This is a genomic window from Kribbella sp. VKM Ac-2569 (assembly GCF_004216905.1).
GTDB lineage: Bacteria > Actinomycetota > Actinomycetes > Propionibacteriales > Kribbellaceae > Kribbella.
Genome location: NZ_SGXJ01000001.1, coordinates 57,672 through 114,505 on the forward strand (window position 1 = coordinate 57,672; position 56,834 = coordinate 114,505).

Consider the following 56,834-nt stretch of genomic DNA (forward strand, 5'->3'; position numbering starts at 1 on the left):
CACTCATACAGCTTCCTTAGCGATAGGTCGGCGCAGCGGTGGGCAGCAGTCGTGACGGCAGTCGTCCCAGGCCGGGCCGAGTTGGCCGACGCACGGCCGGGCGGGCTGCTCCCCGCGCTCGGCCGCGGCCCGCTCGACCACGAGGTCGCGGAGCATGGAGACGAACTTCTCGTCCGTGCCCGGCGTCGCAGCGCGCGCCATCGGCAGTCCGAGCTTCGCGGCCGTCTTCGCGGCCTCGGTGTCGAGGTCGTAGATGACCTCCATGTGGTCGCTCACGAACCCGACCGGTACGACGGCCACACCGGGCACTCCTTCGGCGGCCAGCACCTCCAGGTGGTCGTTCACGTCCGGCTCGAGCCACGGCACCTGCGGCGGCCCGGACCGCGAGCAGTAGACGAGGTCGGTACGCCGGGTCTGCCCGGTGCGCCGCTCGAGCTCGGCCGTGATCTCCGCGGCGACGTCCAGGTGCCAGTCGACGTACCCGTTGCCGTCCGGGCCGCTGGTCGCGTTCATCGCGGTCGGGATCGAGTGCGTGACGTAGGCGATCGCGGCGCCGTCCGGGAGTTTGCTGAGCGCGTCGGCGGTCGACTCCACGAACGACCCGACGAAGCCGGGGTGGTTCGCGTAGTGCCGGAGCTTGTCGATCCGCGGCGCGTCCGGGATCTCGCGGGCGGCGTCCTCGAGGTTCTCCCGGTACTGCCGGCAGCCGGAGTACGACGGGTACGCGGACGTGACGATCACCACCGCGCGGCGGATGCCGTCCGCGGCCATCTCGCGCATCGTGTCGGTCAGGTACGGCGCCCAGTTGCGGTTGCCCCAGTAGATCGGCAGGTCCAGCCCGATCTCGTCGAACGACGCCCGCAGCGCCTTCAGCAGCGCCCGGTTCTGGTCGTTGATCGGGCTCTTGCCGCTGAACGAGTAGTAGTGCTCGCCGACCTCCTTCAGCCGCTCGTCCGGGATTCCGCGGCCGCGGGTCACGTTCTGCAGGAAGGGCAGCACGTCGTCGGGCTTCTCGGGCCCGCCGAAGGAGAGCAGCAGGACAGCGTCGTACGGGGGTGCAGCAGGCGACATATTCCAAGCTTCTCAGACGGACATGACCTAAGCTGCTCCCGGTCTCTCATGCTCAAGCCTTACGTCCATCTCATGCGCCGCCGCGGAGCGGCATCGTTCTTCGCTGCCGGGATCCTCGGGCGGATGCCGATCTCGATGATCGGACTCGGCATCGTCATCCTGATCGCGCAGGAGAGCGGTTCGTACGGTCTCGCCGGCGCCGTCTCCGGAGTGGCCGTGATCGCCGGGGCGTTGACCGGTCCGATCCAGGGCCGGCTGGTCGACCGGTTCGGCCAGCGCGGGCTGATTCTGATCGGCTCGGTGGCCTGCACGGTCGGTCTGGCCGCACTGCTCGTCGCTGTGCGTGCTGACGCGCCCACCTGGGTCCTGTACGTGCTGTCGTTCATTGCCGGTGGCACCCGTCCCCAGGTCGGTTCGTTCGTCCGGGCGCGCTGGACGCACCTGCTGGGCCGTGGTCGAGCACTGCAGACGGCATTCGCTCTGGAGGCAGTCGGCGACGAGGTGGTCTTCATCGTCGGCCCGGTGCTCGTCACCACGCTGGCAACCCAGGCCAGTCCGTACGCCGCTCTGTCCGCTGCCGGCGTACTGGGACTGGCTGGTGGCGTCTGGCTGGCGCTGCTGCGCGCATCCGACCCGCCAGGACGTGGCAAGTCGGATGGTGCCGAGCAGGCACCACTCCCCTGGCTTTCGATCCTGCTGCTCAGCCTGATCGGTCTCGGCCTCGGTGCGACGCTTGGTGGCGCCGAGGTGATCACCGTGGCGTTCACGACTCAGAAAGGGCAGGCCGGGCTGGCGGGCGTCGTACTGGCGGTCTGGGCGTTCGGGAGCCTGCTGGCCGGTCTCTGGTACGGCTCGGTGCACTGGCGGGCTCCGGTCGAGCGCCGGCTGCTGCTCGGCACGATCGCGCTCGCGATCACCCTGGCGCCACTCCCGTGGGTCAACAGCATCCCGCTGCTCGGCGCCGTACTGTTCTGCTGCGGCATGACGATCGCGCCGACGATGGTCGCGGTCACCGCCTGTGTCGAGGAGTGGGTGCCGCCGGAGCGGTTGACCGAAGCGATCACCTGGACCGTCACAGGCATTCTACTCGGCGTCGCACCGGGCAACGCGGCCGCCGGCCACGCGGTCGACGTCTGGGGCCCGTCGGACGCGTACTGGGTCCCGTTCGGCGTCGGCATCGCCTGCGCGCTCGTCGCCGCGGCCTCCATCACCTTCGCCCGCCCCAAGGAACGGTTCGCCCACAACTAGGCTTGCATCTCCTGTTACGGGAGGTGTGAGGGTGGTGGGTATGGACCACTCGATCGGTGCGGTGGCGCGGCTTGCCGGGGTGTCGGTGAAGGCCGTGCGGCACTACTCCGATCTTGGGCTGCTGACGGCACGGCGTACCGCTGCCGGCCATCGACGGTACGACGACAATGCCGTCGTACAGCTGCGGCTGATCCGGACGTTGCGTGCACTGGACCTGGATCTGCCGACGATCCACGCCGTACTGCGGGACGAACGTCCCCTCGCGGAGGTCGCGGCGACCCACGCCGACGCACTGGCGATCCAGATCCGCACGCTACGCCGGCAGCACGCCCTGCTCACGGTCCTCGCCAACCATCCCGACCCGGAGGACATACGCCTGATGACCGAACAATCCGAGCAGGACCGCCGCGCGCTGATCGCCGAATTCCTCGATACGACGCTCGCCGGCACCGCCCCCGCCGTCCGCCAGAATCTGACGCCGGTCCTGCCCGAGGACGCCGATCCGCAGCAGGTCGAGGCCTGGCTGGAGCTGACCACGCTGGTTACCGCGCCCGACTTCCGAGATTCGGTACGTCGTCTTGTGGCCGGCTATCTCGCCCTCGCCGGAGACGATCCGCTCCGGGCAGACCCGGCGTACCGCAGCCGCCTGATCGAACTCCGGCGTACCGAGGCCGGACCGCACTGGCACCGCTACGTGGAACTGGTTGCCGTGGTCAACGGATGGGCACCGCCGTCACGGATTGCGGGGTAACGGCGCGTTCCAGCCGCGGCGGATCGCGAGCAGCCGGATCGCGAAGCACACCACCGCGGCTGAGATCGGAACCCACAGAGCGTGGTACTCCAACGCCGAGGCGACAACCACGATGCCGGCCCCGAGTAGCGCCGGGGTGGCGTAGATCTCGGAGCGGAGGACGACCGGGACGCGGCCGCTGAGCACATCCCGCAGTACTCCCCCGCCGATCCCCGAGAGCGTGCCGAGGAGCGCGGCCGAGATCGGCGACAGACCGGACTCGATCGCCTTCAGCGCACCGGTCACGCAGAACAGCGCGAGGCCGGCCGCGTCGAAGATGTTCACCAGCCGCTCGACGCGGCCGATCCCGGGATGGAGGAAGAACGTCAGCAGACCGGCCGCGATCGGGACCACCAGATAGCGCCAGTCGCGGAGCGCGGCCGGCGGGGTCTCGCCGATCAGCACGTCCCGGATGAATCCACCGCCGAGGCCGGTGACCAGGGCGAGCACCTGGATCCCGAACACGTCCAGCTTCTTCCGTACGCCGACCAGCGCACCGGTAATCCCGAACACGAAGATCCCGACCAGATCGAGCACCTGCAGCACCACGGATCCACTCACAGCCCGAACGCTAAACCACGAGCGCTGTGCCGCTGCGGGTTCTATCGTTCGTGGACATGAGCCGCGCCCCGGACGTCGACTACTTCGCCACCTCGCTCCGTCCCGACTGGAGCACGCTGCCGGCCGCACTGCACGAGGCCCTCGCCGTTGCCCTCGGCACGCAGATCACATCTGTCTCAGCACCGGTCCGCTCCGGCTTCACCGGAGGCTTCGCTGCCCGGGCACAGCTGGCCGACGGCCGCCGCGTCTTCATCAAGGCAGCCGAGGAAGGCCTGCACGCCTACGAGGCGTACCAGCGCGAGGCCGAGGTGGTCCCGCAGCTCCCGAAAGCAGTCCGAGCCCCAGCCATCATCACCACCGCCCATGTCGACGGCTGGTTCGCCGTTGCCTCGGAGTGGGTCGAGGGGCGGATGCCCGGGGCTCCTTGGACCGTGGAGGATTTTGGGCTGGTTACTGCTGCTTGTGAGCAGTTGGCGGACGCGTTGCGGCCGAGTCCGTTGGATGGGCTGAGCAAGTTCGCGGACCTGGTCGCCGCCGACGTCGAGACGCCGGCGCAGATCCTGGCGGGTGAGCGAGAGATGCCGAACGGACTGCAGGACTGGCTGCCGCGCGTACTGCCGGAGCTCGCGGAGCTGGTCAAGCTGGTGCCCGAAGCCCTCGCCGGCGACTCCGCCGCGCATTCCGATCTGCGTCCGGACAACATCCTGATCGACAACGACGGCACCTGCTGGACGATCGACTGGAACTGGCTGACGCTCGGCCCGCACTGGGCGGACTGGGTCGGCCTGCTGCCGGTCGCCCAGCACCAAGGCATCGACACGTTCACCGCCATCACACGCAGCCCGCTGACAGCCGACGTACCGAAGGATCACCTCGACTCTCTCGTGGCCGTGATCGCGGCGTACATGATGAAGAACACCGAGGCGCCGCCCCCACCCGGCTGTACGCCGGCTCTGCGTGAGCACCAGCGTCTCTACGCATGGACATTCCTCGACTGGCTCGCCGTACGACGCAACTGGCCTACCGTGGAGGTATGACGAAGGCTCCCACCAGCAGGTTCAAGGTCGAGGTGCTCGACGGCGACCGGACGTCGCGGCGCGAGGACGTCGTCAGCACCGAGGAGCCGCTGGAGCTGCGGCTCGAATGGCCGGGCCGCGCGCCCGAGCCGCTGGTCGTCACGATGCGCACCCCCGGCTCCGACTTCGAGCTGGCCGCCGGGTTCTGCCTAGGCGAGGGCTTCGCGGTCCGCCCGGACGCGATCCGGACCGTTGCCTACTGCACCGATGCCACGCTGACGCCCGAGCAGCAGTTCAACACCGTCACCGTCACGTTCGACGGTCCCCCGGACCGCGAACCACCCCAGCGGTACGGCGTGACCTCGGCCGCCTGTGGTGTCTGCGGCCAGCAAAGCCTCGACGAACTCGCCGAGCGCGAGTACGACCCCGTGGACCCGGTTGAGGCCTCGGTCGACGTCGTACGCCGTTTGCCTGATCTGCTCCGCGAGGCGCAGCCGATGTTCAGCCGCACCGGCGGTCTGCACGCCGCGGGCCTGTTCACCGCCGACGGCCGCAAGGTCGTGGTGAAGGAGGACATCGGCCGGCACAACGCGGTCGACAAGGTCGTCGGCTGGACCGTCCTCAACCAGCACAGCCGCAAGGGCCTGATACTCGCCGTCAGCGGCCGCGCCGGCTACGAGATCGTCCAGAAAGCGGTCGCCGCCGGCCTCGGCATGATCGTCGCGGTCGGTGCCCCGTCGAGCCTCGCCGTCGACCTCGCCCGCCGATTCAACATCACCCTCGCCGGCTTCACCCGCGGCGACCGCTGCGTCATCTACTCCGCGCCGGAGCGGATCACCCGTCCAGCTTGATGAAGGTTGCCTTCGGGACGTACTCGTAGCGGTCCGGCATGCAGGTCAGGATGATGACCTGGCCGTGGTCGCCGGCGCGGCCGAGGAGGGCGCCCATGTCGCGGAGGCGGGCCTTGTCGGACCAGCCGAGGGCGTCGTCGAAGATCACCGGCACGCTGCCCTCGCCGGTGCTGACGAGGTGGCTGATCGCGAGCCGGGTGATGATCGCCAGCTGCTCCTGAGCACCCGTCGACAACGCCTCGACCGGCAACCGGACGCCGTCCAGTTCGCGCTCCGCGACCGCGAGGTCGTCATCCAGCCACACCCGGAACGACGGCCCGTACACACTCCGGCCGAGCGCTTCGATCCGGCTCTGCAACGGCTCGGAGTACTTCGTCTGCGCCTCGGCCCGATGCCGGCTCAGCGTCTCGTGCACGCGTCGCGCCGCCTCGGCCCGTCGCAGGAGGCTGTCGTGCTCCGTGCGTACGGCGGCCAGCTCCAACTCGGCCACATCCCGCCGCGTCGCCAGTCCGTCCCGCCCGGACTGCTCCAGGCGGCCTTCCGTCGTACGCAACGCGTCGCGCAGGTTGTCGCGCTCGCCCTGCAGCCGCGTCGCCACGGCGAGCGCGTGAGTCAGTTCGCCCGCGACCTGGTCCGCCCCGGCCTCGTCCGCCTGCTCCTGTACGGCGGTCAGCTCCTCGAGCACCGCCTCGACCTCAGCCGTCGCCTCGGTCTCGGCCACCGCCACGGCCTCGTCGTCAAGCACCGACCGCGCAGACTCCAGCGCCTCGACCGCCGCTGCCAGCCGCTCCCCTGCCAGCTCCGACCGGGCTCGTGCGTTCTGCGCCTCGGACCGGTCCTCGTCCGCCGCCTTGCGCGCCTGCGCCGCCGCGAACTCCGCATCCGTCAGCAACCGCTCTGCATCGGCCAGCCCGCTCCGGGCCTCTTCGAGCACCCGCTGCGCGCCCGAGAGATCATCAGGCTCCGGCTCCGGCACATCGAAGTCGTCGAACAGCGTGTCGTGCGGCGAGGCGAACTCCTCGAACAGCGACATCTGCCCGGGAACGCCCTCGACCGCGGTCTCCTTGCCTGCGTCCTCGGTCTCCTCGTCAGCACCGAGCCGCGCAGTCAGTACGGCGATCCGCTCCCCCGGATCGCCTCCGGCCGTCAGCGACTTCTCGGTCCGCCGCGCCTCGTTCAGCTCGGCGCTCGCCGTGTCCGCCTTCCGCAACAGCTCCCGCGCCGCGGCGACATCCTTGACGCCTGCCTTCTTCAGCAGGTCCTTCTCCCGCCGTACGGCGTCGTCGACGCGCGAGCGCAGCGCCGCCGCATCACCACCGGCTCGGACGGTCACCTCGACCTGCCCCGGCACGCCGACGACGAGTTCACCGGAGACGAGCACCTCGGTCGACTCGTCGAAGCCGAGCTCCGACGGCACGTTGCCTTCCAGGCCGGTCCCGGACAGTTCCACGGGCTCCGCGCCAAGTCGCCGTACCGACACCTCGGGTACGCCGGCCGCGAGCGCCGCGCGGGCCTCGACCACCGCCGCGCGGGCCTCCTCCAACGCGGCCACCAGCGCGTCATCGACCTTGATCCGGTCGAGGATCGTCCCGGCCGCCGCGATCCGGGCCCGGACGTCGACCAGCTCGGTCTGCTGCCCGACCAGCCGGTCGAGCTCGGCGCGATCCATCAGGTCGGAGACGCGCCGTTCCGCGATCTGTACGTCGGTACGCCGCAGGTCCTTGAGCTCCACGACTTCCGCGAGCGTGGCCTCCGCCGCCTGCACCATCTCGGCCGCGGTCTTGGCGACCAGCTCCGCGTCGGCCCGCCGCGCGGCGAGCTCGGCCTCGGTCTTGGTGAACCGCTGGACCTCGTCGAGGAGTCGCTCACGCTCGAGTCGCGTGCGGGTGTGGTTCTCCAGCCGCGCCCGTGCGGTTTCCGCGCGCGAACGGACCGAGTCGCGCCGGAGCAGGATCTCGTCGGTCGCCTGCTTGCGCTCGCGCAGTTCCTCGACGCCGGTGAGGTGCTCAGCCAGGCGGCCCGCCACATCTGCGAGATCGAGGTTCAGCCGCTCGGCGCGACGAATGTCGGACTGGACCTCCTCCATCGCCTGCAACGCCTGTGCGGCGGCCAACTCGGCCGCCGACACTGCCTTCGCCGACCTGGCGAAGTCTCCGGTCGGCTTGCCGCGCGGCGTCCAGTACCGCTGGAACTCGTGCTCGACGGCCGTCACCAGCGGCATCGACGCACCGTCGACCGGAGTGCCCGACTCCGCGGTCACCGCGGTGATCAGCGGTTCCGCGTCGGCCGGCGTTGGCAGCACCAACGACTGCCCCTGGCTGACCATCAGGGTCTGCCACAGCACCGGGTCGACGTTCTCGTGGAACAGCCGCTCGGCCTCGTTGTGCGCCTCGCGTCCCGTCCAGGACTGCCGCCGGCCGTCGGGCTCGACGATGCTCAGCTCGGTGGAACGGTTCTTCAGCCAGCGCTTCGCGTACGTCAGCTCGCGGCCGGCGAGGCTGAGCTCGACGGTCACCTCCGGACCGACGTCCTGGCCGACCGGCTGGATGCCGCGGATCCGCGTCGACTTCGAGTCGTCGGGCAGGTCGAAGATCAGCCCGAACGCCTCGACCAGGCTGGACTTCCCGACCTCGTTGTCGCCGACCACCACGGTGGTACCGAGCGCGCGGAACCGGACAATGCGGTCCTTGACGCCACGGAAGTCCCGTAGCGCCAAGCTGTGCAGTCTCATCCCGCGTCCCGCGCCAATCGGTGCATCAACGACAACGCCGCACCCGCGCCCTCGTCGCCGCCGGCCAAGGCTTGCCGCAGCTCCTCCATCGCTGCCCGCGCCGGACCGCTCAACTGCAGCGACTCGAGGTCCGCCGCGTCCGGCGCCGGCCGCACGGTCCAGAACTTCACCCAGCGCTCGACACTCGCGAAGACCTCGCCCTGCGCGTCGATGATCGTGTCCAGCCGGGCCAGCAACGGCAACGACAACGAACCGTCACCGGCCAGCCGCACATACGTCCGCTCCTTGTCCGGCAGCTCGGCGAACCAGTCCTCGAGCGCCGTGATCGACTCCTCGTCGAACAGGTCGACGCGATGATCCACCATGTGCCACGCCCCGACGCGGATCGGTTCGACGTCGATCCCCCCGCTGCCGATCGTCACCTTCAAGACATTGCCCGGCGCGTCCTCTTCGGGCGAGGTGACCTCCTGCGTCCCGGAGAACCAGATCCGGTCGGTGACCCGCGTCGTCGAGTGCCGGTCGCCGAGGCCGACGTACTGCAGCCGGCCGTCCGCGACCGCGGCCTCGAGCGCCGCCTGGTCGATGGTCGGTACGTCGGACATGCCGCCGGACAGACTCGTCAACTGGCCGTGGGCGAGCAGGATCCGCGTCGTCTTCGGGTCTGCTGTGAGGTCGGCGTACCCGGGCGCGGCCGGGTCCGAGAGCGGACGCCGCGACCGCCACGGTGCGCCGACGAGCTCGACACCCGGCACGATCTGGAAAGGCGTCGTTTCAGTCAGCACCGTCACGTGCTCCGGCGCGTGCGCCAGCCACTGGCTCGAGGTCCACAACGACCCCGGCTCCAGCGCGTCGTGGTTGCCCGGGAGCAGCACGACCGGGACCGGGATCCGCTTGAGCGCCTCGCATGCCCGCAGGATGGTCTGCCGCTCGACCTGGTTGTGCTCGAACACGTCCCCGGTGACGACCACGAACGCCGCCCCGGTCCGCTCCGCGACCTCGCCGATCCGCGCGACAGCATCCAGCCGCGCCTGACCCCACCGGGCCTGGCCGTCCGGCCCCAGGAACCGGCGCATCATGCCCAGCTGCCAGTCCGAGCTGTGCAGAAACGTGATCGACTCGTCCATAGCGGAATGAACGCTAACCCGCCCCACCGACAACCGCCCAACCCAACACACCCCAACCCCAGCACCGCCCACACTCCGGACGCCCTTTGAGCCCCCACCAACCATTTCGGGGGCCCCGAAATGACTGGTGGGGGCTCAAGGACGATGAGAGAGTCCGGATGTGTATCTGGAGACGGAGCGTTTGCGGTTGGGGCGGTTCACCGGCGGCGACGTCGAGCTGCTCTTGGAGTTGGACTCCGATCCGGAGGTGATGCGGTTCCTGACCGGGCAGGTGACGCCGCGGGTCGAGGTCGAGGGCGTCGTACTGCCGGAGATCCTCAAGGTGTACGCCGAGCATCCGCAGCTCGGGACGTTCAAGGCCGAGGATGCGGAGGGCTTCGTCGGGTGGTTCGGGATCCAGCCGACCGGGGACCCGCGGACCGTGGGCGTCGGGTACCGGCTGAAGCGGACCGTCTGGGGCAAGGGATACGCGACCGAGGGCACCCGGGCGTTGATCGCGCACGCGTTCACCGAGCTTGGGGTGGAGCGGGTGGAGGCGGACACGATGGCGGTCAACCACCGCTCGCGGGCGGTGATGCGCCGGTCGGGCCTGCGGTTCGAGAAGGTGTACCACGAACACTTCGACGATCCGCTCCCCGGAACCGAGTTCGGAGAGGTCCTGTACGCCGTCGACCGCGCGACCTGGGAAGCTGGGGCGCATGAGTGACGAGCGACCGTACGCCGTACTGGACATCGACGCGACCCTGTCCGACACCAGCAAGCGGATCCACTTCATCGAGCGCAAGCCGAAGAACTGGGACTCGTTCTTCGAGCACGCCAAGGACGACGCCGTCCTCGAGGAGGGCCTGGCGGTCGCGACCACGCTCGCCGCGGACCACGAGATCGTCTACCTGACCGGCCGCCCGGAGCGGATCCGGCGGGACACCGAGAAGTGGCTGAAGGACAACGGCTTCCCGGACGGCAAGGTGTACATGCGCGGCAACACCGACCGCCGCCCGTCGATGCTGATGAAACTCGGCCGCCTGAAGCGCCTCGCCGAGCTCCGCCCGGTCGCCGTCCTCGTCGACGACGACATCTCAGTCGTCAAAGCCGCCGAGAAGGCCGGCTACACGGTGATGAGGGCCGACTGGGGGCTCGATGCCGAGTCCCAGCCGACCCTCTTCGAAGCCCAGGAGTCCGAAGGACGCACCTGAGCCGTTACTTGCTGAGGCCGACGATCAGCGTGTTCGCGTACGGCGGGTACGACGACAGGTAGAAGTTCTGCACCTTCGACCCGTGCAGGAACGCGTTCCGCGCGTAGATCAGCGGCACGATCGGCGCGTCGGCCATGATCTGCTTGTCCAGCGCGGCCCACAGCCCGGCCGCCTTCGTCCGGTCCGGCTCGGCCGTCGCGGCGGCGATCGCCGTGTCCACCGCGGGGTTGGAGTAGCGGGAGATGTTGTACCCGCCGTTGCCGATCTCCGACGTCCCGAACAGCGGTTGGATGTTGCCGATCGCGCTCGGGAAGTCCGGCAGCCAGCTCGACACGGTCAGGTCGAAGTCCGGCTTGTTGCCGGTGATCAGGTCGGTCAGCGGCTCACTGTCCAGCGGCTTGATGGTGACGGTGATCCCGGCCCGCTTCAGGCCCTGCTGAATCGCCTGCGCCACGCCGAGACCGGTCGTGTTGTCGGCGGCCAGCACCAGGTTCAGGTTGCTGACGCCCGCCGCGGCCAGCATCTGCTTCGCCTTCGCCGGGTCACCGGCCGGCGGAGCCTCGTACGAGTCGTACTTGGTGTACCCGTCGATCCCCGGCGTGATCAGGGTGCTCGCGATCTCACCGCCGTACTCCGGACCGCCCTCGGCGACCTGGACGGCTTGCTTGTCGACGGCGTACTCGATCGCCTTGCGGACCGCGGGGTTGGCCAGCGCCGGCCGCTTGGTGTTCATCGCCAGGTACTGCAGCGCACCGGACGGCGAGGTCGCCACCCGGGCCTTGACGGCCGGGTTGCCGGTGATCGTCGGGATCAGCGCCGCGGGGACCGACGTACCGGTGGTGGCGGCGAACTTGTCGTCGCCGGCGTCGGCGATCAGGCGCTGGTTGACGACGTCGGGCTGCAGGCCCATGTCGGTCACGATCGAGTCCGGCAGGCCGGTCCGGGCCGGGTCGGTCGACTTGTCCCAGTTCGGGTTCCGCGTCAGGACCAGCTTCGAGCCCGGCGTGTACGACTGCACCTGGTACGGGCCGCTGGCCATCGGCTTCTCGCCGTAGTGCGCCGGGTCGGTGTCGGCCTTCTTCGGTACCGGCGAGAACGCCGGCATGCTGACGATCCACGGCCAGTCGCCGTACGGCTTGTTCAGCTTGAAGACGATCGTGGTGTCGTCGGGCGTCTCGACCGAGGCCAGGTCGCCACCCTTGTACGGGCCGGTGTACTTGTCGCCGCCGACCAGCAGCGACTTGTGGTAGCCGAGACCGCCGGACAGCTCCGGCGCGAACGACCGCTCGACGCCGTACTTGATGTCAGCGGCAACGATCGGCGAACCGTCGGCGTACTTGAGACCCGGCTTCAGCTTGTAGGTCCAGGTCTTGCCGCCGTCGCTGACCTGGCCGGTGTCGGTGGCGAGGTCGGGGACCAGCTCGGTCGGCTTGCTCGGGTCGGTCTTCCACGACGTCAGGCCGCGCAGCACCAGGTGGATCCCGCTGATGCCCAGGTTCTGGCTCTTGGCCGGGTCGTAGCTGATTTCCTTGCTGGTGCTGAGGATGTGGAAGGTGCCGCCCTGCTCCGCGGCCGCAGTACTGCCACCGGTCGTGCCGGACTTGTCATTGGCGTTGCACGCGGCCGCCGCCAGCGCCAGCACGGCCGCTAGTGCGACCGCTCGGGATATGTGTTTCATTGGGTCCTCTCAAGGGGTGGGGGCTCAGGGAAGTAGCAGGCGGCCCGGTGCTCGGTGGATCCTTCGACGGGTTCGAGCACTGGTCGTTTCGTCGCGCAGACGTCCTCGGCCTTGTAACAGCGGGTCCGGAAGGGGCATCCGGACGGCGGGTCGATGGGGGTCGGGACGTCGCCCGTCAGCACGATGCGGTCACGGGTGACGCCCGGCTCGGGCACCGGTACGGCGGACAGCAGCGCCTTCGTGTACGGGTGGGCCGGCGACTCGTACACCTGCGCCGCCGGGCCTTCTTCGACGATCGTGCCGAGGTACATCACGGCGATCCGGTCGGCGACCTGACGGACGACGGCCAGGTCGTGGGCGACCAGCACGTACGACAGACCTAGCTCGTCACGCAGGTCGGCGAGCAGGTTCAGCACCTGGGCCTGCACCGACACGTCCAGCGCGGACACCGGCTCGTCGCAGACCAGCAGGTCGGGTTTGACCGACAGCGCCCGCGCGATCCCGATCCGCTGGCGCTGACCGCCGGAGAACTCGTGCGGGTACCGGACCAGGTGTTCCTCGGCCAGTCCGACCTGTTCGAGCAGTTCGACGAGCTGGGCCCGGGTCGGGCGGAGTCCTTGCGCGCGGAACGGCGTACTCAGAATCGTGGCCACCGACTGCCGCGGGTTGAGCGAGGCCTGCGGGTCCTGGAAGACCATCTGGATCCGGCGGCGGATCGGGCGCAGCCGGCGGCCCTTGACCCTGGTGACGTCCTTACCGCCGATCTCGACCCGGCCCTGCGTCGGGTCGAGCAGGCGGGTCGCGACCCGGGCCAGCGTGGACTTGCCGGAGCCCGACTCGCCTACGAGACCGATGGTTTCGCCTTTGCGTACGACGAGATTGACGCCGTCGACCGCACGAACGGCCTGCGCCTTCTGCCACGGGACGCCGCGCAACCCGAAGTACTTCTTGACGTCCTTGAGGTTCAGCAGCTCCTCGCTCACAGGATCACCTCCGGACGCCGCCCGAGGTGACAAGCAGCCTCGTGATCGCCTTCGCCGGGACGCGGCGTGAGCTCGGGACGCTCGGTGACGCACCGCTCCCCCACCAGGTGCGTATACGCACACCGAGGCTGGAACGGGCAACCGGTCGTGATCGACCCCGGCCCCGGCGGGGTGCCCGGGATCGTGGTCAGGCGCGGTTTCGGCGGTACGTCGACCCGCGGCATCGCACCCAGCAACCCGAGGCTGTACGGGTGCGCCGCCCGGAAGAACAGGTCGCGTACGGTGCCACGCTCGGCCGCGCGTCCGGCGTACATCACCAGGACGTCGTCCGCGACCTCGGCGACCACTCCGAGGTCGTGCGAGATCAGGATCAGCGCCGTACCGAACTCGTCCTGGACGTCGTCCAGCAAACGCATGATCTGCGCCTGCACGGTGACGTCGAGTGCGGTCGTCGGCTCGTCCGCGATCAGCACTCTCGGGTCGTTCACCAGAGCCATAGCAATCACGACCCGCTGCCGCATTCCCCCGGAGAACTCGTGCGGGTAGCTGTCCGCGCGACGGGCCGCGTCCGGGATGCCGACCTTGTCCAGCATCTCGACCGCCCGCCGGCGCGCGACCTTCTTCGAGACGTCGTGGTGCAGCCGGTACGCCTCGGCGACCTGCCAGCCGACGGAGTAGTACGGGTTCAGCGCGGACAGGGCGTCCTGGAAGACCATCGCGATGTCGTTGCCGCGGATCTTGCGGAGCTCGTCGTTCGGCAGGCCGTTCAGCTCCCGGCCGTCGAGCAGCACCTCGCCGCTGACGTCCGCGTTCGACGGCAGCAGGCCTATCACCGCGGACGAGCTGACGCTCTTCCCGGACCCGGACTCGCCGACGATCGCGAGCGTCTGTCCGGGCGCGACCGCGAAGTCGATGCCGTCGACGGCGGGCACCGAACCGTTCTCTGTCCGGAACGTGACCTTCAGGTCGTGTACTTCCAGTACTGGATCAGCCATGGCTCACCCTCGGGTCGAGCACACCGTGCACTATGTCCACCACCAGGTTCGCCAGGATGATCAGGAACGCCGAGAACAGCGTGACGCCGACGACCACGGCCACGTCGAGCTGGCCGACCGCGCTGATCAGCAGATCGCCGAGGCCCTGCATGCTGAACACCTTCTCGGTCAGGATCGCGCCGCCGAGCAGACTGCCGAGGTCGAGGCCGAACAGCGTGATGACCGGGACCAGCACCCCGCGCAGCCCGTGGGTCAGGACCACCCGCGCTTCGCTGGCGCCCTTCGCCCGGGCCGTGGTGATGTAGTCGAGGTTGAGCTCCTCGAGCATCTGCGACCGGGTCAGCCGGATGTACGACGCCGCTTGCAGGATCGCCAGCACGATCCAGGGCGTCACCAAGTGCCACGCCCAGTCGACCGGGCTCTCGGTCAACGGGATGTAGCCGTTGACCGGGACCATGTTCAGCCAGAACCCGAACACCAGGATCGCTAGCAGCCCGAGCAGGAACGACGGGGTCGAGACGCCGATCAGCGCGACGCCGACGGCCAGCCGGTCGAGGATGCGGCCCCGGTTCAGGGCCGCGATCACCCCGAGCGAGACGCCGATCAGCAGCCAGAGAACGGCAGCCCCGAGCGCGATCGACGCGGTGATCGGCAGCCGGTCCGTGATCAGCGTGGTGACCGGGCGAGCCAGCGGGAACGAGTACCCGAAGCAGGGAGCGTTGCAGTGCACGGCAGCCGCGCCGTCGCCGAACGTGCGACCGGCGACGATGCCCTTCAGGAAGTTCAGGTACTGCTGCAGGGTGCTCTGGTCGAGCTGCATGAAGTGCCGCGCCTGCTCCAGGCGGTCCGGCGTACAGGGCTTGCCGCACGCCAGGTGCGCCGGGTCGGCAGGGATCGCGTAGAAGATCAGGTAGACGGCGAGGCTCAGCGCGAGCATCACGAGCAGCGCGGCGAACAACCGCCGGGTCAGGAACCAGACGAGGTCGGGCATCAGTTCGTCCTCCGCAGCCGGACGTCGAACGCGTCCCGTACGCCGTCGCCCAGCAAGGTGAAGCCGAGGACCGCGAAGAACAGCATCGCGCCCGGGAACAGCAGGAACCACGGGTCCGCACCGGTGTAGACCCAGGCGATCGAGTCCGAGATCGACCGGCCGAGACTGGGGGTCGGCGGCGGGACACCGACGCCGAGGAAGGACAGCGCAGCCTCGGCGCCGATGTAGCCGGGGATCGCGAGCGTGGCGATCACCAGCACCGGACCGAGTAGGTTCGGCAGCAGTTCGCGGGTGATCACCATCCAGCCGCTCGACCCGACGCTGCGGGCCGCCTCGACGAACTCGCGGGCGACCAGCGAGCGGGCCTGGTTGCGGATCAGGCGCGCCAGTCCGGCCCAGCCGAAGAAGCTGAGCACCAGGATCAGCAGCAGCCAGCGCGGGAACCCGGCCGGCACAACGATGCCCAGGGCAATCATGAAGACGAGCTGCGGGAAGCCGAACAGGAAGTCGAGCAGCCGCGACAGCACCGCGTCGTACCAGCCACCGAAGTACGCCGCGCTGATCCCGGCGAGGGTGCCGACGACGGTCGTGATCAGTGTGACCACGACCGCGATGAACAGCGACGTACGCAGACCGAGCACGACGATCGAGAACAGGTCCCGGCCGGTCAGCGGCTCCACCCCGAACCAGTGGGTTCCGCTCGCGCCACCGACCGCACCTCGTGGCGCGTTGCCGCGCGCGGGATCGAGCAGGTCGATGTGGTACGTCGTCGCGTCCTGGCCGGCCAGCCGCACCAGCAAGGGCGCGGCCGCGGCGATCAGGATCAGCAGGGCGACCACGACGAGGCCGACCCGCGCACTGCGGTCACGCCGCAACCGGCGCATCGCTTGCCGGGTGGGCGATACGGTCCCGGCGACCGAGGAACTCACAAGCACTCCCGACAGGGTTCGAAACACACAGCCGACAAAACCTAGGCCGCATCCTCCCACCACGGGGTTCGCATCTCGAATCCCGAGAATGTCGGGTCGGTAACTGTGGATTCGGATAGGTGGTGTCGGTTGGTTACGCTCCGCTGGTGGATGGCATGGTGCAGATCGGTGACCGGGTCCTTATGTACGCCGTTTACGGGACGGACAGCGGCGTACCCGTGATGTCGTTCGGGGGTACGCCGAGCACTCGGTGGAAGCGCCCCGAGGTGGTCGCGACGATCGAGTCGTCCGGGGTGTGGATGGTGATGCCGGACCGGCCCGGGTACGGCGGATCGACCCGGCAGGCGGGCCGGACCGTGGCATCGGTTGCCCTTGATGCGGCCGCTCTCGCCGACTCGCTCGGGTGGGAACGGTTCGCGGTCACCGGCGGCTCTGGCGGCGGTCCGCACGCGTTGGCCTGCGCGGCCCTGCTGCCGGATCGCGTGACCCGCTGCGCGGTGACTGGGAGCAACGCGCCGTCGCTCGTCGACGGTCCCGAACCGACCGAAGCGGAGGAACAGGCGGACCCACGGCGCAACCGCACCTCCTGGCGGGCGGTCCACGGAGACCTGCGACCGGGTCTCGAGGAAACAGCTCGCACGATCATGGCCGCCGTCGAGGAGGGCGGACCTGAGTTCCCACCGGACCCCGGCTCGCCACCAGGACCCCCGGCCCGCGAGGACCCGGAAGCTGTGGCTCGCCTGACGGCCACCTTTGTCACCAGCCACGACGGCTGGATCGACGACCACATAGCGTTCGCAAACCCGTGGGGCTTCGACCTCGGCGACCTCCGGGTCCCGGTCAGCCTCTGGCACGGCTCTGCTGACGAGCGCGCCGGCAAGTACGCCGACCACTTGGCAGCCGCGATCCCGCACGCCGAACGCAAGTACTACGCAGGTGGCCACATCCCACCAACAAATGCATACCGCGAACTCCTCCGCTGGCTGACACTGTCCTGATGGACCTAGCGCGTCAACTCGTTCTGGAGCTGTACCCGGAGGCCCGAGCCGCCTGGCTCGGCGGGAGCGTGGTGCGCGGTGACGCCAGTCCGACGTCCGACCTGGACATCACAGTGCTGCTGGACGGACCGCCGGCACCACGGAGAAAGTCGCTGGAGTACGGCGGGTGGCCGGTCGAGTTGTTCGTGCACACCGAGAAGTCACTGCGCTACTTCGCCGACAAATACCAGCTGCGACGCCAGCCGACCATGATGCGGCTGGTCGGCGAATCCGTCGTACTGGTCGACACAGACGGCTCCGGTGCGCGGCTGCAGCAGGAGTTCGTAGCTGAAGTCGCAGCTGGGCCCAAGCCGCTGACGACGGACGAGCTGGACCTGCTGCGCTACACAGTCACCGACCTGCTGGAAGACCTGTCGGCCGCCGATGGTGACGTGCGGCTGGCGATCGCATCGGTGCTGTGGCAGGAGGCGGCTCGGCTACTGCTAACGGGTGCCGGCCACTGGTCGGGCACCGGCAAGGGTCTGCTGCGCGAGGTCACGGCGTACGACGTTGCTCACGGCACCGACCACGCCGTGAAGTTGCTCGACGGCGTGCGGGCCTCCGATGACCGTCTGGTGGTTGCGGTGGACGACATCCTGGCCGCATATGGAGGCCGGTTGTTCAGCGGCTTCGAGCTTGCTGCGACCATCTGAACTCAGGCGCTGGCGACAGGCTTGCCGGTGGTGGTCTCCACGACGTGAGCTAGGAAGTCTCGGACGTCTCCGAGGAGGTCTGCCTGGTCGGCGTACCCGGATTCGCCGCTGGCCTCGCGCAGGTGCAGACCCTCAGCGAGCACTCGGTGCCAGCGCTCGTCGTAGTGCATCAGTGCCCAGCGGCCGGCGCACGACTTCGCGGTCATCTCACCGGTCACCAGGAGGTAGTGCAGGCGCACAGAAGCGAGGATGCAATGCGAGAGCAAATAGCCGCGCTCGCGCTCGTCTGTGGGAAGGTCGGCAGGGGTCGCTCGAGTCAGGCCCTCGGCGTTGCGGCGCCAGTAGGTGTCGAGGTTGCCCACGGTGTAGTCGCGCAGCGCCTGCTTGTCAGTCCATACCTGAAGCGTGGACAGCTCTGGGCCGGTGACCGTGATCCCGGCCTGAGCCAGTTCGTGCCACGTGATCATCCGCGAGGGCGAGGCGAGAATCTCGAGTTTCCTGGTGGAGATCATCTCCGGCACCGGAGGCAGCGTGCGCGGATCGCATGCCAGGTCGGCGGCGAGCATGTACGGTCCGTCGAACCGGGTCGAGGAGTACGTCGCCATCTGCGCGTGAACGCCCCGCAGCGCCTCCACCTCCGCAGGCTCCGGCCGATGGGCGACGGTGGCGAGGAAGTCGACGTCGGACTGTTGCGGCGCCCACTCGTCGAAGACCACGCCACCATGGAGATACAGCCCGGTCAGCAAGCCTGCAGGCAGCTCCCGCTCGGCCAGCAACAGGAAGTGGTCGCACAGGTCCTGGACGGGGGCGGGGAGCGCCACAAGCTTCTCCTACGTCGGGGTGCCGGAAGGGCCCACCGTACCGGCGCGCTAGTCGATCAGCTCCCAGTGGCGCTTCGGGAAGAGGCGTACGGCGGCGACAGCGGCTGCTGCGCCCAGGAGTACGCCGGGGATGATCCAGCGCCATCCGGTGAAGACGTTGGAAGTGGTCGACGCCTGAGCCTGGGCTGGCGGTGCGGGCTCTGGTGTGGACTCTGCAACCGTGTAGCCGTTGTTGAGGCTAGGGCCGCCGTAGAACTCGCCGCTGAGCAGCTTGAGGTCGTTGAGCAGCTTCAGGAGCTTCACCGGGTCGGTGGCGCGGTGCCACGTGGGCTTCGCGGGTTTGGCGTCGGACATCAGGTCCTCAGTGGCGATCCACGGTCCGCCCGGTGCGTCTGGGTAGATGATGTCGATGCGCCAGACGGACATGTCGTGGATCAGCCAGGTAGCGCGGACGAACCGGCCGGATAGGTGCTCGCCACTCGGCTTGCCCGGTGTCAGCTCGGTCAGCTTGACCAGTTCGTCGTACCGCGGGTCGTTGTAGCCGAACGCGACGACGGACGGGGGTGCGCTGAGCAGAACGCTCGTCGGGCCGCCGGCGTGGGCGGGCGTGACACCGATCGCGAAGAGCACGACAACGAGCATGAGGATGCGGCGGACCATGGCAGCTCTCCCTCTCGGTTTCCCTTTGCTGCTGGTACACCGCTCGCGGTCAGGAGGTTCCGGTCGCCAGCTCCACAGCGCGAGCCTTGTCGACTCCCTCGAGACGGAACGTGACACCGCCGCGCTCCCAGACCAGTGTCGGTCCGGCGATCCGTACGATCCGTTCGTCGACCAGGACCAACTGGTGCGGCGTACTGAACCAGAAGCCGGGGACCTCGGGGACGTAGCCGAGCCCGCTGTAGTACTGCTTGATGTACCTCGGCTCGATCCCGGACTGGAACTGCTCCAGCCGTACGCCGTTCCAGCTGGTCGCTAGGAAGCCTTTTGACGCCTCTACACCCGTCGGCGTACCCAGTGCCCTGGGGAGCTGCGGCGTGAAGCCAGCGACGCGTGCAGCGGCCTCCAGGGACATGTGACCGCCCACTGTCGGAGGTGGTGGTGCAGTACTCGGCCCGGTGCCCACCGGCTCTGCCTGGACTCCCCCGATGTGCAGCCACTCCGCAACCGTCGCGCGTACCGGAGGTGTGAGCGCAGCGCCCGCAACCAGGATGAGGAAGCCGGCCAGGAACGCCCGCCACCTGTCCCGTAGCCGCTTCCGCACCGGCACACCGGCGACCCGCGACAGCACTGCTGCGGTCAGGCCGTCGTCGACGGGAGGTACGACGGCTGAGCGTCCGACGGACCGCAGTTCGTCTTCGAGGCTCATCGCTGCACCTCCTTGTCGGGTAGAGCGTCACGCAGCCGGCCCAGTGCGCGGTGCAGCCGGGACTTGACGGTTCCTCGCGGCCAGCCGAGCACCACCGCAGTCTCCTGCTCGTCCAGGTCCAACAGGTACCTGCAGGTGACCACCAACCGCATTTGCTCGGGCAACGCGCGTACAGCGGTCAGCAACTCGGTACGACGCTCCAACGACACAGCCGCGTCTGCCGGATCCAGTACGACGTCCAGCGGCGCCGCAAGCTCCTCCCGCCGTGTCCGCCGTCCACGGGCACGCACAGCGTTCCGGGTCTCGTTGGCCACGATCCGCAACAACCAGGGCCGGAACGCCGCGCCCTCCCGGAACCCACCGAGCGCTCTGAACGCCTTGACGAACGCCTCCTGCACCACGTCGTCCGCATCCGCTCCAGCGCCCAGAAACACCGCGGTTCGCTTCGCCACGGAGGCATGCCGATCCACCAGCTCGCCGTACGCGGCCGACTCCCCGCCGCGCACCCGAGCCAGGATCTCGGCTTCCTCACCTAGGCTGATCCAGGGCCTCCTGTCTACTTCCGGACACTGGCACTACACCGCCGATCATCTCCAGGTTCCCGTGTATAGGGTCGGGGTCGTGCCTGATATCGACGCAAGCTTTCTCGCTCTCCCCCGGCAGGAGTTGGCGGCGGCCGCCCTGCAACGGGCCCGTGACCTCGGGGCCACGTTCGCCGAGTTCCGGCTGGAGCGGATCCGGTCCGAGTCCATCTCCCTGCGCGACAGTGTGCTGGAGAGCGCGAAGGACGACGAGGACCTCGGTCTCGCCGTCCGCGTGATCCACGACGGCACCTGGGGTTTCGCCGCCGGTGTCGCGCTGACCACCGACGAAGCGGTCAGTCTGGCCGAGCAGGCCGTGAACATGGCCCAGGTGTCCAGGCCGATCAACGCCGAGACGATCGAGCTCGCCGACGAGCCGACGTACGACGACGTCACCTGGATCTCGTCGTACGAGATCGACCCGTTCAGCGTTCCGCGGGCGGAGAAGGTCGCGCTGCTCACCGACTACAGCGACCGCCTCCTCAAGGCCGAGGGCGTCGCCCACGTGAGCGTCCACGTCGCCACGATCCACGAGTGCAAGTACTACGCGAACACCGCTGGTACGTCGTACACGCAGCAACGCGTCCGCATCGGCCCCGACATCACCGCGCACGCTGTCGCCGAGGACCGGTTCGACTCGATGTCGTCGACCGCTCCGCCGGCCGGACGCGGCTGGGAGTACATGACCGGCACCGGCTGGAACTGGGACGAGGAGCTCGCCCAGATCCCCGCCTGGCTGGTCGAGAAGATGGCCGCGCCGACCGTCGAGGCCGGCACGTACGACGTCGTCATCGACCCGTCCAACCTGTGGCTCACCATCCACGAGTCGATCGGCCACGCCACCGAGCTCGACCGTGCTCTCGGCTACGAGGCGAACTACGCGGGCACCAGCTTCGCCACGCTCGACCAGCTCGGCACGCTCAAGTACGGCTCGCCCGTCATGCACGTCACCGGCGACCGCACCGCAGAGAACGGCCTGTCCACCGTCGGGTACGACGACGAGGGCGTCGCGGGCCAGCAGTGGGACCTGGTCAAGGACGGCATCCTGGTCGGGTACCAGGTCGACCGCCGGATGGCGAAGAAGAACGAGGACGTGCTCGGCACGCCACGCTCCAACGGGTGCGCGTACGCCGATTCGTCCGGCCACATCCCGATCCAGCGGATGGCCAACGTCTCGCTGCAGCCCGCCGTCGACGGCCCGTCCACCGAGGAACTGATCAGCCGGGTGAAGAACGGGATCTTCATCGTCGGCGACAAGTCCTGGTCGATCGACATGCAGCGGTACAACTTCCAGTTCACCGGTCAGCGGTTCTACAAGATCACCGACGGCAAGCTCGAGGGTCAGCTCCGCGACGTCGCGTACCAGGCCACGACCACCGACTTCTGGGGCTCGATGGAGGCCGTCGGCGGCCCGCAGACGTATGTCCTCGGCGGCGCGCTGAACTGCGGCAAGGCCGAGCCCGGACAGTCCGGCGCGGTCAGCCACGGTTGCCCGTCCGCACTGTTCCGCGGCGTCCGCATTCTCAACACCACTCAGGAGGCCGGCCGGTGACGGGCATTCAACTCACCCCGCAGGACACGATCGAGCGGGGCCTCGCCCTGGCCGCGGCCGAGGGCGCCGACGGTTGCGTCGTACTCGTCGCCGAGACGTCCAGCACCAACCTGCGCTGGGCGAACAACACCCTGACCACGAACGGCGCGATGCGCGGCTCGAGCGTGACCGTGATCGCCACCGTCGGTACCGGCGAGGGTACGGCGGCCGGCGTCATCGGCCGCTCGTCGGTCACCGACGACTCGCTGCGCGAGATCGTGGCCGCCGCGATCGCGACCGCCCGCGCCGCGGGCCCGGCCGAGGACGCCCGCCCGCTCGTCGACGGTACGACGGGAGCGGACTGGGATCTCGAGCCGGAGGAGACGACCGTCGGCGTGTTCGAGAAGTTCGCGCCGTCGCTCGGTGAATCGCTCAAGCGCGCCTCGGGCGAGCAGCGCCACCTGTACGGCTTCGCCAACCACGAGGTCGTGACGCTGTACGTCGGTTCCTCGACGGGACTGCGGCTGCGGCAGGCGCTCCCCCGCGGGTACGTGTCGTCGACCGGCAAGAACACCGACCTGAGCCACTCGGCCTGGGTCGGCACCGCCACCCGCGACTTCACCGACGTCGACGCGCTCGCGCTCGACGCCGAGCTCACCCGCCGCCTCGGCTGGGCGAACCGGACGGTGTCCGTCGACGCTGGCCGGCACGCGACGATCCTGCCGCCGGCCGCGGTCGCGGACCTGATGACGTACCTGTTCTGGCAGCTCGACGGCCGGGACGCGTTCGAGGGCCGGACCGTGTTCTCCAAGACCGGTGGCGACACCCGCCTTGGCGACACACTGTCGTCACAGCCCGTGAACCTGCACTCCGATCCGGCGCTCGCCGGGCTGGAGGCGTTCGCGTTCGCGGTGGCCCGTTCGTCCGGCGGCTCGTCGAGCGTCTTCGACAACGGGCTCACGCTCGCGGCCACGGACTGGATCCGCGGCGGTAAGCTCGAACACCTGATGACGAGCCGGTACACGGCCGGTCTGATCGACGCGCCGACGGCCACACCGGACATCGAGAACTACGTGGTCTCGGTCGACGGTGCGACCGGTTCGACCGACGACCTGGTCGCCGGGCTCGACAACGGGCTGCTGCTGACCTGCCTCTGGTACATCCGGATGGTCGACCCGCAGACGCTGCTGCTCACCGGCCTCACCCGCGACGGCGTCTACCTGGTCGAGAACGGCGAGGTCACCGGGGCCGTCAACAACTTCCGCTTCAACGAAAGCCCGGTCGACCTGCTGGCCCGGTTCACCACGGCCGGCGCGACCGTTCCGTCGTACTCGCGGGAATGGGGCGACTACTTCTCCCGCACCGCGACCCCGCCGCTGCTGATCCCCGACTTCAACATGTCGAGCGTCAGCCAGGCGAACTGATCATTGCTTGATGAGGGCAACGCGCCACATCTCGCGTTGCCCTTCGCGGTACGGCGTGAGCTCGTCGAGCTGCCAGTGCTCGGCGAGCTCACGCACCAGGTCCTCGTCGAAGAAACGGCCGACGAAGCCGTCGTGCACGGACAGCCCGTGCTCGCCGAGCTGCTGCCAGTTCTGCGAGCACGGGTCGCCGGTCGACCACACGGCGTACACGAAAACCCCGCCCGGGCTGAGCACCCGGCGGATCTCGGACACGAGTGACCGCAGCTCGGACGGCGAGAACGCCATGTTCAGCAGGAGATTCGCGAACACCGCGTTCACTCCGCCGTCGGCCGGCGGCAGCGGGTCGCGGACGTCGTGCAACGCGGCGGTGACCCGGTCGTCGAGCCCTTCGCGCTGCGCCTCATGCCGTAGCTGGTCGAGCGCAGTCTCGCTGAAGTCGGTGGCGTGCACGCTGAATCCCTGTCTGGCCAGGAAAAGCGCGTCTCTGCCGTGGCCGGCGCCGAGTTCCAGGACGTCATCGATGCCTGCGGCACCGAACCTCTCCACGGCCTGCTGCGCCGCGACCGATGGCTCGAGTCCGTGCAGCTGCGGGCGTCTCGCGTACGCCGAGTCCCAACGTTCCTGCTGAGCTCTTGCGAGCTCGACATGCCCAGTGTTCATCGTGCTCCCCGTGTTCGTCACGCCGGTCTGGACGATCGGCAGACCGCGCCAGCCTACGTCAGAACTTTGAGTAGACGTACTCAAGCGGTGGGACGTTCCCTCTCGGGACAGTGGTAGGGACCCGAGGAGGACTCGATGCCGACCGCCGCCATCACCTGCCCCACCTGCCGCTCGCAGCTGCACCTGACGATCGAGCCGGCTCCTGATCCACAGCCTTACCCACAGCCCGAACTGCGCCTCCCCACCGCCCCACCCCACCTCGGCATCCACCCGCCCCCTCCCCCCGCACCTCCTGCCGCACCGCCTGCCGCACCGCCTGTTGCGGCTCGTGAGACGCGGCCGGAGTCCGGGGCCCGCCCGCCGTACCCGACGACCTTCAGCGACCCCCGCCCGCTCCTCCAACCGCCGACCACCCAGCCGCCGAAACCTTCCAGGATCCGCCGCCTCAGCCCCCAGGCCACCCTCCTCACCCTCGGCGTACTCCTCCTCCTGGCCGCTGGCGTCACCTTCCTCGCCGTCAACTGGGACAGCCTCCCCGTCGCCGCCCAGGCCGCGATCATCGGCACCCTCGCCGCCCTCTCCTTCGCCGGCTCGATCCCAGCGAGCCGCCGCAAACTGGCCGGCACCGCCGAAGCCCTAGCCATCCTCGGCACCGGACTCCTCACCGTCGACCTGTACGGCGCCCGCGCCCTCGGCCTCATCCCACCGACGGCCGTCGACGGCTTCACCTACAGCGCGATCGTCTTCGCGACCATCGCCGTACTCGCCCTCCTGATGACCCGCCTCGCCCCCAAGGTCATCACGTACGGCGTCACCACCGTGATCGCCGCCCAGCTCCCGATCCCACTCGTCCTGATCGACCGGGCGAGCCTCCCGATCCTCCTCGGCGCGCTCCTCGCCCAGGTCGTCAGCACGCTGTTCCTGTCCGCGAAGGGCACCGCGATCGTCCGCCGTACCGGATCCATCACCGCAGCCATCGTCTTCTGCGGCATCCTCGTAGCCGGCATGACCCGCACCCTCCTGGGCCTCCTGACCACGACCACCCTGTCCATCACGATCGCGACCGCCGCAGTGGTCTGCCTCGCCGCCGCGACCGGCCTCGCGATCCTCCGCAAGCGTCCTCTCCCCGCGGCGATCCCGTCCGGCCTCGGCGAATGCGTCTGCGCCGCAGCCGCCGCCTTCGCGGTCGCCACCACGCTCCCGCAACTCCCCGGCCCGAGCCGCTGGTTCGCCACCGCACTCGCCACGGCCCTCGCGATCATCGAACTCGTCGCAGCCCGCCGTACCGGCAAGCTCGCCATCGTCCTGCACAGCGCAACCATCACGGTCGCCGCCGTCGACCTCACGTACTGCATGGCGACCGACGACATCCGCCAACTCGGTTACATCGCCGCGATCCTCGCCGTACTGGCCGTCCTCGCCGCCGTCCGCAAACTCACCGACCCGGTCCCGAGCGCCGCCGTCGCCAGCCTGAGCGCCCAGCTCGCGATCATCCTGTTCGCATTCGACGGGTACGTCGGCACCTGGCCGGCCGCCGTCGCGCTAGCCGCCGTGGCCGCGATCGGCATCGCCGTCACCTGCGGGTACGTCGGCAAGCCGCTGGAACCCGTCCTGCTCACCACCGCCGCCTGCGCCGCCGTCCTGGCCGAGATCGCTGCCGTGTCGGCATCCCCCTACACCGCAACCGGCGTAGTCCTGACCATCGTTGCCGCCCCACTGATTGCCTACGGCATGAACCCGCGCCGCCGCCCCACCCTGCTGCAGGCCGCGCTCCTGCTCATCATCGCCAACACCGCCTTCATGCTCGGCGCCGACGCGCACACCCTGGAGTGGTACACCGTCCCGCCCGCCCTGATCCTGCTCGTCGTCGGCATCGTTGCCTGGCGCAACCAACCCAGCTGGGTCTTCCTCGGCCCCGGTCTGATGCTCGGCCTCGCCCCCTCCGCCCTGGTCGCCGACACCACCGACAACTGGCTTCGCGCAACGCTGGTAGTAGCCGCCGCCGTCCTCCTCATCCTGATCGCCGTCCGCTACTCCCTCCAGTCCCCCTTCGTCATCGGCTCCGCCGCCGTAGCCAAGATCGCCATCGCCCAGTTCCTCGAAGTAGCCCCCCTCATCCCCCGCTGGATAACCCTCGCCACCGCCGGCCTGATCCTCCTAACCACAGGCGCCACCTACGAACGCCGCCTAACCCAAGCCAAACAAGCCACCAAGTGGGTAGCCAACCTCCGCTGAATCAACCGCTTGCAACGACGCGCTGGCAAACCACGCCACCCAGCCCGCAGCCCGCAGCCGCATACCAAAGATGCTGACTGATTGCGTTGGGGGACGCCTCAGCCCGTTCCTCAAGCAGATCGACTACCTGGTCGCCACATGAGGGGGCTCGAGCGCTTCGCCTTCTCCGAAGAGGCGAAGTACGACCCGCAGCTCCTCAGCGACGACCTCCTCAGCCGCGGGCTGAGATGGCTCTGTCTGCTGGGCGATCTAGGCGGCGGAACCATCTACGAGCACCGCAAGGTAGCCGCCCAAATCCCGATTCCCGGCCACATCAAGGAATCCGCCATCACCCGAGACGCCTTCTACGCCGCCGCGGCCGCCCGCCCGATCGAAGACCGTACCCTCACCAACGAAACCATCCGCTGGGCAGCCGCCGCCATGACCAGCTTCGCCGACACCTACCACCAGGCTCCCACCACCCCGCCCGACCGAGCCAGCGTCGAGGAGCGATACCGAGCGATACCGTCAGTTCCCCCAGCTGAACGTGTCTTGACTCGCCAACTGGAGAGCGTCACCAACCGCGTCATCGCGGACTCAATACGAGGACTCGGCAGCTCCGCTGTCGAGTGTCAGGCGACCGGCGTTCTCACGTCGGCAACCGTCTAGGCCCGCTCGAGACGGCGCGCAGAGGGCAGCCCCGGAGGCGATATGTACGCATACTGAACTTCCGACCGCTACAGCACCGAGGGACGGATGTCCGATCAGAATTCGTCAGGTGTGCCGAGTCTCTCGCACCTCGCGACGATCCTCGAACACTTCCGCAAGGGTGCGGGAATCGGCGTCGACCGCTTGAAGCGATCGGATGAGCAGGAACGGGCCGTCTTCCTCTTCGAACTGCCGGCCGTTCGGCGCAGAGTGAGCTGCGGCACCAGCGAGCCGGAAGCTGCCGCGCTGGAGGTTCTGACCGAGTCGGTTCGCGGGATGAGCAATCCGACGCACCGCCTGGTTGTCGATGCCGTCTTGGCGCTCGGGATGCGAGGCGCACGGCGTGCCGGCACACTGCTCCGGAGTCTCAGGGCTCCATCGGTCGCGGTTCATCGCAAAGCCGTCCTGGATCCCTTTCCTTATCGGGCCGCAGTACGAGCCAAACCGCCATCTGGCAATTCCTGGATCTAACCCAAATCCCTCGCTGGATCACCCTCGCCACCGCCGGCCCACTGCTCCTCCTGATAGGCGGCACCTGCGAACGCCGCCTAACCCAAGCCAAACAGGTCAGCCACTCGATAGCCTCCTTCCACTGAATCAGCACTCGTCCCACACTGCACGACACTCGGCGATCGGTCTCAGCTTCGCCAATCGGCGGATACTGAAATCTCGGACGACCGCGTTACCCGGGGGAACAATGTCTGGGGAGCTCTACCAGCCATCCGAGGCCAAGTCATTGGTCCTCGATGTCATCGCGCTTGCGAAGAACCTGGGACTCAAGCGAGCCTGGCTGATCGCGCACCGCGCCTGCCTCAGATGCGGGACTGGAGGCGAGTCGCGTGCGTCGCCGCGAGTCCTCATGGTGGCCGCCTTGCCAGTTCAGTTCGGCATGGGACAGCACGCTTTCGCGGCTAGACAGACACAGTTAACGTACCTTCCTTGCCTATTTGCATTAGCGCATAATGACCTCAAGTGATTGATCGGGGACGGAGACGAGTGGCCGAGCTCAGCCGGGGATGGGAACCGCCCAGCGCGCTGGTGCTGACTCATGCGCTTGAAAAACTGCGGACACGTGACGGCCTTTCACTCGCGAAGATGGGCGACGACAGAGGGCAGGCGGGGCCTTTGCTCGAGCTCCACGCCACCCAGCGATTTGCGAGCGTGCACAGGGTCGATTTGGCCGACGCGGCCTTGGGCGTGGTCAAGCAATGCGTCCTCGAGACGATCGACGGGACTCATCGGATCGTCGCCGACGCGACGCTTGCGCTGGGGCTGTTCGTAGACCAGTACGCGCGCTCCGGCATCCACGGAAAGATCGTCAGAGCCTTGGGCGCCGATTCCCTCGGAGTGCGGCGAGCTGCTCTGCTCTCCAACTGGCCGCAGCTTCACGCCGCCCTCGGTCTGGACTCCGGCACGCCACCAAGTGACCGAACGCTGCGTGGTACGACCGAGCACGACGTCCTCCGCGAGCTGGCCCGTCAGTTGATTCGATGGGAAGTCAGTTCAGTCGGGGTGAGGAACTTCGTCAAACCCGAAACGGGCGCACCAGCACCGACCAACAGCCGACCGAGGGGCCGCATCATCGTTGTCGGCGGCGCCGTCATGGATGCGACGTTCCGCACCAAGAACCTGCCGCAGAACGAAACCTCATCAGAGGCCTACAGCTTCGATCTCTCGCCCGGCGGGAAGGGCTTGTCGCAGGCCGTCGCCGCGGCTCGATTGGGACTCGATGCGTCGCTCATCGCCGCGATCGCAGACGATCGATTCGGACACGAAATCATCAACTACCTCCATGACGAAGGGGTCAACACATCTCTGCTGAAGCTCATCCCGCGCGCACGTACGCCTTTCACCGGCATCATCGAAAAGGAGCTCGGAGACAGCGTCGCCGTCAATTGGCGCAACCAGATGGAGGTCCATCTCGGCACCAGCGACATCGAGGATGTCTCGCACAAACTGGTCGACTGCGACGCGATCCTGGTGACCTTCGAGATTCCTGTCGAGACGATGCAGCGCACCCTTGCACTGGCGCACACGGTCGGCAAGCACCGCCCACTGGTGATCGTCACACCCGGCCAGCCGTACACCGATGATGGCATCTCCGGAAATTCACTGGCCCAGATCGACTACATGGTGGCGCACGCCTGGGAACTAGGACGCTTCTCACCACCGGGTCAGGAGCGCTTCGATCCAGACCCGGTCGCCCGCCACCTGCTTGCCTACGGAGTGGAGACCCTGTGCGTACCGTCGAACGGCGGATGCACGATCTACTCCAGCACCAAGCTGGAGACCTTCACAGTTCCCAGCTTCCCGTCGATCTACAAAGAGTCGTCCGCAGCACGCGACGCGTTCTGCGCAGCTCTGGCAGCCCAACTGATAGACCACGACCGCATCTTCACCGAAGAGCAAGCATTGTGGGCCACAGCCGCCATGGCCTGCGCAACCGCAGACTTCCCGTTGTCGAACTCAATGCCCACCCGCCAACGGGTGGAGGCGCTCCTGAGACGCTCCCGCTTCGCGGTGTCCCCTCAATCGAGCTGAGCGACCCTCTACCTCTCAGCGATACAGCCTTCGCTGCTGATCCAGCGGCACGCTCTCGGTCGGTCCCTTGACGCGGCTACAGAAGATCATCGAGTCCAGCAGGTCGACCGAGCTGTCCTGGAACCGGCCCGGATACGTACTCTTCAGCTGGTCCACGTTCGTCGTTTCGAATCGTGTGCGCAGCTGGCGCGGCGTGACATAGTATTTGTCGAAGTACATGTACGGCCGAGCCTTGATCGTCATCCACCGCTGCCAGTTCGCCGCAACGTAGCTCGTACCGGTGAACCCTAGATTAGGATCAACCGCCGTCGACAGAAGCCGTACCTCAGGGCAGGTCTTTCGAATGTGATGGCGAACCCGCGACAGCAGGAAAGATATCGCATTGAACGGCGCCGAATCGAACGAGTAGACGCGGGAAACATCGCGTACGGCTTCCATCGGCACAGCGAACTGTCTCGTGATCTGTTTACCTACGCGCATCCACTCCAACGGCGACACACTGCAGAGTGTGACCGGCCGGCCCTCCTTGTCGACCAGAGCATAATTGACCGCACCCGGCCGGGAATTTCGCAGGTAGTGCAGGCTGTCGAAGAGCTGCGCCGACGCCGATTTCTCACCGTATACGAAGGTCAGCTCGTCAAGTCCAAGCTCCTGAGTAGGCACCCAGTGCTTCACATTCTCCTGATCCTTCAACAACTGCCGAGCGCTACGGCGAAGCTCAGCGTCGACCTGCCGTCGGGTCAACACGCCCGTGGCGCCTGCCACCCTCGGTAGATGCAAGAGGACGCGAACGATCAGCGCGCGGGAATCGAAGTTGTCAACAACTTTGCTCACCCGCTTGACGACTCGGTCCACCAGGTCCAGGAAGTCTTGCCGCTGTGTCCGGCAGGCCTCCAATGAGATCCGACCCTTCGGCGAGGGCAGGCCGTCTTCAATCTCCAGCAAGGCGAGCAGATCCTCTAAGGAGATCGCGCCGATCCGTGGACGGAGCGAATCACTTGTCGCGGAGGTCTGAGCAACCTGCGTCGACCGCTCTCGAACAGCCGCCAGCCGTGCCTCGGTACTGCCGCCAGGACGGAACTCCGTCATCGCAGCACCCGGACACTCCATCACATCAGTCACGCGCCACCCATTCATCAGATCCAAACCGACGCTGCTGTCGCCGTACTGCTCGTGGCATGCGACACCAGTTTTGGCAAGCGCGTGCGATCGCAGCGCTCGAACCTGCGGACAAGCTAGCGCCTCAAACCTGACAGCTACAAACTTTGGCTAACGATCTTTCCGGCGTGTCGCCAGAACTCGCAGTGTGGCTGCCAATTGGCAACCAGGGCTCCCAAGTGGAACGACTTTACGCCAGGACGGCCACCCGACCGCGCCCGAGAGGCAGCCAGTTCCGCAACTTGGCGACCGCGGTCTTTCCAATATTCCAGATTGACACCCTTTTGACGGAGCTTCTACTGGAACGGACAGATACACGAGCGGGGCACCGACCAAATCTAGCCCTACGGCCGGTGAAAGACAAAGGAAGTGAACCGAAGTAGAGAGGAAATCATCATGCCTCCCACGCAAATCGTCGCAACCCTCGTAGCTCTCGCCGGCGCGGTCCTGGTCACGTCGCTGTGGAAGCAGCTACTAACCCTGCTTCTGGTAGGCGCTGTACTCGTCTTCTTCTTCGGTGTCTACAACATCGCCACCGCACTGGCCCGCTGATCCCACAGGCGGCGAGCAGGTGATGTCCGTCCGAGATCTTCTCGGACGGGCATCACCATTTATTCGGAGTACAACCAGCGGATTCTCCGTCTGCTCGCGCCACCTTGCGGCCCAACACACCCAGCCCCATCCCGACGACTGTGGAAGCCACCTTGAACGGCCACGGCAGGCCGACCTGAGGAAAGTTGGTCAGCGTCGCCGCAGCCGAGCCGAGGATCCACAGACTCCAACTCAGCACGCGACGACACCCGCCCGTGTTTCCTGGGGGGCGTCTTGTGTTTGTCGCCCTGACGGACGAAAGTCAGTTGGCCTGGCTGAACCAGCGGGACATGCCGTTGGCTAGGACCTGTGTGCGGCACCAGACCGGGTCTTGTTTGAGTCCTTGGGCGGAGAGGCGGATCAGGGCCTTGTATTCGATTGCGAGGGCGGCGAGGGTGCTGTGGCGGTCGCAGACGAAGGCTCGGTCGGCGAGGAGCTCGTACTGGTCGCAGGTCAGGTCGATGACCCAGCGGTCGGGAGAGGTCGGGTTGCCGATCTCGATCCAGCAGTGGAACTGCAGCGCTTGACTGCCGACGAGGATGTCGCCCACGCAGTACCGGGATCGTGCACGCAACAGCCAAGGGAGTTCGTGCAGCAGCCAAGCTGAGCTGACGCCGCATTGGCCTGCGGACGCAGGGAGCCCTGGGCCGGACACGAAGTCGGGGTGGATGGTGGATTCGGACCACTCTTCGGAGAGAGCGACCCGGTACGCGTAGAGCCGGCGGCGAAGACGGGCAGAGAACCAAGTGTCCGGCCGTGAAGACGAGACTGCCAAGACAGAGTTCGACACGGTGGCCCCCCAATCCCCTTGCTTCGAACCACTCACTCGGCATTGTGGGCGCAGCCGGTTTCGGTGCGCAAGGTCAATATTCCAAGGGGATTGGCGTGGCTGTGTGCAACGGGTTGGGGATGGTGCCGGTGACTGGGATGGGTGGGCGGGTGTCCAGGTCGGTGTAGCCGAGGGTCAGGCGGTAGCCGTTCAGTGGGTAGCGGAGAAAGGTCTCTGCTGTGAGTGCCGTGGCTCTCAAGCGGTCGGTGTATTCAGGGTGGCTCTGGGTGTAGCGGTGTACCTCGCCTAGAGCTATGCCCCAGAAGGTTTCTTCCGGGATCAGCGATTTGGCTGCCAGTGGGTTCAAGACGCCTAGAAGGAGGGCATCCACCACGTACTGGCGGAGGATCGGCCACGGTTTGCGAGGCAGGACGCGATCGTTGGAGTCCGGCTCGATGCCTCGGGCAACGATTGGATCGGTCGAGATGTTGATGTCGTCGACAAGATCCTTGATCACGAGGCGACTGGGCAGACCCGAGCTGTCGCAGATGATGGCGAGGTTTTCACCGTGCGGGTTGACTGTGATGCCGTAGTGGTGGAGGAGGTGGAGCAATGGGCGGAACAGGGTAGAGAGGAGGTGGCTGAGCCACGTTTGAGGGTCGGTTCCGGAGCAGGCGATCATTTCTTTGGCCAGTCCGGGATGTAAGACGGCTGCCAGCGGCCAGACGGATTCGCCTTCAACCAGGCGGGGGTCGACGGGGTCTCGCCAGATGACGCCCAGGGTTTCGGTCCATTGATAGGGGATGTCGGGGGCAGTCGAGAGTTCGGGGTGCGGGACCGTGACCGAGGCGACCTCGCCCAACAACTCGGTGCCTAGGTCGCGGAAGGTCTCGTCGCGAGACCACAGGCCGCGGAGCCATTGGGTGATCATTGGTGCGGCGAGGGTGCAATGTGACGGGATGCCGCGGTAGACCGAGGTGTTCAGAATCTTCAGGGGAAGCTTGACCTGGTAGCGCGAAGGATTCGAGATGTTGACCATCGTGCGGATCGACTGGGTCGGGAGGTACTCGTCGGGGCTCTCCCCCAGCACCACGATCTCCCCCGTGGCGAGTTCGCGGGCCCACTGGATGCGGATGACGTGGTCCAGTTGCCACGGGTGGCACGGGAGCCACACGTACGCGTCGGGGTCGTCCAAGCGCGCACGGAACGCCTCGATAACAGGCGGGTCCAGTTCCCTGGCGATGACCGAGTGCTCCGAGAGGTCCGGCGTACCGCGGAACTCGGCGAGGCCACGTCGTACGGCGAGCCAGATCAGGTGGAGCGGAGTACGAGCCTCTGGGGCGTACCGCTCGCTGTCGGAGGCCGAGAAGCCGAGGCGGCCCTTGTTGGCGACTAGGAGTGGGTGCCCGGTCAGGTGTCCTTCCAGCCGGCTGTGGTGCAGCTCCAGCAACTCAGTCGCGGGCACTGCCGTAGAAGCCATCCGTACGTCGGCCGCGAGCGTGCTCGTCAGTTCAGCGACGTACCCGGCCACGGTGGACCCGTCGACCCCCAGTACGTCGGCAGCGTCGACGAAGAACCGGATCGGGTCGGTGGCGACCTCGCTCTCGTCGTTGCCGAGGATGCCGGCGGTGGTACGTCGGATCGACGCCGGATCGACCCGCCAACTGCCGAAGCCGCCGCGCGTCGCCTCGAACATGTAGGACACTGCCCCGAGGTCCAGCCGGTTGTCGACGGGCTCCAGCAAACCCTCCGTGCAGAACTGCGAGATGAGCTTCGCCAGCAACTCCGACGAACACTGGGTCCAGACACTCATCCGGGGATCGCAAACGTCGTGTACGCGGTGGACTTGGGCAGCCGGAACACCTCTCGGCCGGCCACGCTGTTCAGGATGGTCGCGTTGCGGATCGCTCCGATGCCGAGGTCCGGTGCAGCGACGCCGTGGCTGTGCAGGTCTGCGTTCGCGACGAAGATGCGTCCCTCCAGAGCCCCCCGCACGCTGTGGTCGCGGTTGATGACCCAGCGACCGGCAGCATCGTGCTCGATCTGCGATTGCAGCGACTCCAGGAACGGCAGCGGGCGGTTCCGGTAGCCGGTCGCCGCTACGACGGCGCCTGTCGTGTGCTGGAACGTCTTCCCGCTGTCCGCGTGCAGCATGGTGAGTTCCAGCCCGTCAGCACGCGCAACCGCAGAGACAACAGCCACGCCACATTGCAGTTCAACCGGCAGCTCCCGCGAGTACAGGACGTCGTGGATGTCGTCCAGCGTCTCCGACGAGATGCCCTTGTAGTGCCGCCACTGCTCCTTCACCAGCTTGTCGCGTACCGGCTCGTCCAGTCCGTGGAAGTAGTCGACGTACGACGGTGTCGTCATCTCCAGCACCAGCTTGGAGTAGTCCAGCGGTGCGAACGACGGCGTACGCGTCAACCAGGACACTGCCGGTCCGTCAGAACGGATCAGGTCCAAAAAACATTCAGCGCCCGACTGACCCGAGCCGACGACGGTCACGTGACCAGCGCGTAGCAGGTCGTCGCGGCGGAACAGGTAGTCCGCAGAGTGCAGGAATCGCTCCGCAGGCAGGCCAGCCAACGCTGCAGGCACAGCGGGCTCCGTACCGACACCAACCACCAGGTGGCGCGCTTCGAAGGTCTCCACGGCGTCGCCCCGCTCCACGGTCAGTTCGAACGACGAGCCGTTCCACACCGCCTCCCGCACGTGGTGGCCGAAGTGCAGTGAGTCCAGCTGCGCCGCACACCACCGCAGGTACGTTTCGTACTCGCGCCGCGTCGGGTGGAACTTCTCACGCACGTAGAACTGGTACAGCCGGTCGTTGTCCTTCAAATACGACAGAAACGACAGGTGATGCGCCGGCTCGACCAACGACACCAGGTCGGCCAGGAACGACACCTGCAGCATTGCGTCCTCGAACATCAACCCGCGATGCCAGGTGAACTCCGGCCGGCTGTCGAGCACAGCAAGCTGTACGTCGTCCACACCGTCCGCCAGTGCGGCCAGTCCGAGGTTGAACGGTCCACAGCCGATCGCAATCACGTCATACATGTCATGCCTCCCTGCACGGCCCGGGTACGGACCATCAGTAGTGCTGTCTTCTCGGGCAGCTGTAGCTCCCCGTGCTGGACGAATCCGGCCGCGGCGAACGCGCGGACGGAAGGGGCGTTCTCGATGTCAGGTTCGGCGACCACCTGCGAGCAGCCCGGCTCTGCGCGCAGCACCTCGTCAGCGAGCCAACGCAGTAGCTGCCGCCCGAGTCCCCGGCCGACGCGCGCGACGTCACCGATCGCCACGTGCACGCCCCAGTCCTCCTCGCCGTACGCGTAGTACTCCGCAAGACGGTCGTGCCGGACCCGGTACAACTCGACGTACGCGAACTCCTCCGCGTCCGCCACGACCACGTATGGCGTGGAGTGCTCCCCGGCAGCCTGTTGCTCGATCTCCTGCGCCCAGCGCTCCACAGACCAGCCCTGGTGCCACCAGCGCCGGACGTGCGGCTGCGACATCCAAAGTGCGATGCGCGGGGCGTCGGACGGGTCCGCCGGCCGCAGGTCGAATGAGGTCACCGCAGCGGGTTAGGGATGTCGAGGTAGACGGACTGTGCGTCCAGTGGCGCTACCACCTCGTCAATGCCCCGCAGCCGGGTCAGCATGTTCGCCTTGCACGGGAGCGTGTCTGCCTCGAGCCATCGCCGCGCCAGCCGATCGCCAGAAGGTCCAGCGGCCTTCAGCAGCGGCAGTGCGAGTGTCAGCCGCTCCCGCACCACCCCGAGCAGGTCGTCCTCGTCTGCGACCCCGTCCGCCGCCAGACAGCCCACCACGGCCAGCGCCTGGTTGTGGAGCAGGTAGTAGGTCAGCCGGTCGTCGACGATCGGGTCGTCCACCACCGCCAGCGTCGAATCACGGAGCCCGGTGACCGCCAGCAGACTACGCAGGTACGACGACGCGAGGTAGTACCCCTGGTTGTCGCGATAAGCACCGCCCTTGATCCGCCCCGCCCCGTCCAGCCGTACCAGCGTGTTCTGCTGATGCGCCTCGAGACCGATGCCTGTCTCGGCGTACAGGTGCAGCATCGGGATCAGTACGTTGTCGATGTACGCCGAAACCCACTCGGCCGGGTCCTCCGCCGCGAAGGCACTCAACCGACTCACACTGCCAGGTCGTGGAGCGACGAGCCCCGCCAGGCAGGCGTAGCTGTTGACGTCCGCCGGCACCTCCCGGACAGCAACGTCGAGACCGGTCAACGTCGGTCCACCCTCGTCGAGCGCGACCCAGGCCGGGTCGCGAACGATGGTGAAGCGCGGGTGCGCGGTCGCCGTACCCGCGTTGTACGCCGCATCGAGCAACCGATTGATCTCCAGCCCGCGCCGTAGCTCGGTCGGTGTCGACTCCCGCCGCGAGTTCGTGATCCGCAGACCGAGCGACAGCTTCAGCATCACCGGCAGATCCGGATGGAACACGGTCCGCAAACTGGACGTCGGGTACCACTGCGCACCACCAGGTCCCAAGTCCTTCACCCGACCGGCAGAGATCAGCGAGGCGACCTGCGGACGCTCCGCCACCGCAGCCGCCTGCCACGGATGGGCCGGGATCAGGACCCGGCCCGACGACGGGGTGATACCGGCCAGCGCGCCCATCAACTGCACAGCGTCCAGTCCCTGCAGCGAGGGCGCGCCGGCCACCTGGTCCGACGACACCAGTTCGGCGTCGGCTTCGAACCAGTGCACTGCGAAGCGGCCGCCGAGCTCCGGCGAGTACGCCGCCAGCTCCTCACCGCTCAGTCCGTCCCGGCTCTTCGGCGCCGGGTGGTTCAGATGCCCGAACAGCAACGCCTGCTCGAACTCGAGGAAACGTCCGGGACCCCGCTGGCCGTCGGCCAGCTCGACGAACAGCGCGACGTTGCGCACCGACTCTGCCGTCCGCGCCGCCAGGTCGTCGATCTCGGCCGGATCCGCGTCCGCGGACAGCAACCGCACGAGCTCCTCAGGTACGGCGGGTACGCCGTCCACCTGTACGTCGGTGAACTGGTGCAGCCCGGTCCGCGACGCGTGCTCCACCCGAGCCGTCACCGTCGAGCCGCCGACCTCCAAGGTCAGCGCCCCGACCGCGACCGGCACGGACGACTCCCGGGTGTAGCACCGCAGGATCGCGTTCAGATGCGCATCAGCCGCAATAGTCACGCCGCTCCTTCGCCTGTCTGGACGTCGAGGCCGGTGGCCACGACCTGGTCGAGCAGGTCCTCGATGTCCGTCGCGGTGGCGTTCGGGTTCAGCAGCGTCAGCTTCAACGCGACCGCCGCCGGGCGGCCGCCGCGGGCCGGCAGCTTGGTCCGGCCGATCAGCACCCGCCCGGAGGTCAGCAACCGGCGCCGGACCTCACCCTGGAGCGCGTCCAGTCCGGACGCGTCCAGTCCCTGCCCGGCGACCCGGAACAACACCGTGGTCAGGGTCACCGGCGCCAGCAACTCGAGGTTGCTGTCGGCAACGACCCGGGCCGCGGCAGCGTGCGCGAGCTCGTGGCAGGTGTCGACCATCGTTCCCAGTCCGGCCCGTCCGTATGCCGTCAGCGTGGTGGCAACCTTGACCGCGTCCGGCCGGCGGGTGGTCTGCAGGCTACGGCCGAGCAGCCCGTCCAGCCCGGAGTCGATGTCGTCAGCCGGGTTCAGGTAGTCCACCGAGCGGTCGAACGCCGCGAACCGGCTCCGGTCCGCCACCAGCAGCACGCTCGTCGCGGCCGGCTGCCAGCCGATCTTGTGCAGGTCCAGCGTCACCGAGTCCGCCAGCGGTACGTCGGCGAGCAGCGGCGCCAGCCGGTCCGAGAACAATGCCCCGAACCCGTACGCCGCGTCGACGTGCAGCCAGGCGCCGTACTGCCGGGCCAGCGCGGCGATCGGCGCGATCGGGTCCACCGATCCGAAGTCCGTCGTACCGGCGGTCGCGATCACGGCCACCGGCGTACGGCCGGGCTTCGCGAGCTGGTCGGCGAGCAGGTCGGTCCGCATCCGGAAGTTCTCGTCGGAGGCGATCGTGATCGCGGCCTGCTCACCGAGCCCGAGGGCGGCGCAGGCTCGCTGGACCGAGAAGTGGGCGAGCTCCGAGCAGAACACGACCGGCCGGTCGAAGCCCTGCAGACCGTTCCGCCGGACGTCGACGCCCGCGGCGGCGGCCGCGCTGTCGCGGGCGATCAGGATCGCGAGCAGGTTCGAGATCGAGCCGCCAGGTGTCAGTACGCCGTCCGCCCGCGGGCCGAATCCGGCTAGCGCGGCTAGCGCCCGCACGACCCACTGCTCGATGGCGAGCGTCGCGGGACCGGAGTCGTAGGTGTCCATCGAGGCGTTCGAAGCCGAGGCCAGCGCGTCCGCGTCGACCGCGACCTGCAGCACCGGCGGCTGCAGGTGTGCCGCGGCGTGCGGGTGACTCAGGTCGATCCCGTGCTCGTCGAGCAGCCCCGCGATCAGGTCGAGCGCGGCGGACTCCCCCACGCCGGTCGACGGGATCCGCGGCTCACCCAGCACCTCGGCAGCGCGTCGCAGTACCGCTCCCGGCGAACCGTGCGGCAACGGTCCGCGCTGACGGTTCGAGACCGTCGAGGCCAGCGGCCAGCGTGCGGCGAACGGATCGCGAACAGGTGCGGGCAGCGCGGTGAGACGTGCGGGCTGCGACATCCAGATCTCCCGGGAAGTTGTCGAGTAAGGCAACCCTTACTAAGGCAGACCTAACCTTTGTCCTGCGCACCCACGGTGTCAACTCGACCACGACCGAAGTGGCAATCCTCACGGTTCGATGCAACCGTCACGGCCCCTGGATGCATCAAACCCCGCAAGGGGGTGGACCATGAGGAGCCTGCGCGAGCTGTACATCCGCAGTGCGGTTCAAACCGTCGGGGCGGTCGCTGTGATCCTCGGCGGAATCGGCTGGATCACAGGTTGGCGGTACGGGCACGGACTGGTCACGCTAGGGCTGGCCGTCTACCTGTGCTCGGCCGTCACTCGACGCGTGGGCAAAGGTTGGCACACCGTGTCGGCCTTCCATGACAGCAAGCAGGCCGCGAAGAGTTACCGCGAAGGGCGGCTCGAGGAGTCCGCCGAGCACATCGCCAGCCAGGTCGGCCACGTCCGGCAGCTCGCCTTCATCGATCCCGAACAGACCAGGTACGCCGGCCACGCGCTGATCGCGCAATGGACAGTGCTGACGAAGCTCGGGCGGCACGATGACGCGCTGGTGGTCGCCGAGGAGGCGGTCGCCGTCTGCCGGATCGTGGACGCCGGCCGGCCACAGCTCGTCCGTGCTCTCGAGCTTGTCGAATGCAGTCTGTCCGAGTTCCCCGACAGGCCGGTCGGGCACGAGGCGGACGAACTACTCGCACTGCGCACCGAGCGTGCCGACGAGGCCAACCGGACCCAGGCGCGCTCCCTGGAGATCGTCGCCGAACGCCACCTGGAGCGGAGCGAGTACGACGCTGCCCGGCCGCTGCTCGAAGAAGTCGTGCGGATCCACCGGCACCTCGCATCAGGCAACAAGCTCCTGACCGCTTTGACCGAGCTGGGACACTGCCTGACCCAGCTCAACGAGCATGACCTGGCCCGCGCCAGCTATGCCGAAGCGCTGCGGGGCGCGGTCGATCCGGACGATGTCCTCGGTTTCCAGCTCAATCTGGCCGGCAGCCTCCGAGAACTCCAGCGGTACGACCAGTCCGTGCTTCTCGACGAGGCAGTGGTCGCCACACTCCGCGCCGACCATCAGTCCGACGACCGGCACGAAAAGTCCCTCGAGAGACTCACCTGGGCGCTCGGCCTGCTCGGAGACGACCTGCGGGACATGCACCGGCTCGACGAAGCGCTAGCGGCGTACGAGGACGCCTTGGCGGTGCACCGCGCCGCCGACCACCCGCGAGGAGTGGAGGCAGCTCTGCCGCCGGTGATTCGCACACTCCGCGCGCTGGGCAGGCCCGAGGAAGCCCGGCCGCTCGAGGACGAGCTCTCCGGGCTGCGGAGAGTCTCATAGCAGTGAGCACCAGTGGGGCCCGGCGCTCCAGCCCAGTAGGCGCCGGCCACCGCGACTCGTGCGGCCTGCGGGGTCGAAGCGGTCACCCGCGGCCACGTCCAGCAGCCCGGTGACGACCGGCTCGAAGCGCGGGCCGAGGACGCGCGCCCGGTCCTCCAGCTCGTCGAGCACGTTGACCGGGTCGCAGTAGCTGAGGAAGAAGATCCCCTGACGCCACGCGTACGCCGTGTTCTTCAGGCCCTGCAGCCCACTGATCCAGGTCGAGACCGGCTGGGTCTGACGCTGGATCGCCCAGCTGAACGCGCGGTCCGCGAGCTCGGGGCCGACCTCCCGGAGCCAGTCGGTCAGGTCGAGCGCCTCGATCAGTACGGCGAGGTTGTGCGAGGTCAGGATCTGGCTCTGCTCCAGCACGGTCCCGTTCTGGGCGACGTACCCGGGAGTCTGCGAGGTGTGCGCCTCCTGAGCGCGGCGGCGGCACATCTCCGCGAAGTCGTCGGCCGTCAGCTTGCGCCAGCGGATCCGCGAACGCCGCTCAGCGGCGGGCCATGCGGCGGGCAGGTCGTAGTAGCGCCCGTACAACGTCCCGGACAGCACCCGGCTCGCGACCGACGCCGCCTCCCGCCACTTCGTCGTGAACGTGCCCGTGAAGATGTCGGCAGCGACCTCCTCGACGAGCGGCAGTCCGAGGTCGGCCTGGCTCACCAGTGCGCGGAACTCGCGAACGAGCGGGTTCGGCAGGATCGTCTGCGGGAACGCGCCGAGCGCGACGGCGGTGGTCTCCCGCAGCGTCTGCGCGGCGGCTCGCGTCGCCTTCTGAGAGCGGTCCCGGTACTGCGCGACCGCGGAGATCCACGGCAGCTCGTCGAACCGCACCTGGTGGTCGAGGTTCAACAGCAGCAGACTGCGCCGACGACGGAAGGCCGCGTAGGTCTGCGCATAGACCGAGGCCAGCACCGGGTCCGCGATATTTGCCGCCAGCAACTGTGACGTGACCTGTGGCAGGACCTCCGCCAGCACCTCCCCCGAGCCGATGACGCCACGATCCACCAATTCACCGATCGGCGCCTCGAGCGCCCGGGCCGCCTTCGCCAGCAGGTGCGGCGGCATCGCCACGCCCGCGACCGCGGGCAGCTCCGCGCCGTCGACGTCCCCCGCAATCGGATCGAGCGCGGGCAGTCCGCCGTCCCGCGGGAAGCGGTCCAGCCGCGTACTCAGCACGTGTGCCAAAGTCGCGTACGTCGGACGCGCCGCCGCCTCGTTCTGCGCCGTACGCAAGGCCGCGCGGGCCTCCGATCCCGGCGCTCCGTGGGCGCTGATCGTGTTCGCCAACGCGCGCCGGATCCATCCGACCTCGCGACCGGTCAGTGCCGAACTGTCGAGCGGACAGCGCTCCAACGCCGACTGCAGCCGCGCAAAGTTGCTCCTCGGGTGCCGCGCGTGGTGCAGCTCGGCCGCGATCGCATAGTCGTCCAGCCACTGCCGACGCCGTTCCACCCAGTCGTCCGGCCAGACCCGGCACGGCCAGCCACCGCTCACCGCGCCCGAAATCAGCTCCGGGAGGTCACCGTCGACCGTGTCGCACCACAGCGCCACCAGCCGGTCGTGGAGCGGGTTCCAGACCTTGAGGGTCTCCCGCATCGCGGCGATCCGCGGCGGCACCGTTGCCTGCCGCAACTGAGCACGGACCTCGTCCACCGACTGCCGCCGTACCACCGCTCCGGCCGGAGCCGACGACGGGCCGAATGTCGGGGTGAAACGGAGCCGGTGCATCAACGGGCGAAGCTCGGCCACCAGATCGAGCGCCGCGGCGAAGTGCCCGTGTTCGAGCAGCCAGGCGACGACTAGCAGGGCCGATTCCTCCGGTACGTCGACGCGGCAACGCCCGGTACGCAGCGCCTGCCCGAGCTCCGCGAGCCCTTCGTCGCCGAGGTACCAGAGGTTGACCCGCTCCCGGTCCGTCTCCCCCGGCGCGTTCTCCGGAAGCCGGGCGAGCTCGTCGGCACTCGGCGGCGACTCCGCCACGTACCGGCCGGTCGCGAACCCTCCGGTCACCACCTCGAGAGTGACCCACGCAGGCGTGTCGGCGACCGGCGTCCGCGTCCCGATCGTCAGCCGTCCGGACGCCATCCCCTCGAGAACGGTGCGCCAGGCATCAACCCGGACAGCGGCGCGCCGACGTACCGCTGGATCCTCTGCAACCAGCGCCCGCTCGAGCGCGTGCTGAAGCCGGCCCGTCGCGTACATCCGGAACCCCCGTCCTCTGGATGGAACAACGTTTCGACATGGAGGCAGGACTCGAACCTGCGCCCTCCCGGTGAAGAGCCGGGCGATCTACCCCTGATCTACTCCATGTGGTCTAGTCAGTTTCGCTACAGCCTAACGACCGTATGGGGTTCTGGTGAGGACGAATGTTGCGACGGTCAGGTGGGTGATGGTTTCGGCGTTGCGGATTACGTGGAGTTTTTCGCCGGCCAGGTAGCCGTCTCGGCCCTGGTAGAGGTCGGGGGCGAGGGGTGACAGGCGGGTCGTGAGGCCGCCGGAGAGTTGCAGGATTCCGGCGCAGACGGAGATCGTCAGCGGCGTGTTGCCCCAGTACCAGTGGCCGAGCAGCTCGGCGCCTTGGGCCAGCGGGGGCTCCGGCACCCACTCCTGTGTGAGCGGCGGCTCGTACCGGGTCAGGATGCGGACCAGGTCGGGAGCCAGCGAGGCCACCCGGCCGTACGTCGCGTTGCCGAGCGTCACCGCACCGACCCGGCGGACCCGGTCGACGAACAGCCCTGCGAGGAAGCCCGGCATCGAACCGGTGTGACCGATCAGCAGGTGCGGATCGTCCGCGATCAGCCGCAGCCCGAGCCCGTACGACGCGTTCAGCCCCTCCCGCGGATCCGACGCCACCGGCGCCGCCATCTCCTCGACCGAGTCCCGGCTCAGCACCTCGTGCACCGGGTCGATCCAGAACGTCGCGTACTGCGCCAGGTCCTCGATCGTGCTCCACAACTGCCCCGCCGGCGACATCGCGCCCGAGTCGTACGTCGGCTCCGGGTCCAGCTGCCCGCTGAACGGGTGCACCGAGAACCCGTCGGCGGCGGGGGCTTCCGGGAAGTACGTCGTACGCCGCATCTCGAGCGGATCCAGGATCCGGGACTGGACGAGCTCGATCCACGACTCGCTCCGGAGCCGAGCGACGATCTCGCCGAGCAGGCCGTAGCCGAGGTTCGAGTAGTGGTGCCGCCGATCCGCCGGGCCGGCCGCCTGCGAGTCGTTCATCGCCGCCGTCAGCTCGTCGAACGTGACGCCCGGATTCCGTTCCCACCAAGGGCCCTCGGGCTCCGCGTTCATCCCGCCGCTGTGCGCGAGCAACTGCCGGATCGTCCTGTCCCCGAAGGCGATCCCGGGCAGATGCTTGCCGACAGCATCGTTCAGCGACAGCAGCCCGTCGTCGCGGCACTGCAGGATCAGGACCGCCGTCATCGTCTTCGTGATCGACCCGATCCGGTACTGCACATCAGGACCGGGCAACGCCCCGTCGGCCGTCGCGAACCGCCCGCGCGCCCCGGTCCACACCAACTCCCCGTCCCGCAGCACCCCGGCATTCACCGAGGGCAGCTTCCACTCCCCCTGCGCTGTCGCAATCTCGGCGAACAGAGCAGCGGCGGTGTCCGGACGTACGTCAGTCAACGGAGCCTCCAGGCAGGTCGTGGACAGACCAGTATGCCCGTCTTACTCGAAGGCCTCCGGTGCAGGGCAGGAGCAGATCAGGTTGCGGTCGCCGTACGCGCCGTCGATGCGGCGGACCGGGGGCCAGTACTTCGAGGCGCGGTCGACCGAGCGGGGGAAGGCGGCCTCCTCGCGGGTGTAGGCGTGCTCCCACTTGTCGTTGATCACCGACTCCGCGGTGTGCGGCGCGTTCACCAGCGGGTTGTCGGCGGCCGGCCACTCGCCCGCGGCGACCCGGTCGATCTCGTGCCGGATCGCGATCATCGCGTCGCAGAAACGGTCGAGTTCACCGAGGTCCTCGGACTCGGTCGGCTCGACCATCAGCGTGCCCGCGACCGGGAACGACATCGTCGGCGCGTGGAAGCCGTAGTCGATCAGCCGCTTCGCGACGTCGTCGACACTGATCCCGGTCTCCTTGGTCATCGGCCGCAGGTCCAGGATGCACTCGTGCGCGACCAGGCCGTTCTCGCCGGTGTAGAGCACCGGAAACGCGCCCTCGAGCCGCTTCGCCACGTAGTTCGCGGTCAGTACGGCGGCCTTCGTCGCCGCGGTCAGCCCCTCGGCGCCCATCATCCGGATGTACGCCCACGAGATCGCCAGCACACCGGCCGAGCCGAACGGCGCCGCGCTGATCGGGCCGACACCGGAGTCCGGACCGGCCTGGTCGAGCAGCGGGTGGTTCGGCAGGTACGGCGCCAGGTGTTCCGCGACCGCGACCGGGCCGACACCCGGGCCACCGCCGCCGTGCGGGATGCAGAACGTCTTGTGCAGGTTCAGGTGGCTGACGTCGCCGCCGAACTCGCCCGGCTTCGCGAGCCCGAGCAGGGCGTTCAGGTTCGCGCCGTCGACGTACACCTGACCGCCGTGGTCGTGGACGATCTGGCAGACCTCGCGGACGCTCTCCTCGTACACGCCGTGCGTGGACGGGTACGTGATCATGATCGCCGCGAGCTTCGCCGCGTGCTCGGAGGCCTTCGCGCGCAGGTCGTCGAGGTCGATCGTGCCGTCGTCGTTGCCCTTGACAACAACGACCTTCATACCGGCCATCACCGCGGAGGCGGCGTTCGTGCCGTGTGCGGACGCCGGGATCAGGCAGACGTTGCGATCCTCAGAGCCGTTGGCGCGGTGGTAGCCGCGGATCGCGAGCAGACCGGCGAGCTCACCCTGCGAGCCCGCGTTCGGCTGGATCGAGACCTTCGCGTACCCGGTGACCTCGGCCAGCCAGCGCTCCAGCTGACCGATCAGCTTCACGTACCCGGCTGCGTCCTCGATCGGTGCGAACGGGTGCACGTCGGAGAACTCCGGCCAGGTGACCGGCTCCATCTCGGTGGTCGCGTTCAGCTTCATCGTGCAGGACCCGAGCGGGATCATCCCGCGGTCCAGTGCGTAGTCCTTGTCGGACAGCTTGCGCAAGTACCGCAGCATCGCCGTCTCGGACCGGTGCGTGTTGAACACCGGGTGCGTCAGGTACTCCGTGGTTCGCGGCACGCTCAGAGCAGCAGCCTCGAGCATGTCGTCGTACTGCACACCGAAGGACTGGCAGACCCGGGTCAGCGTCGCCAGGTCGGTCTTCTCGTCGCAGGAGATGCCCACGTGGTCCGCGTCGACGAGCCGCAGCCAGATCCCGTTCTGCCGGGCGGCGTCCACCACGTCGGCGGCGCGACCCGGGACCCGGGCGAGGACGGTGTCGAAGAAGTCGTCGTGCGCGACCTCGACCCCACCGGCGCGCAGCGAGGCGGCGAGCTTCCCGGCGTACGAGTGCACGCGCTCCGCGATCGCCCGCAGACCGTCGGGGCCGTGGTAGACGGCGTACATCGACGCGACGACCGCGAGCAGGACCTGCGCCGTACAGATGTTCGACGTCGCCTTCTCACGACGGATGTGCTGCTCACGGGTCTGCAGCGCCAGCCGGTACGCCGGGGCGCCGTCCGCGTCGACCGATACGCCGACGAGGCGACCGGGCAACGACCGCTCCAGGCCGGACCGGACCGACATGAAGCCGGCGTGCGGGCCGCCGTAGAACAGCGGTACGCCGAAGCGCTGCGAGGAACCGATGACGATGTCGGCGCCGGCCTCCCCCGGCGCCTCGAGCACCGTCAGCGCGAGCAGATCGGATGCCACGGCAACCAACGTGTCGCGCCCGTGCGCCGCCTCGATCAGCGGCTCGAGGTCGCGGACGGCGCCGTTGGACCCCGGGTACTGCACGAGGAGGCCGAAGAAGTCGCCCTCGGGCAGGCCGTCGGTGGTGTCGGCGACGACGACCTCGATACCGAGCGCCTCCGCGCGGGTCTGCACGACCGCGATCGTCTGGGCGAAGGTGTCGGCGTCGACCAGGAAGCGGTCGGACTTGCTCTTCTTGTTCGACCGGTGCGCCAGCGTCATCGCCTCGGCGGCCGCGGTGGCCTCGTCGAGCAGCGACGCGTTCGCGGTCGGCAGACCGGTCAGGTCGGAGACCACGGTCTGGAAGTTCAGCAGCGCCTCGAGCCGGCCCTGGGAGATCTCCGGCTGGTACGGCGTGTACGCCGTGTACCAGGCCGGGTTCTCGACCAGGCGGCGAACGATCACGGACGGGGTGAAGGTGCCGTAGTACCCCTGGCCGATCATCGAGGTGGCGACGGTGTTGCGGGCCGCGAGCTGACGGAGCTCGGTCAGCGCATCGACCTCGGAGGCCGGCTCGGGCAGCCGCAGCGCCTCGGCGGAGCGGATCGACGCCGGGACCGCGTCGTCGATCAGCGCGTCGACGTCGTCGTACCCGAGGAGCTGGACCATCCGGGCGATCTCGTCCGGGCGCGGACCGATGTGCCGGTCGGCGAAGGTCGCCGAAAGCTGAGGGGTGTCGTTCACTAGAGGCTCCGATGCTGACTGTCGCTGCCGGTGGCCTCCCCCTCTGTCACGCGCGCTGCGCTCCAGAGTCGCCTGCGACACTCGGTCCATGGGCCTGAGAGGTTCCGGGGAGGAATTGCCCCTTCGGCGCCCGATGACACGGGTCTCTCCCGAGTGCTGTGAACGGCTGCCTCGAGGCTACCAGGAATCCCGGAACGGTTCGGACAGGGTCAGCCGGTCATGCGGGCGCGGCGGCGGGCGGCGAGCTCGTCGCCGCTGTGGCCTTCGGAGTCGCCTTCGTCGTGACCGTCGGCCCGCTCGGTCGGCAGCTCGGACAGCGAACCCTCGACCTCGCGCCAGACACCGCCGAGCGCGATCCCGAACACACCCTGGCCGCCGGCCAGCAGATCGATGACCTCGTCGGGCGACGAGCACATGTAGACCGACGCGCCGTCGCTCATCAGCGTGATCTGGGTCAGGTCGTCGAAGCCGCGCTTGCTGAGGTGCGCGATCGCCGTCCGGATCTGCTGCAGTGAGATCCCGGCGTCCAGCAGACGCTTGATCACTTTCAGCAACAGAACGTCACGGAAGCCGTACAACCGTTGCGTCCCCGAGCCGGTCGCCGGGCGGACGGACGGGGAGACCAGGCCGGTGCGGGCCCAGTAGTCGAGCTGCCGGTACGTGATCCCGGCCGCGGCGCAGGCCGTCGGACCGCGGAACCCGACGTCCTCCGGCATAGGCCGCAGGTCGTCGTCGAACAGCAGACCCTGAACGCCGGCGGTGGCGGCCGCCTCTGCGTGCGCGTCGGACGTCGACTGCGCCGTCAGATCCGTGTCCCCGGTGCGTGTCACGCCTGAGCCTCCCTGGATACCGACTGGAACGAGCCATCTCCGTGGAGTGACACCACCCCACGACTTCTTCACGGTAAGCCGCCGCCCGAACCGGGTCAACGACAACCGCATCGAGCCGGGAGCGTGTCGCGACCGCCGTACGAATCGTTACCTGGGTTTCGGGTGGTGGTTCAGCTCTTGTCGAAGTCCTCCGGAGTCACCTGGTCGAGGAACTCCCGGAACCGCTCGACCTCCTCTTCCTCCTGCACCTCGTCGGCGCCGTCCGTCTCACTCTCCGGGACCGGGATACCGGCCTCGGCGAGGATCTCGTCGGCGCAGAACACTGGGGTGCCGGTCCGTAGCGCGATCGCGATCGAGTCCGACGGACGGGCCGAGATCTCGGTCTTGTCGTCGAACACCAGGATCGCCTCGAAGATGCCGTCGGTCAGGTTCACGATGCGAACCTGGCTGAGGGTGTGCCCGAGGACGCGGATGGTCTCCGCGAACAGGTCGTGGGTCAGCGGCCGGGGCGGCTCCATGCCTTGCTGGGCGAAGGCGATCGCACTCGCCTCGGCAGCACCGATCCAGATCGGCAGATACCGCTCACCTCCGACCTCTTTCAGCAGCACGATCGGCTGACTCGAGGGCATCTCTACCCGGACTCCGACCACGTCGACTTCGCGCACACGTTCAGCCTACTCCGAGGGGAAGCCCCGAGCAGGCCCACGGGGGTTCGCTGTGGACAGCCTTACGAACGCGGGAGGCGCGAGCGGACCAACGCGGTGTGCAGACGGACGGTGAGGGCGGCCAGCTCCGCGGTCTGTTCGGTACGGCGGGGGCCCGTGACCTGTTCGATCAGGCCGACCTCGCGGTCCGCCGCCGTACGGAACGCCCGCAGGTGCCGCGGTTCGAGGCCGTACGCCGCCAGCTCGGCCGCGACCTGCGCGATCACGATCGCGTCGCCGCCGTAGTGGTTGCCGCTGGCTACCACCAGGCCGTGACTCTCCAGCTCGTCGAGCAGTTCGGACGGTACGCCGGCAGCCGCCAGCAACTCGTCCCGGGTCAGCCGCAGCTCGGTGCTCGCGGCACCGAAGTCGTCCGCGACGGGTTGACCCGGTGTCTGCGGCAACGAACTCGGCGCGACCGGTGGACCGGCAGCGGCCGGCTGCAGGCCGCGGTCGATCGCACCGAGGTGTTCCTTGATCACTTTCAGCGGCAGGTACTGGTCGCGTTGCGCGGTCAGCACGTACCGCAACCGGTCGAGGTCGGCGGCACTGAACTTGCGGTAGCCGGACGCCGTGCGGGCAGGCGTCACCAGCCCCTCGGCCTCCAGGAAGCGGATCTTGGAGATCGTGACGTCAGCGAACTCGGCCTGCAGGAGCTGCAGCACCTCTCCGATGCCGCGGCCGCCCGCAGGCGCATCGCCGGTGGGCTCAGGTGCGCTGGGATCAGGCTTGGCCACTGGCGTAGTACACCAGCCGGTACTTACCGATCTGCACCTCGTCGCCGTTGGTCAGCTGGACCTCGTCGATCCGGTCACGGTTGACGTACGTGCCGTTCAGGCTGCCGACGTCGCGGACCTTCACGCCGTACGGGTCCCGGCGGAACTCGGCGTGCCGGCGCGAGACCGTCACGTCGTCGAGGAAGATGTCGCTGTCCGGGTGCCGGCCGGCGGTGACGACGTCGACATCGAGCAGGAAGCGGCTGCCCGCGTTCGGACCGCGCTGGACGATCAGCAGGGCGGACCCGGCCGGCAGCGCGCCGACCGCGGCCGCGTCGTCCGCGGACAGCGGCTCGCCGGTACGCTCCGGCTCCGGCTCGGCACCGATCGGGGTCAGCATCGCCGTGTCGGTGACACCCGGCGTCGGCTGCTGCGCCGGCTGAGGAGCCGCCGGGGCTGCCGCCGGGCGGTCCGCGCCAGGCAGCATCGCTCCGCACTGCGAGCAGAACCGGCTGCCCTCGGAGTTCTCGTGCCCGCACTGGTTGCAGAACGGCATGCTGTGATCCTCCCGATCGCCGGTGGTCCGGCGACGTTTTCGATAGACCCCGTGGTAACAGTGTGACTTTCTGGAACAAACAGAGGGACCTCAACCCTCGACCAGCGGTTGAGGTCCGTAACTTATCAGCCTTGGTCGAGCTGGCCCTGGTAGGCCTCGGCGTCCATCAGCGCGGCCACCTCGGCGGTGTCCTCGACCTCGATGTCGAGCAGCCAGCCCTCGCCGTACGGGTCGCCGTTCACCAGGTCCGGCTGGTCGGCCAGCGCCTCGTTGACAGCGGTCACCGTGCCGTTCACCGGGGCGAACAGGTCGCTCACGCTCTTGGTCGACTCCAGCTCGCCACAGGCGTCGCCGGCCCGCACCACGCTGCCGACGTCGGGCAGCTGCACGTACACGATGTCACCGAGCTGGTCCTGCGCGAAGTCGGTGATGCCGACCCGCACAGGTCCTTCCTCGCCGGCCTTCAGCCACTCGTGCTCGGCCGTGTACTTCAGGTCTTCGGGGTACACCTTTGTCCTCGTTTCTACTTCGTGGGGCTGGGCGCCGGGCGAGCGTAACGATGCTCCTCCGGCGCGTGCAAGGCAGTGATCGCGACGTTCTCGAGCTCGTTGACCTCGGCGGTTCCGCCCACCTGCGGGCCGGTCACCTCGCTGACCAGACCGCCCGGGAAGTTCGCCGCCTCGGACAGGTTGTGGGACTCCCCGATCGCCTCGATGACATACGGCGCGTTCACCTTCTGGCCGTCGATCCCGATCCCCGGGGCGTCGTCGACGAAGTCGGTGCTGGCCACCACCCGGACCGCTCCGTTGATCTGGATGGCCTCGGCGCCGGCGTCCCGCAGTTCCTCGATCGCGTCCAGCAGGTTGCTCGAGGTCATCTTGCCCTGCGGGTCGTTCAGCGTGATCCGGACCCCCGGGCCCTGCGCGGGCAGCGTACCGGCCAGGATGCCGAGGGTGCGGACCTGGGCCTCGGCCTGCTCGCGGGCGGTCTGCGCCTTGTCGGCGCTGGAGGACAGCGAGTTCTTCCGCTCCTCCAGGTCGGCGATCTCGCTCTCCAGCCGCCGGGTGTTCTGCCCGAGGCCGTCGAGGATCGCGATCAGGTCCTCCCGGCGGGCGTTCTGGTAACCGTCGTCGGCCCGGTTCACCCGGACCTGCACGACCGCGACACAGGCCACCAGCGCGAGCACGACGGCGACGATCGCCTGGCCGCGGGACGGCTTGAACCCGGCCCGCAACCGGCGCAGCGCCAGGTTCGGCGTCCGCGGCTTCGGCATCGGCGTCGGGGTCTGCGGCTGCGGCTGCTCGACCACAGGCTGCTCGGCCTTCTCCGGCTGTTCCGGCTTGTCCGGCTTCTCGTCGCTCATGCTCAGGCCCGGAAGATGTGCCGGCGGATCGCGGCCATGTTGGTGAAGATGCGGATGCCGAGGACGACGACCACACCGGTGGACAGCTGCGAACCGACGCCGAGCTGGTCGCCCAGGTACACGATCAGGGCCGCGATCAGCACGTTGGACACGAACGACACCACGAACACCTTGTCGTCGAAGATCCCGTCCAGGAACGCGCGCAGCGCCCCGAACACCGCGTCCAGCGCGGCCACCACCGCGATCGGCAGGTACGGCTGCGCCCAGTCCGGTACGTCGGGCGCCACCAGCAGACCGACGACGACACCGATCACCAGCCCGAGTACGGCGATCATCTCGTTCTCACCTTCGCGTAGCGCAACGCGATGGTCGCATCGGCCGGCACCAGCAAGGAGTCCTCCGTCGTGATCGTCATCCGGACATCGAAGTTGCTCACCAGGTACTGCACCCACTGCCCGCCCGAGCTCTGGGCGAACCGGGCCGGCATGGTCGCGGTGTCCCCGATCGCGAGCACCGTGTACGGCGGGGTCAGCGAACTGTAGTCAACGGTGATGGCACTGCCCGCACCGCGGATCGCGGTCAGCGACGTGATCCGGTGACCGTTCACCGAGATCGCCTCCGCGCCGGACGTCCACAGGCCGTTGACCAGCTGCTGCAGGTCGACGTCGAGCAGCCGGCCTTCCTTCGCGTCGGCGTCCTTGGCGTCGTCGATCACCGCTTTGATCCCCGGGCCGGTCACCGCGATCGCTCCGGTCTGCAGCTCGAGGTCGTCGAGCTTCTGCTGCAGCGCGGCGCCCGTACTGTCGTTGCTCAGTCCGCTCGCCTGCAACCGGCGTACCTCGTCGGCGAGCCGGGACTGGTTGTTGCGCAGCTCGGTCAACCGGTTGTCGGCCTGGTTGATGCGGGTGATCAGCTCCTTGCGCTGCTTCTCCGCCTCCGGTGCGCTGCGGTAGTTCTGCGCGGCGGCGACCGCGAGCAGGAAGCCCAGTACGGCGGCGGCCACCACCAGCATCACCCGGTGCCGGGACCGGGTCTGTTTGCTGGCAGATTCGGAACGGGCCGCGACGGCGTACCCCTCGTCGAGGGGATGCGCCATCAGGTTGTTCAGCAGCGACATCGACGCGTCGACGCGTCGCGGCTTCGGTGTCGTCTGCTCGGGGGCTTGCTGGGTCACCCGGCCGAGTCCTTGATCGGTTTGACCGTCTGGATCAGGTGCCGCAGCTGGGCGAAGTACAGCGCGCCGGCCCAGTAGTACAGACCGGTCCCCCAGATCGCGAACGCCCAGCCGAACACGCGGGCGAGCAGGTTGAGGGTGCTGTCGCCGTCGCCGAGCAGGAGCAGCGGGAACGCGTACAGCAGGCAGAACGTGGCGGACTTGCCGAGGAAGTGCACCGGCAGCGCGTTGAACCCGCGGCGGTGCAGTGCCGGCAGCGTGAAGGTGAGCAGCAGGTCCCGCAGCGGCAGCGCGATCGCCAGCCACCACGGGATGATGTCGCGCAAGGCCAGGCCGATGACGGTCGCGAAGATGTACAGCCGGTCGGCCACCGGGTCGAGCATCTGACCCAGGCGACTGGTCTGGTTCATCCGGCGGGCGATCTGGCCGTCGGCCCAGTCGGTGAACCCGGAGATGGCCAGCACGAGCAGCGCCCAGCCGTCCTCCTTGGGTCCGAGGACCAGCCACAGGAACAGCGGCACCCCCAGCAACCTCAGGAAGCTGAGCGCGTTCGGGATCGTCCACACCCGGTCGGACACTTCCAAGTCCGGCACGCGACCCCTCCCTCTCTCCACCCTGGATACCCGTTGTAACTCTACTGGGGAGCCTCGACAGGTTTACGCCCGGCGTCCCGGGGCAGGCCCCGACTTTCCCCTGATACCAGAACGCGCCGTTTTTCCCTGCCGCTACGCCCGCGACGAACCGGTGACCCGATCGATACCCAAGGGTGATGCTTACCCTGAGCAGATGAAGTTCCTGGTACTGATCTACGGCAACCCGGAGTCCCGGGCGGTATGGGACTCGATGACCGACGAACAGAAGAAGGAAGGCATGGCCGGGTACGCCGCTTTGCACGAGGCGCTCGCCGTGCAGGGTGAGCTGGTCGCGTCGGAGTCGCTCGACGCCCCCGAGCTGACCAAACAGGTCCTGGTCCGCGACGGTAAGCCGATGACGACGGACGGTCCGTTCGCCGAGGTGAAGGAGCAACTGGCCGGGTTCTATCTGCTGGACTGCGACTCGATGGATCGCGCGGTGGAGATCGTCGCGCAGATCCCGGAGGCACCGTTCAGCGTCGTGGAAGTGCGACCCGTACGCGACCTCAGCGCCTTCAGCTGATGCTCGAGGAGCTGCTCCGCGAGCAGGCGCCACAGGTGCTCGGCGCATTGGTCCGGCGGTACGGCGACTTCGACGCTTGCGAGGACGCCGTACAAGAGGCCTTGCTGGCTGCGTCGCTGCAGTGGCCGGGTGAAGGTGTTCCGGCCAATCCGCGCAGCTGGCTGATCACTGTCGCCTCGCGGCGGCGGATCGAGGTACTGCGGAACGAGGCGGCCCGGACGCGGCGGGAAGAGACCGTCGCGTCGTGGAGTCCCCCGGAGCCTGCGTCGTCGGAGGACGACTCGCTGACGTTGCTGATGCTGTGCTGTCATCCGGCACTGACACCACAGTCGCAGGTGGCACTCACGCTGCGCGCGGTCGGCGGGTTGACGACCGGTGAGATCGCGCGGGCATTTCTAGTGCCGGAGGCAACGATCGGGCAGCGGATCAGCCGGGCGAAGGCGAAGCTCCAGGGTGCGCGGTTCGCGATGCCGCCGGCCGCGGAGCAGCCCGAGCGGCTGGCCGCCGTACTGCATGTGCTCTACCTCGTCTTCAACGAGGGCTACACGGCCTCATCCGGTACGTCGCTCCACCGGGTCGAACTGAGTGCGGAGGCGATCCGGTTGACGCGCCAACTGCACGCTTCGTTGCCGGCTGAGGGTGAGGTGTCCGGGCTGCTCGCGTTGATGCTGCTGACCGACGCGCGTCGGCCCGCCCGTACGACGGCCGACGGTGCGCTGGTGCCGTTGCCGGAGCAGGACCGGTCGTTGTGGGACAGGGCGGTGATTGCCGAGGGCACCGAGTTGATCGAGTCGACGTTGCGGTCGGCGCCGGTCGGGCCGTACCAGCTGCAGGCGGCGATCGCCGCGGTCCACGACTCGGCGGCGGACGCCGACGAGACCGACTGGCGCGAGATCCTGATGCTGTACGAACTGCTCGAGGCGACCGCGCCGGGTCCGATGGTGACGCTGAACCGGATCGTCGCGGTCGCGATGGTGCACGGCCCGGCCGCCGGGCTGGCGTTGCTCGACGATGTGGATCCGGCGTTGAAGGAGCACCACCGGCTGGCCGCCGTACGGGCGCACCTGCTCGAGCTGTCCGGCGAAGGGGCTGCCGCGCGGTCGGCGTACGAGCTCGCCGCGCGGCTCACCCAGAGTCTTCCCGAGCAGCGCTACCTGCAGTCGCGCGCGGCTAACCTGCGATCTTCGGCCGGCCCCAGCTGAGCTCGGCCTGGATCGTCAACTCCAGCAGGCCGTCCTTCGCGTACGGGCGGACCGCGTCCTCGACGATCGCGTCGAAGTCGGCCGCTTCGTCGGTGGTCATCAGGTCGCGCGCCAGGCTCGACGTCGAGTGGAACTGCTCGACGTAGTCCACGACCTTCTGGCGGTAGGTGACGGCTGCGGTCCGCGCCGTTCCTGTTAGATCGAGCAGGCCGCGGTCCCGGATCGCCTCGACGACGCTGTACTTCGGATCGTGATCCTTCTTGCGCGAATGCTTCTGGATCGCCTGTACGACGCCGTCCCACCAGGGCATGTCCACCGGGCCGTGCTCGATGACGACGAGCTGGGCGTTCGGGGTCAGGTGCGGGACGATCCGCGCGAAGGTCTCCTCCCACGGCATCCAGTGAATGCTCGCCCCGGCCGTCACCAGTGCGTACGGGCCGTCGAGGTCGGCGGTTTCGATCGGGTTGACCTGCCAGGTGAGGTTCGGGTGGTCGCCGCCCGGGCGCTGCCTGCCCGCCGCGACCATCGGCGCCGAGAAGTCGATCGCGTCGACGTGCTCGACCCGTGGCGCGAGTGGCCGCGCGATCGCGCCTTCGCCGGCGCCGATGTCGAGCACGCGCCGCGGCTCGTCGACGATCAGCTCCAGGAGCCGATCGAACACCTCGTCCGGGTACGGCGGCCGATGCTGATAGGCCTCCGCCACTGCCTCCTGCTGGAACGTCGCCGCAAGCTCAGTCATGTCTCGGAGCGTAGACCGGGCGGTAAGGCCCGATCACAGGTTTCTGCTGCCAGCCGACGGGCCCGGTCGTAACCTGCCCGACTCCTTCGAACACGCGGCTGAAACACACGCTTCCTACTTTGAGAGTCCACTTCAGCCGCGCGAGGCGGTGATCCGCGATGTACGAGCACGTCGACCCGTTCATCGGGACCGGTGCCACCGACCTGCCCACGCCCAAGGGCCTGGGCGCGACCTGGTGGTGGCCCAAGCCGCAGGTCGGCAACACCCACCCGGGCGCCATGCACCCGTTCGGGATGGTGTCGGCCTGCCCGTACTCCGGGGCCTACCCGACCGGTTACGGGCTGTACGACTTCAACACCGAGGGCGTGCCCGACCTGTTGTACGACCGCCCGGTCGCCTCCGGCTTCACCCACTTCCAGCAGTCCGGCACCGGCGCGATCCGCAAGTACTACAACTACTTCCGGGTCACGCCGATGCTCGGCCCGCTCGATGACCTGGGCACCACGTGGGACCTGCTGGACGAGGTGGCCGAGCCCGGCTACTACGCGGCGACGCTGAGCTCGGGGGTGCGCTGCGAGGTGACGGTCGGGCCCAAGTCGGCCGTCCACCGGTACACCTTCCCGGCGAACGACGCCGCCCGGATCGTCATCGACGCGTCCACCGGCGGCCTGGCCATCCCGCACAGCCGGACCGTGCCGCTGAAGGCGCACCTGGCGATGCTGGAGCCAGGCGTGGCTCAGGGCGAGATCCACGTCGAGGGTGTGCCGCTTGCCGTTCACCTGGAGGTCGACGCCCCCGGCTGGCGGCAACTGCTGTGGTACGACCGGCGCCTGATGCCCGGAGGCACCCGCCTCGACTTCGACTACATCCGGCCCACCACCCTGCGACCGTTCGGGCTGATGTTCATGGGCCCCTCGCGCGCCGAGCAGACCGTCGAGGTGCGGCTGGGGTTCTCCCTGCGCGGGTGTGAGACGGCTCGCGACAACCTGCACGCGGACGTCGGCCGCGCCCGGACCACCTTCGCCGGGCGGCGCGACCGTACGGCGGCCACCTGGCGCGACCACCTCGGCAAGGTTGAGATCAAGGCCGAGTCCGACGACCAGGCGACGGTTTTCGGTACGGCGCTCTATCACTCACTGGTCAAGCCGTGCTTTGCCCCGGACGAGAGCCCGTCATCGACGACCGAGGGCCCGTACGCGTTCGACATCTGCACCATGTGGGACATCTACCGCACCCAGCTACCGCTGATGACCACGCTGTTCCCGCAGCGGTCGGTCGCGCTGGCCAACTCGTTGCTGTCGATCTGCGAGCAGGAGGGCAACCTGCCGATCGGCTACCGGATGGCCAAGGGCGCGGACCGGTTCTCCCGGCAGGGCAGCGCGCTCGCGCACACGTTCCTGGCCGACCTGTGCCAACTCGATCTGCCTGGTATCGACTGGGACTGGGCGATGGTGCACCTGGAGATGGACCTGCGCCGGACGTACGGCGAGGACTACCTGGTGCACGGTGTGGCGCACCCGATCAGCCACACCCTCGACCTGGCATACGCCTACCACTGCACCGCGGCGATCGCCGGCAAATTGCGCGACCGGACGCTGGCCCAGCAGA

General features: G+C 68.3%; 54 protein-coding genes, 1 tRNA gene and 1 riboswitch (2 of these 56 cut by a window edge). Of the genes, 18 read left to right on the plus strand and 37 right to left on the minus strand.

The genetic code is table 11. The annotated features are described in order from the left end of the window. Both EV649_RS00255 and EV649_RS00260 read right to left on the minus strand, forming a co-directional pair. On the minus strand, positions 1–7 hold the beginning of the coding sequence (locus EV649_RS00255) for an inositol monophosphatase family protein (protein ID WP_130379293.1). It extends 797 nt beyond the left edge of the window; 7 of the gene's 804 nt are visible here — the first part of the coding sequence; the start codon lies at positions 5–7; its stop codon lies off the left edge, out of view. After that, positions 4–1,071, minus strand: coding sequence for a ferrochelatase (locus EV649_RS00260; protein WP_130379294.1), 1,068 nt, complete (start codon positions 1,069–1,071; stop codon positions 4–6). Before EV649_RS00260 ends, EV649_RS00255 begins: the two co-directional genes overlap by 4 nt. Positions 1,072–1,143: 72 nt before the next feature. Between EV649_RS00260 and EV649_RS00265 the strand changes: the two genes are divergently transcribed. Beyond that, positions 1,144–2,319 carry an MFS transporter gene (locus EV649_RS00265; RefSeq protein ID WP_241997618.1) on the plus strand — a complete coding sequence of 392 codons (1,176 nt, stop codon included), beginning with the start codon at positions 1,144–1,146 and terminating at the stop codon, positions 2,317–2,319. A gap of 40 nt (positions 2,320–2,359) precedes the next feature. Continuing rightward, entirely contained in the window at positions 2,360–3,070 is a 711-nt protein-coding gene (locus EV649_RS00270; RefSeq protein ID WP_241997619.1) for a MerR family transcriptional regulator, read from the plus strand. Here the strand turns inward: EV649_RS00270 and EV649_RS00275 are convergent. After that, on the minus strand, positions 3,053–3,670 hold the full coding sequence (locus tag EV649_RS00275; protein ID WP_241997620.1) for a trimeric intracellular cation channel family protein: 618 nt from the start codon (positions 3,668–3,670) through the stop codon (positions 3,053–3,055). The genes EV649_RS00270 and EV649_RS00275 overlap by 18 nt on opposite strands. Positions 3,671–3,726: 56 nt before the next feature. On the opposite strand from EV649_RS00275, the gene EV649_RS00280 reads away from it, so the two are divergent. Both EV649_RS00280 and fdhD read left to right on the plus strand, forming a co-directional pair. Continuing rightward, positions 3,727–4,707, plus strand: coding sequence for a phosphotransferase (locus tag EV649_RS00280; RefSeq protein WP_130379297.1), 981 nt, complete (start codon positions 3,727–3,729; stop codon positions 4,705–4,707). Then, positions 4,704–5,537, plus strand: coding sequence for a formate dehydrogenase accessory sulfurtransferase FdhD (fdhD, locus tag EV649_RS00285; RefSeq protein ID WP_130379298.1), 834 nt, complete (start codon positions 4,704–4,706; stop codon positions 5,535–5,537). Before EV649_RS00280 ends, fdhD begins: the two co-directional genes overlap by 4 nt. Here the strand turns inward: fdhD and EV649_RS00290 are convergent. Further along, on the minus strand, positions 5,521–8,268 hold the full coding sequence (locus EV649_RS00290; protein ID WP_130379299.1) for an AAA family ATPase: 2,748 nt from the start codon (positions 8,266–8,268) through the stop codon (positions 5,521–5,523). The genes fdhD and EV649_RS00290 overlap by 17 nt on opposite strands. Next, positions 8,265–9,392, minus strand: coding sequence for a metallophosphoesterase (locus EV649_RS00295; protein WP_130379300.1), 1,128 nt, complete (start codon positions 9,390–9,392; stop codon positions 8,265–8,267). Before EV649_RS00295 ends, EV649_RS00290 begins: the two co-directional genes overlap by 4 nt. A 160-nt stretch (positions 9,393–9,552) precedes the next feature. Between EV649_RS00295 and EV649_RS00300 the strand changes: the two genes are divergently transcribed. Together EV649_RS00300 and EV649_RS00305 are read left to right on the plus strand one after the other, a co-directional pair. After that, a complete protein-coding gene (locus EV649_RS00300; RefSeq protein ID WP_130379301.1) occupies positions 9,553–10,098 on the plus strand; it encodes a GNAT family N-acetyltransferase in 546 nt (181 codons plus the stop codon). Beyond that, on the plus strand, positions 10,091–10,585 hold the full coding sequence (locus EV649_RS00305) for an HAD family acid phosphatase (RefSeq protein WP_130379302.1): 495 nt from the start codon (positions 10,091–10,093) through the stop codon (positions 10,583–10,585). Before EV649_RS00300 ends, EV649_RS00305 begins: the two co-directional genes overlap by 8 nt. Positions 10,586–10,589: 4 nt before the next feature. Here the strand turns inward: EV649_RS00305 and EV649_RS00310 are convergent, their stop codons facing one another. The 5 genes from EV649_RS00310 to EV649_RS00330 are packed head-to-tail and all read right to left on the minus strand — an operon-like array spanning position 10,590 to position 16,161. Further along, positions 10,590–12,263 (minus strand): ABC transporter substrate-binding protein, encoded by a 1,674-nt coding sequence (locus EV649_RS00310; protein ID WP_130379303.1) that lies wholly within the window; start codon positions 12,261–12,263, stop codon positions 10,590–10,592. Then, entirely contained in the window at positions 12,260–13,246 is a 987-nt protein-coding gene (locus tag EV649_RS00315; protein ID WP_198682249.1) for an ABC transporter ATP-binding protein, read from the minus strand. Before EV649_RS00315 ends, EV649_RS00310 begins: the two co-directional genes overlap by 4 nt. After that, the gene (locus tag EV649_RS00320) at positions 13,243–14,241 is read right to left on the minus strand and encodes an ABC transporter ATP-binding protein (RefSeq protein ID WP_130379305.1); all 999 of its coding nucleotides are present in this window, start codon (positions 14,239–14,241) and stop codon (positions 13,243–13,245) included. The genes EV649_RS00315 and EV649_RS00320 overlap by 4 nt, the downstream gene beginning before the upstream one ends. Continuing rightward, the gene (locus EV649_RS00325) at positions 14,234–15,232 is read right to left on the minus strand and encodes an ABC transporter permease (protein WP_130379306.1); all 999 of its coding nucleotides are present in this window, start codon (positions 15,230–15,232) and stop codon (positions 14,234–14,236) included. Before EV649_RS00325 ends, EV649_RS00320 begins: the two co-directional genes overlap by 8 nt. Continuing rightward, complete coding sequence (locus EV649_RS00330) at positions 15,232–16,161, minus strand: ABC transporter permease (RefSeq protein WP_130379307.1); 930 nt, start codon at positions 16,159–16,161, stop codon at positions 15,232–15,234. The genes EV649_RS00325 and EV649_RS00330 overlap by 1 nt, the downstream gene beginning before the upstream one ends. Positions 16,162–16,316: 155 nt before the next feature. Here EV649_RS00330 and EV649_RS00335 point away from each other — a divergent pair, with 155 nt between their 5' ends. After that, positions 16,317–17,159, plus strand: a complete 843-nt coding sequence (locus EV649_RS00335) for an alpha/beta hydrolase (RefSeq protein ID WP_130383441.1) — start codon at positions 16,317–16,319, stop codon at positions 17,157–17,159. Next, entirely contained in the window at positions 17,159–17,851 is a 693-nt protein-coding gene (locus tag EV649_RS00340) for a nucleotidyltransferase domain-containing protein (protein WP_130379309.1), read from the plus strand. The genes EV649_RS00335 and EV649_RS00340 overlap by 1 nt, the downstream gene beginning before the upstream one ends. A 2-nt stretch (positions 17,852–17,853) precedes the next feature. On the opposite strand, the gene EV649_RS00345 is transcribed toward EV649_RS00340, so the two are convergent. Genes EV649_RS00345 through EV649_RS00360 form a run of 4 tightly spaced genes read right to left on the minus strand, consistent with a single transcriptional unit; the run spans position 17,854 to position 20,544 of the window. Further along, positions 17,854–18,672 carry an aminoglycoside adenylyltransferase domain-containing protein gene (locus tag EV649_RS00345; protein WP_130379311.1) on the minus strand — a complete coding sequence of 273 codons (819 nt, stop codon included), beginning with the start codon at positions 18,670–18,672 and terminating at the stop codon, positions 17,854–17,856. 48 nt (positions 18,673–18,720) lie between these two features. Beyond that, positions 18,721–19,332 (minus strand): hypothetical protein, encoded by a 612-nt coding sequence (locus EV649_RS00350; protein WP_130379312.1) that lies wholly within the window; start codon positions 19,330–19,332, stop codon positions 18,721–18,723. A 49-nt stretch (positions 19,333–19,381) separates the two neighbouring features. Continuing rightward, positions 19,382–20,038, minus strand: coding sequence for a hypothetical protein (locus EV649_RS00355; RefSeq protein WP_130379314.1), 657 nt, complete (start codon positions 20,036–20,038; stop codon positions 19,382–19,384). Beyond that, a complete protein-coding gene (locus EV649_RS00360) occupies positions 20,035–20,544 on the minus strand; it encodes a sigma-70 family RNA polymerase sigma factor (protein ID WP_241997621.1) in 510 nt (169 codons plus the stop codon). The genes EV649_RS00355 and EV649_RS00360 overlap by 4 nt, the downstream gene beginning before the upstream one ends. A gap of 115 nt (positions 20,545–20,659) precedes the next feature. Here EV649_RS00360 and EV649_RS00365 point away from each other — a divergent pair, with 115 nt between their 5' ends. Then, on the plus strand, positions 20,660–22,171 hold the full coding sequence (locus tag EV649_RS00365; protein WP_241997622.1) for a TldD/PmbA family protein: 1,512 nt from the start codon (positions 20,660–20,662) through the stop codon (positions 22,169–22,171). Next, positions 22,168–23,574 carry a metallopeptidase TldD-related protein gene (locus EV649_RS00370; RefSeq protein ID WP_130379320.1) on the plus strand — a complete coding sequence of 469 codons (1,407 nt, stop codon included), beginning with the start codon at positions 22,168–22,170 and terminating at the stop codon, positions 23,572–23,574. Before EV649_RS00365 ends, EV649_RS00370 begins: the two co-directional genes overlap by 4 nt. On the opposite strand, the gene EV649_RS00375 is transcribed toward EV649_RS00370, so the two are convergent. Next, positions 23,575–24,234, minus strand: a complete 660-nt coding sequence (locus EV649_RS00375) for a class I SAM-dependent methyltransferase (protein ID WP_130379322.1) — start codon at positions 24,232–24,234, stop codon at positions 23,575–23,577. It lies immediately after the preceding gene. 135 nt (positions 24,235–24,369) lie between these two features. On the opposite strand from EV649_RS00375, the gene EV649_RS00380 reads away from it, so the two are divergent. Both EV649_RS00380 and EV649_RS00385 read left to right on the plus strand, forming a co-directional pair. After that, positions 24,370–26,469, plus strand: a complete 2,100-nt coding sequence (locus EV649_RS00380; protein WP_241997623.1) for a hypothetical protein — start codon at positions 24,370–24,372, stop codon at positions 26,467–26,469. Positions 26,470–26,607: 138 nt separating this feature from the next. Next, entirely contained in the window at positions 26,608–27,117 is a 510-nt protein-coding gene (locus EV649_RS00385; protein WP_130379324.1) for a hypothetical protein, read from the plus strand. A gap of 105 nt (positions 27,118–27,222) precedes the next feature. On the opposite strand, the gene EV649_RS00390 is transcribed toward EV649_RS00385, so the two are convergent. Continuing rightward, the gene (locus tag EV649_RS00390; RefSeq protein ID WP_130379326.1) at positions 27,223–27,549 is read right to left on the minus strand and encodes a hypothetical protein; all 327 of its coding nucleotides are present in this window, start codon (positions 27,547–27,549) and stop codon (positions 27,223–27,225) included. Between the two features lie 603 nt (positions 27,550–28,152). On the opposite strand from EV649_RS00390, the gene EV649_RS00395 reads away from it, so the two are divergent. Continuing rightward, positions 28,153–29,697 (plus strand): PfkB family carbohydrate kinase, encoded by a 1,545-nt coding sequence (locus EV649_RS00395; RefSeq protein ID WP_130379328.1) that lies wholly within the window; start codon positions 28,153–28,155, stop codon positions 29,695–29,697. A 15-nt stretch (positions 29,698–29,712) separates the two neighbouring features. On the opposite strand, the gene EV649_RS00400 is transcribed toward EV649_RS00395, so the two are convergent. Then, a complete protein-coding gene (locus EV649_RS00400) occupies positions 29,713–30,786 on the minus strand; it encodes a hypothetical protein (protein ID WP_130379330.1) in 1,074 nt (357 codons plus the stop codon). Between the two features lie 465 nt (positions 30,787–31,251). Between EV649_RS00400 and EV649_RS40680 the strand changes: the two genes are divergently transcribed. Next, positions 31,252–31,407, plus strand: a complete 156-nt coding sequence (locus EV649_RS40680) for a hypothetical protein (RefSeq protein ID WP_157996140.1) — start codon at positions 31,252–31,254, stop codon at positions 31,405–31,407. Positions 31,408–31,708: 301 nt separating this feature from the next. Here EV649_RS40680 and EV649_RS00405 read toward each other — a convergent pair whose 3' ends face one another. The 6 genes from EV649_RS00405 to EV649_RS00430 form a co-directional block, all read right to left on the minus strand. Next, positions 31,709–32,020 carry a hypothetical protein gene (locus EV649_RS00405; RefSeq protein ID WP_130379332.1) on the minus strand — a complete coding sequence of 104 codons (312 nt, stop codon included), beginning with the start codon at positions 32,018–32,020 and terminating at the stop codon, positions 31,709–31,711. Between the two features lie 289 nt (positions 32,021–32,309). Further along, positions 32,310–34,028, minus strand: coding sequence for an IucA/IucC family protein (locus tag EV649_RS00410; protein WP_130379334.1), 1,719 nt, complete (start codon positions 34,026–34,028; stop codon positions 32,310–32,312). After that, positions 34,025–35,272: a SidA/IucD/PvdA family monooxygenase gene (locus tag EV649_RS00415; RefSeq protein ID WP_130379336.1), complete on the minus strand. Its 1,248-nt coding sequence runs from the start codon at positions 35,270–35,272 to the stop codon at positions 34,025–34,027. Before EV649_RS00415 ends, EV649_RS00410 begins: the two co-directional genes overlap by 4 nt. Beyond that, the gene (locus EV649_RS00420; protein WP_241997624.1) at positions 35,260–35,790 is read right to left on the minus strand and encodes a GNAT family N-acetyltransferase; all 531 of its coding nucleotides are present in this window, start codon (positions 35,788–35,790) and stop codon (positions 35,260–35,262) included. Before EV649_RS00420 ends, EV649_RS00415 begins: the two co-directional genes overlap by 13 nt. Next, positions 35,787–37,403, minus strand: a complete 1,617-nt coding sequence (locus tag EV649_RS00425; protein ID WP_130379338.1) for an IucA/IucC family protein — start codon at positions 37,401–37,403, stop codon at positions 35,787–35,789. Before EV649_RS00425 ends, EV649_RS00420 begins: the two co-directional genes overlap by 4 nt. Continuing rightward, complete coding sequence (locus EV649_RS00430; protein ID WP_130379340.1) at positions 37,400–38,887, minus strand: pyridoxal-dependent decarboxylase; 1,488 nt, start codon at positions 38,885–38,887, stop codon at positions 37,400–37,402. The genes EV649_RS00425 and EV649_RS00430 overlap by 4 nt, the downstream gene beginning before the upstream one ends. A gap of 169 nt (positions 38,888–39,056) precedes the next feature. Between EV649_RS00430 and EV649_RS00435 the strand changes: the two genes are divergently transcribed. Next, the gene (locus EV649_RS00435; RefSeq protein WP_157996141.1) at positions 39,057–40,226 is read left to right on the plus strand and encodes a tetratricopeptide repeat protein; all 1,170 of its coding nucleotides are present in this window, start codon (positions 39,057–39,059) and stop codon (positions 40,224–40,226) included. Here EV649_RS00435 and EV649_RS00440 read toward each other — a convergent pair. The 13 genes from EV649_RS00440 to EV649_RS00500 form a co-directional block, all read right to left on the minus strand. Further along, complete coding sequence (locus EV649_RS00440) at positions 40,221–42,470, minus strand: hypothetical protein (RefSeq protein WP_130379344.1); 2,250 nt, start codon at positions 42,468–42,470, stop codon at positions 40,221–40,223. The genes EV649_RS00435 and EV649_RS00440 overlap by 6 nt on opposite strands. 36 nt (positions 42,471–42,506) lie before the next feature. Next, a tRNA-Lys gene (locus EV649_RS00445) sits at positions 42,507–42,578 on the minus strand. A 24-nt stretch (positions 42,579–42,602) separates the two neighbouring features. Next, a complete protein-coding gene (locus EV649_RS00450; protein ID WP_130379346.1) occupies positions 42,603–43,904 on the minus strand; it encodes a serine hydrolase domain-containing protein in 1,302 nt (433 codons plus the stop codon). Between the two features lie 42 nt (positions 43,905–43,946). Beyond that, positions 43,947–46,787, minus strand: coding sequence for an aminomethyl-transferring glycine dehydrogenase (gcvP, locus tag EV649_RS00455; protein ID WP_130379348.1), 2,841 nt, complete (start codon positions 46,785–46,787; stop codon positions 43,947–43,949). A 72-nt stretch (positions 46,788–46,859) separates the two neighbouring features. Beyond that, positions 46,860–46,949: riboswitch (glycine riboswitch) on the minus strand. A 47-nt stretch (positions 46,950–46,996) separates the two neighbouring features. Beyond that, positions 46,997–47,503 carry a MerR family transcriptional regulator gene (locus EV649_RS00460; protein ID WP_238155393.1) on the minus strand — a complete coding sequence of 169 codons (507 nt, stop codon included), beginning with the start codon at positions 47,501–47,503 and terminating at the stop codon, positions 46,997–46,999. A gap of 284 nt (positions 47,504–47,787) precedes the next feature. Further along, positions 47,788–48,282, minus strand: coding sequence for a bifunctional nuclease family protein (locus EV649_RS00465; protein ID WP_130379352.1), 495 nt, complete (start codon positions 48,280–48,282; stop codon positions 47,788–47,790). Positions 48,283–48,344: 62 nt separating this feature from the next. Beyond that, a complete protein-coding gene (locus EV649_RS00470; RefSeq protein ID WP_130379354.1) occupies positions 48,345–49,058 on the minus strand; it encodes a MerR family transcriptional regulator in 714 nt (237 codons plus the stop codon). Then, positions 49,045–49,593 carry an FHA domain-containing protein gene (locus tag EV649_RS00475; RefSeq protein ID WP_130379356.1) on the minus strand — a complete coding sequence of 183 codons (549 nt, stop codon included), beginning with the start codon at positions 49,591–49,593 and terminating at the stop codon, positions 49,045–49,047. Before EV649_RS00475 ends, EV649_RS00470 begins: the two co-directional genes overlap by 14 nt. Positions 49,594–49,718: 125 nt before the next feature. Continuing rightward, the gene (gcvH, locus tag EV649_RS00480) at positions 49,719–50,102 is read right to left on the minus strand and encodes a glycine cleavage system protein GcvH (protein WP_130379358.1); all 384 of its coding nucleotides are present in this window, start codon (positions 50,100–50,102) and stop codon (positions 49,719–49,721) included. Positions 50,103–50,116: 14 nt separating this feature from the next. Further along, the gene (locus tag EV649_RS00485; protein WP_130379360.1) at positions 50,117–50,956 is read right to left on the minus strand and encodes a DUF881 domain-containing protein; all 840 of its coding nucleotides are present in this window, start codon (positions 50,954–50,956) and stop codon (positions 50,117–50,119) included. Positions 50,957–50,958: 2 nt separating this feature from the next. Then, positions 50,959–51,291, minus strand: coding sequence for a small basic family protein (locus tag EV649_RS00490; protein WP_130379362.1), 333 nt, complete (start codon positions 51,289–51,291; stop codon positions 50,959–50,961). Then, complete coding sequence (locus EV649_RS00495; RefSeq protein ID WP_241997625.1) at positions 51,288–52,130, minus strand: DUF881 domain-containing protein; 843 nt, start codon at positions 52,128–52,130, stop codon at positions 51,288–51,290. Before EV649_RS00495 ends, EV649_RS00490 begins: the two co-directional genes overlap by 4 nt. After that, the gene (locus tag EV649_RS00500) at positions 52,127–52,723 is read right to left on the minus strand and encodes a CDP-alcohol phosphatidyltransferase family protein (RefSeq protein WP_130379364.1); all 597 of its coding nucleotides are present in this window, start codon (positions 52,721–52,723) and stop codon (positions 52,127–52,129) included. Before EV649_RS00500 ends, EV649_RS00495 begins: the two co-directional genes overlap by 4 nt. 193 nt (positions 52,724–52,916) lie before the next feature. Here EV649_RS00500 and EV649_RS00505 point away from each other — a divergent pair, with 193 nt between their 5' ends. Both EV649_RS00505 and EV649_RS00510 read left to right on the plus strand, forming a co-directional pair. Beyond that, complete coding sequence (locus tag EV649_RS00505; RefSeq protein ID WP_130379366.1) at positions 52,917–53,285, plus strand: YciI family protein; 369 nt, start codon at positions 52,917–52,919, stop codon at positions 53,283–53,285. Continuing rightward, entirely contained in the window at positions 53,285–54,487 is a 1,203-nt protein-coding gene (locus EV649_RS00510) for a sigma-70 family RNA polymerase sigma factor (protein WP_130379368.1), read from the plus strand. Before EV649_RS00505 ends, EV649_RS00510 begins: the two co-directional genes overlap by 1 nt. Here EV649_RS00510 and EV649_RS00515 read toward each other — a convergent pair. Beyond that, complete coding sequence (locus EV649_RS00515) at positions 54,456–55,226, minus strand: class I SAM-dependent methyltransferase (protein WP_130379370.1); 771 nt, start codon at positions 55,224–55,226, stop codon at positions 54,456–54,458. The genes EV649_RS00510 and EV649_RS00515 overlap by 32 nt on opposite strands. 158 nt (positions 55,227–55,384) lie before the next feature. On the opposite strand from EV649_RS00515, the gene EV649_RS00520 reads away from it, so the two are divergent. Then, on the plus strand, positions 55,385–56,834 hold the 5' portion of the coding sequence (locus EV649_RS00520) for a glycoside hydrolase domain-containing protein (protein ID WP_130379372.1). 770 nt of this gene lie beyond the right edge of the window; 1,450 of the gene's 2,220 nt are visible here — the first part of the coding sequence; the start codon lies at positions 55,385–55,387; its stop codon lies beyond the right edge, outside the window.

Bases quoted from the DNA above. Each gene is read 5' to 3' on its own strand.
- EV649_RS00260 (WP_130379294.1), bottom strand. From the start codon at position 1,071: ATGTCGCCTGCTGCACCCCCGTACGACGCTGTCCTGCTGCTCTCCTTC.
- EV649_RS00265 (WP_241997618.1), top strand. From the start codon at position 1,144: ATGCGCCGCCGCGGAGCGGCATCGTTCTTCGCTGCCGGGATCCTCGGG.
- EV649_RS00270 (WP_241997619.1), top strand. From the start codon at position 2,360: ATGGACCACTCGATCGGTGCGGTGGCGCGGCTTGCCGGGGTGTCGGTG.
- EV649_RS00280 (WP_130379297.1), top strand. From the start codon at position 3,727: ATGAGCCGCGCCCCGGACGTCGACTACTTCGCCACCTCGCTCCGTCCC.
- fdhD (WP_130379298.1), top strand. From the start codon at position 4,704: ATGACGAAGGCTCCCACCAGCAGGTTCAAGGTCGAGGTGCTCGACGGC.
- EV649_RS00290 (WP_130379299.1), bottom strand. From the start codon at position 8,268: ATGAGACTGCACAGCTTGGCGCTACGGGACTTCCGTGGCGTCAAGGAC.
- EV649_RS00295 (WP_130379300.1), bottom strand. From the start codon at position 9,392: ATGGACGAGTCGATCACGTTTCTGCACAGCTCGGACTGGCAGCTGGGC.
- EV649_RS00305 (WP_130379302.1), top strand. From the start codon at position 10,091: ATGAGTGACGAGCGACCGTACGCCGTACTGGACATCGACGCGACCCTG.
- EV649_RS00310 (WP_130379303.1), bottom strand. From the start codon at position 12,263: ATGAAACACATATCCCGAGCGGTCGCACTAGCGGCCGTGCTGGCGCTG.
- EV649_RS00320 (WP_130379305.1), bottom strand. From the start codon at position 14,241: ATGGCTGATCCAGTACTGGAAGTACACGACCTGAAGGTCACGTTCCGG.
- EV649_RS00325 (WP_130379306.1), bottom strand. From the start codon at position 15,232: ATGCCCGACCTCGTCTGGTTCCTGACCCGGCGGTTGTTCGCCGCGCTG.
- EV649_RS00335 (WP_130383441.1), top strand. From the start codon at position 16,317: ATGGTGCAGATCGGTGACCGGGTCCTTATGTACGCCGTTTACGGGACG.
- EV649_RS00340 (WP_130379309.1), top strand. From the start codon at position 17,159: ATGGACCTAGCGCGTCAACTCGTTCTGGAGCTGTACCCGGAGGCCCGA.
- EV649_RS00350 (WP_130379312.1), bottom strand. From the start codon at position 19,332: ATGGTCCGCCGCATCCTCATGCTCGTTGTCGTGCTCTTCGCGATCGGT.
- EV649_RS00355 (WP_130379314.1), bottom strand. From the start codon at position 20,038: ATGAGCCTCGAAGACGAACTGCGGTCCGTCGGACGCTCAGCCGTCGTA.
- EV649_RS00375 (WP_130379322.1), bottom strand. From the start codon at position 24,234: ATGAACACTGGGCATGTCGAGCTCGCAAGAGCTCAGCAGGAACGTTGG.
- EV649_RS00380 (WP_241997623.1), top strand. From the start codon at position 24,370: ATGCCGACCGCCGCCATCACCTGCCCCACCTGCCGCTCGCAGCTGCAC.
- EV649_RS00385 (WP_130379324.1), top strand. From the start codon at position 26,608: ATGAGGGGGCTCGAGCGCTTCGCCTTCTCCGAAGAGGCGAAGTACGAC.
- EV649_RS00390 (WP_130379326.1), bottom strand. From the start codon at position 27,549: ATGAACCGCGACCGATGGAGCCCTGAGACTCCGGAGCAGTGTGCCGGC.
- EV649_RS00400 (WP_130379330.1), bottom strand. From the start codon at position 30,786: ATGACGGAGTTCCGTCCTGGCGGCAGTACCGAGGCACGGCTGGCGGCT.
- EV649_RS40680 (WP_157996140.1), top strand. From the start codon at position 31,252: ATGCCTCCCACGCAAATCGTCGCAACCCTCGTAGCTCTCGCCGGCGCG.
- EV649_RS00410 (WP_130379334.1), bottom strand. From the start codon at position 34,028: ATGAGTGTCTGGACCCAGTGTTCGTCGGAGTTGCTGGCGAAGCTCATC.
- EV649_RS00415 (WP_130379336.1), bottom strand. From the start codon at position 35,272: ATGTATGACGTGATTGCGATCGGCTGTGGACCGTTCAACCTCGGACTG.
- EV649_RS00430 (WP_130379340.1), bottom strand. From the start codon at position 38,887: ATGTCGCAGCCCGCACGTCTCACCGCGCTGCCCGCACCTGTTCGCGAT.
- EV649_RS00435 (WP_157996141.1), top strand. From the start codon at position 39,057: ATGAGGAGCCTGCGCGAGCTGTACATCCGCAGTGCGGTTCAAACCGTC.
- EV649_RS00440 (WP_130379344.1), bottom strand. From the start codon at position 42,470: ATGTACGCGACGGGCCGGCTTCAGCACGCGCTCGAGCGGGCGCTGGTT.
- EV649_RS00460 (WP_238155393.1), bottom strand. From the start codon at position 47,503: ATGCCGGAGGACGTCGGGTTCCGCGGTCCGACGGCCTGCGCCGCGGCC.
- EV649_RS00475 (WP_130379356.1), bottom strand. From the start codon at position 49,593: ATGCCGTTCTGCAACCAGTGCGGGCACGAGAACTCCGAGGGCAGCCGG.
- EV649_RS00485 (WP_130379360.1), bottom strand. From the start codon at position 50,956: ATGAGCGACGAGAAGCCGGACAAGCCGGAACAGCCGGAGAAGGCCGAG.
- EV649_RS00490 (WP_130379362.1), bottom strand. From the start codon at position 51,291: ATGATCGCCGTACTCGGGCTGGTGATCGGTGTCGTCGTCGGTCTGCTG.
- EV649_RS00505 (WP_130379366.1), top strand. From the start codon at position 52,917: ATGAAGTTCCTGGTACTGATCTACGGCAACCCGGAGTCCCGGGCGGTA.
- EV649_RS00510 (WP_130379368.1), top strand. From the start codon at position 53,285: ATGCTCGAGGAGCTGCTCCGCGAGCAGGCGCCACAGGTGCTCGGCGCA.
- EV649_RS00515 (WP_130379370.1), bottom strand. From the start codon at position 55,226: ATGACTGAGCTTGCGGCGACGTTCCAGCAGGAGGCAGTGGCGGAGGCC.